53 protein-coding genes, 1 tRNA gene and 1 other RNA gene (1 of these 55 only partly in view) are annotated in these 55,353 nt (G+C 66.8%); 37 read left to right on the forward strand and 18 right to left on the reverse strand.

The annotated features are described in order from the left end of the window. Together E5198_RS06160 and ahpC are read right to left on the reverse strand one after the other, a co-directional pair. On the reverse strand, window positions 1-620 hold a 620-nt coding region (locus E5198_RS06160), incomplete at its 3' end, for a thioredoxin family protein (RefSeq protein ID WP_178084047.1). 122 nt (window positions 621-742) lie between these two features. Further along, a complete protein-coding gene (gene ahpC, locus E5198_RS06165) occupies window positions 743-1,306 on the reverse strand; it encodes an alkyl hydroperoxide reductase subunit C (RefSeq protein ID WP_092432055.1) in 564 nt (187 codons plus the stop codon). A gap of 228 nt (window positions 1,307-1,534) precedes the next feature. Between ahpC and ssrA the strand changes: the two genes are divergently transcribed. Then, window positions 1,535-1,892, forward strand: a transfer-messenger RNA (tmRNA) gene (gene ssrA / locus E5198_RS06170). 220 nt (window positions 1,893-2,112) lie between these two features. On the opposite strand, the gene E5198_RS06175 is transcribed toward ssrA, so the two are convergent. Together E5198_RS06175 and E5198_RS06180 are read right to left on the reverse strand one after the other, a co-directional pair. Further along, a complete protein-coding gene (locus E5198_RS06175; protein ID WP_136489126.1) occupies window positions 2,113-3,117 on the reverse strand; it encodes an ArsJ-associated glyceraldehyde-3-phosphate dehydrogenase in 1,005 nt (334 codons plus the stop codon). A gap of 315 nt (window positions 3,118-3,432) precedes the next feature. Next, window positions 3,433-3,882, reverse strand: a complete 450-nt coding sequence (locus E5198_RS06180) for a bacteriohemerythrin (RefSeq protein ID WP_136489127.1) — start codon at window positions 3,880-3,882, stop codon at window positions 3,433-3,435. A gap of 288 nt (window positions 3,883-4,170) precedes the next feature. On the opposite strand from E5198_RS06180, the gene E5198_RS06185 reads away from it, so the two are divergent. Continuing rightward, entirely contained in the window at window positions 4,171-4,650 is a 480-nt protein-coding gene (locus E5198_RS06185; RefSeq protein WP_178084048.1) for an LEA type 2 family protein, read from the forward strand. 4 nt (window positions 4,651-4,654) lie between these two features. Here E5198_RS06185 and E5198_RS06190 read toward each other — a convergent pair whose 3' ends face one another. Beyond that, window positions 4,655-4,846, reverse strand: coding sequence for a hypothetical protein (locus tag E5198_RS06190; RefSeq protein ID WP_136489129.1), 192 nt, complete (start codon window positions 4,844-4,846; stop codon window positions 4,655-4,657). 176 nt (window positions 4,847-5,022) lie between these two features. Between E5198_RS06190 and E5198_RS06195 the strand changes: the two genes are divergently transcribed. Then, entirely contained in the window at window positions 5,023-6,225 is a 1,203-nt protein-coding gene (locus tag E5198_RS06195) for a multidrug effflux MFS transporter (protein ID WP_136489130.1), read from the forward strand. Window positions 6,226-6,316: 91 nt separating this feature from the next. On the opposite strand, the gene rpsT is transcribed toward E5198_RS06195, so the two are convergent. Further along, complete coding sequence (rpsT, locus tag E5198_RS06200) at window positions 6,317-6,586, reverse strand: 30S ribosomal protein S20 (protein WP_090211787.1); 270 nt, start codon at window positions 6,584-6,586, stop codon at window positions 6,317-6,319. A 161-nt stretch (window positions 6,587-6,747) separates the two neighbouring features. Here rpsT and murJ point away from each other — a divergent pair, with 161 nt between their 5' ends. From murJ to ispH, 6 genes are all read left to right on the forward strand, one after another. Continuing rightward, window positions 6,748-8,295, forward strand: coding sequence for a murein biosynthesis integral membrane protein MurJ (gene murJ, locus E5198_RS06205; RefSeq protein WP_136489131.1), 1,548 nt, complete (start codon window positions 6,748-6,750; stop codon window positions 8,293-8,295). A gap of 75 nt (window positions 8,296-8,370) precedes the next feature. Continuing rightward, complete coding sequence (ribF, locus tag E5198_RS06210) at window positions 8,371-9,318, forward strand: bifunctional riboflavin kinase/FAD synthetase (RefSeq protein ID WP_136489132.1); 948 nt, start codon at window positions 8,371-8,373, stop codon at window positions 9,316-9,318. Continuing rightward, window positions 9,315-12,146 carry an isoleucine--tRNA ligase gene (gene ileS / locus E5198_RS06215; RefSeq protein ID WP_136489133.1) on the forward strand — a complete coding sequence of 944 codons (2,832 nt, stop codon included), beginning with the start codon at window positions 9,315-9,317 and terminating at the stop codon, window positions 12,144-12,146. The genes ribF and ileS overlap by 4 nt, the downstream gene beginning before the upstream one ends. Then, window positions 12,139-12,651, forward strand: a complete 513-nt coding sequence (lspA, locus tag E5198_RS06220; RefSeq protein WP_136489134.1) for a signal peptidase II — start codon at window positions 12,139-12,141, stop codon at window positions 12,649-12,651. Before ileS ends, lspA begins: the two co-directional genes overlap by 8 nt. Then, a complete protein-coding gene (gene fkpB, locus E5198_RS06225) occupies window positions 12,644-13,081 on the forward strand; it encodes an FKBP-type peptidyl-prolyl cis-trans isomerase (RefSeq protein ID WP_136489135.1) in 438 nt (145 codons plus the stop codon). Before lspA ends, fkpB begins: the two co-directional genes overlap by 8 nt. A gap of 151 nt (window positions 13,082-13,232) precedes the next feature. Next, the gene (gene ispH, locus E5198_RS06230; protein WP_136489136.1) at window positions 13,233-14,177 is read left to right on the forward strand and encodes a 4-hydroxy-3-methylbut-2-enyl diphosphate reductase; all 945 of its coding nucleotides are present in this window, start codon (window positions 13,233-13,235) and stop codon (window positions 14,175-14,177) included. 47 nt (window positions 14,178-14,224) lie between these two features. On the opposite strand, the gene E5198_RS06235 is transcribed toward ispH, so the two are convergent. The 7 genes from E5198_RS06235 to E5198_RS06265 form a co-directional block, all read right to left on the reverse strand. After that, a complete protein-coding gene (locus E5198_RS06235) occupies window positions 14,225-14,647 on the reverse strand; it encodes a type IV pilin protein (RefSeq protein WP_136489137.1) in 423 nt (140 codons plus the stop codon). 50 nt (window positions 14,648-14,697) lie between these two features. After that, window positions 14,698-19,386, reverse strand: a complete 4,689-nt coding sequence (locus tag E5198_RS06240) for a PilC/PilY family type IV pilus protein (RefSeq protein WP_168772489.1) — start codon at window positions 19,384-19,386, stop codon at window positions 14,698-14,700. 20 nt (window positions 19,387-19,406) lie between these two features. Continuing rightward, window positions 19,407-19,886, reverse strand: coding sequence for a PilX N-terminal domain-containing pilus assembly protein (locus E5198_RS06245; RefSeq protein WP_136489139.1), 480 nt, complete (start codon window positions 19,884-19,886; stop codon window positions 19,407-19,409). After that, window positions 19,886-20,539 carry a PilW family protein gene (locus E5198_RS06250; RefSeq protein ID WP_136489140.1) on the reverse strand — a complete coding sequence of 218 codons (654 nt, stop codon included), beginning with the start codon at window positions 20,537-20,539 and terminating at the stop codon, window positions 19,886-19,888. The genes E5198_RS06245 and E5198_RS06250 overlap by 1 nt, the downstream gene beginning before the upstream one ends. After that, window positions 20,536-21,027, reverse strand: a complete 492-nt coding sequence (gene pilV / locus E5198_RS06255) for a type IV pilus modification protein PilV (protein ID WP_136489141.1) — start codon at window positions 21,025-21,027, stop codon at window positions 20,536-20,538. The genes E5198_RS06250 and pilV overlap by 4 nt, the downstream gene beginning before the upstream one ends. Further along, window positions 21,024-21,500, reverse strand: coding sequence for a GspH/FimT family pseudopilin (locus E5198_RS21760; RefSeq protein ID WP_136489142.1), 477 nt, complete (start codon window positions 21,498-21,500; stop codon window positions 21,024-21,026). Before E5198_RS21760 ends, pilV begins: the two co-directional genes overlap by 4 nt. 120 nt (window positions 21,501-21,620) lie before the next feature. After that, window positions 21,621-22,136, reverse strand: coding sequence for a GspH/FimT family pseudopilin (locus tag E5198_RS06265; RefSeq protein WP_136489143.1), 516 nt, complete (start codon window positions 22,134-22,136; stop codon window positions 21,621-21,623). Between the two features lie 230 nt (window positions 22,137-22,366). Here E5198_RS06265 and thiO point away from each other — a divergent pair, with 230 nt between their 5' ends. From thiO to E5198_RS06355, 18 genes are all read left to right on the forward strand, one after another. Beyond that, complete coding sequence (thiO, locus tag E5198_RS06270) at window positions 22,367-23,470, forward strand: glycine oxidase ThiO (protein WP_136489144.1); 1,104 nt, start codon at window positions 22,367-22,369, stop codon at window positions 23,468-23,470. 22 nt (window positions 23,471-23,492) lie between these two features. Beyond that, window positions 23,493-23,568, forward strand: a tRNA-Thr gene (locus E5198_RS06275). 171 nt (window positions 23,569-23,739) lie between these two features. Beyond that, window positions 23,740-25,053, forward strand: a complete 1,314-nt coding sequence (locus tag E5198_RS06280; RefSeq protein ID WP_136489145.1) for an integrase arm-type DNA-binding domain-containing protein — start codon at window positions 23,740-23,742, stop codon at window positions 25,051-25,053. 204 nt (window positions 25,054-25,257) lie between these two features. Further along, on the forward strand, window positions 25,258-26,238 hold the full coding sequence (locus E5198_RS06285) for a hypothetical protein (RefSeq protein WP_136489146.1): 981 nt from the start codon (window positions 25,258-25,260) through the stop codon (window positions 26,236-26,238). A gap of 157 nt (window positions 26,239-26,395) precedes the next feature. Next, the gene (locus E5198_RS06290; protein WP_136489147.1) at window positions 26,396-26,650 is read left to right on the forward strand and encodes a transcriptional regulator; all 255 of its coding nucleotides are present in this window, start codon (window positions 26,396-26,398) and stop codon (window positions 26,648-26,650) included. Continuing rightward, the gene (locus tag E5198_RS06295) at window positions 26,647-26,976 is read left to right on the forward strand and encodes a hypothetical protein (protein ID WP_136489148.1); all 330 of its coding nucleotides are present in this window, start codon (window positions 26,647-26,649) and stop codon (window positions 26,974-26,976) included. Before E5198_RS06290 ends, E5198_RS06295 begins: the two co-directional genes overlap by 4 nt. After that, window positions 26,973-27,629: a Rha family transcriptional regulator gene (locus tag E5198_RS06300; RefSeq protein WP_136489149.1), complete on the forward strand. Its 657-nt coding sequence runs from the start codon at window positions 26,973-26,975 to the stop codon at window positions 27,627-27,629. The genes E5198_RS06295 and E5198_RS06300 overlap by 4 nt, the downstream gene beginning before the upstream one ends. Window positions 27,630-27,949: 320 nt before the next feature. Next, window positions 27,950-28,267: a hypothetical protein gene (locus tag E5198_RS06305; protein ID WP_136489150.1), complete on the forward strand. Its 318-nt coding sequence runs from the start codon at window positions 27,950-27,952 to the stop codon at window positions 28,265-28,267. Continuing rightward, window positions 28,264-28,485, forward strand: a complete 222-nt coding sequence (locus E5198_RS06310) for a hypothetical protein (RefSeq protein WP_136489151.1) — start codon at window positions 28,264-28,266, stop codon at window positions 28,483-28,485. Before E5198_RS06305 ends, E5198_RS06310 begins: the two co-directional genes overlap by 4 nt. Continuing rightward, on the forward strand, window positions 28,482-28,835 hold the full coding sequence (locus tag E5198_RS06315; protein WP_136489152.1) for a hypothetical protein: 354 nt from the start codon (window positions 28,482-28,484) through the stop codon (window positions 28,833-28,835). Before E5198_RS06310 ends, E5198_RS06315 begins: the two co-directional genes overlap by 4 nt. Before the next feature lie 3 nt (window positions 28,836-28,838). After that, window positions 28,839-29,084, forward strand: a complete 246-nt coding sequence (locus E5198_RS06320) for a hypothetical protein (protein ID WP_136489153.1) — start codon at window positions 28,839-28,841, stop codon at window positions 29,082-29,084. After that, window positions 29,077-29,382: a hypothetical protein gene (locus E5198_RS06325; RefSeq protein ID WP_136489154.1), complete on the forward strand. Its 306-nt coding sequence runs from the start codon at window positions 29,077-29,079 to the stop codon at window positions 29,380-29,382. The genes E5198_RS06320 and E5198_RS06325 overlap by 8 nt, the downstream gene beginning before the upstream one ends. Further along, complete coding sequence (locus E5198_RS06330; RefSeq protein ID WP_136489155.1) at window positions 29,375-31,615, forward strand: DUF927 domain-containing protein; 2,241 nt, start codon at window positions 29,375-29,377, stop codon at window positions 31,613-31,615. Before E5198_RS06325 ends, E5198_RS06330 begins: the two co-directional genes overlap by 8 nt. A 305-nt stretch (window positions 31,616-31,920) precedes the next feature. Further along, window positions 31,921-32,337: a hypothetical protein gene (locus E5198_RS06335; RefSeq protein ID WP_136489156.1), complete on the forward strand. Its 417-nt coding sequence runs from the start codon at window positions 31,921-31,923 to the stop codon at window positions 32,335-32,337. Next, window positions 32,334-33,020: a hypothetical protein gene (locus tag E5198_RS06340; RefSeq protein WP_136489157.1), complete on the forward strand. Its 687-nt coding sequence runs from the start codon at window positions 32,334-32,336 to the stop codon at window positions 33,018-33,020. Before E5198_RS06335 ends, E5198_RS06340 begins: the two co-directional genes overlap by 4 nt. A gap of 145 nt (window positions 33,021-33,165) precedes the next feature. Continuing rightward, on the forward strand, window positions 33,166-33,963 hold the full coding sequence (locus tag E5198_RS06345) for a hypothetical protein (RefSeq protein WP_256659000.1): 798 nt from the start codon (window positions 33,166-33,168) through the stop codon (window positions 33,961-33,963). Next, the gene (locus E5198_RS06350; RefSeq protein WP_168772490.1) at window positions 33,956-34,663 is read left to right on the forward strand and encodes a competence protein CoiA; all 708 of its coding nucleotides are present in this window, start codon (window positions 33,956-33,958) and stop codon (window positions 34,661-34,663) included. The genes E5198_RS06345 and E5198_RS06350 overlap by 8 nt, the downstream gene beginning before the upstream one ends. A gap of 394 nt (window positions 34,664-35,057) precedes the next feature. After that, window positions 35,058-35,255 carry a hypothetical protein gene (locus tag E5198_RS06355; protein WP_136489159.1) on the forward strand — a complete coding sequence of 66 codons (198 nt, stop codon included), beginning with the start codon at window positions 35,058-35,060 and terminating at the stop codon, window positions 35,253-35,255. Window positions 35,256-35,879: 624 nt separating this feature from the next. On the opposite strand, the gene nadC is transcribed toward E5198_RS06355, so the two are convergent. Further along, window positions 35,880-36,728, reverse strand: a complete 849-nt coding sequence (gene nadC, locus E5198_RS06360; RefSeq protein ID WP_136489160.1) for a carboxylating nicotinate-nucleotide diphosphorylase — start codon at window positions 36,726-36,728, stop codon at window positions 35,880-35,882. Between the two features lie 319 nt (window positions 36,729-37,047). Here nadC and E5198_RS06365 point away from each other — a divergent pair, with 319 nt between their 5' ends. The 3 genes from E5198_RS06365 (at window position 37,048) to ampE (ending at window position 40,940) form a co-directional block, all read left to right on the forward strand. Beyond that, on the forward strand, window positions 37,048-39,492 hold the full coding sequence (locus tag E5198_RS06365; RefSeq protein WP_168772491.1) for a DUF1631 family protein: 2,445 nt from the start codon (window positions 37,048-37,050) through the stop codon (window positions 39,490-39,492). A 63-nt stretch (window positions 39,493-39,555) separates the two neighbouring features. Further along, a complete protein-coding gene (gene ampD, locus E5198_RS06370; protein ID WP_136489162.1) occupies window positions 39,556-40,116 on the forward strand; it encodes a 1,6-anhydro-N-acetylmuramyl-L-alanine amidase AmpD in 561 nt (186 codons plus the stop codon). Continuing rightward, a complete protein-coding gene (gene ampE, locus E5198_RS06375; protein WP_136489163.1) occupies window positions 40,113-40,940 on the forward strand; it encodes a regulatory signaling modulator protein AmpE in 828 nt (275 codons plus the stop codon). Before ampD ends, ampE begins: the two co-directional genes overlap by 4 nt. A gap of 4 nt (window positions 40,941-40,944) precedes the next feature. On the opposite strand, the gene E5198_RS06380 is transcribed toward ampE, so the two are convergent. Together E5198_RS06380 and E5198_RS06385 are read right to left on the reverse strand one after the other, a co-directional pair. Continuing rightward, a complete protein-coding gene (locus E5198_RS06380) occupies window positions 40,945-41,724 on the reverse strand; it encodes a TatD family hydrolase (protein ID WP_136489164.1) in 780 nt (259 codons plus the stop codon). 59 nt (window positions 41,725-41,783) lie between these two features. Then, window positions 41,784-43,367 carry a peptide chain release factor 3 gene (locus tag E5198_RS06385; protein WP_136489165.1) on the reverse strand — a complete coding sequence of 528 codons (1,584 nt, stop codon included), beginning with the start codon at window positions 43,365-43,367 and terminating at the stop codon, window positions 41,784-41,786. A 378-nt stretch (window positions 43,368-43,745) separates the two neighbouring features. Between E5198_RS06385 and E5198_RS06390 the strand changes: the two genes are divergently transcribed. The 5 genes from E5198_RS06390 (at window position 43,746) to E5198_RS06410 (ending at window position 51,884) form a co-directional block, all read left to right on the forward strand. Then, window positions 43,746-44,912: a type III PLP-dependent enzyme gene (locus tag E5198_RS06390; RefSeq protein ID WP_136489166.1), complete on the forward strand. Its 1,167-nt coding sequence runs from the start codon at window positions 43,746-43,748 to the stop codon at window positions 44,910-44,912. Between the two features lie 217 nt (window positions 44,913-45,129). Further along, window positions 45,130-46,242, forward strand: coding sequence for an alpha-hydroxy acid oxidase (locus tag E5198_RS06395; RefSeq protein ID WP_136489167.1), 1,113 nt, complete (start codon window positions 45,130-45,132; stop codon window positions 46,240-46,242). 146 nt (window positions 46,243-46,388) lie between these two features. Further along, window positions 46,389-48,593 (forward strand): TonB-dependent siderophore receptor, encoded by a 2,205-nt coding sequence (locus E5198_RS06400; protein WP_136489168.1) that lies wholly within the window; start codon window positions 46,389-46,391, stop codon window positions 48,591-48,593. 60 nt (window positions 48,594-48,653) lie between these two features. Beyond that, complete coding sequence (locus tag E5198_RS06405; protein WP_136489169.1) at window positions 48,654-49,334, forward strand: Fe2+-dependent dioxygenase; 681 nt, start codon at window positions 48,654-48,656, stop codon at window positions 49,332-49,334. 168 nt (window positions 49,335-49,502) lie between these two features. Beyond that, complete coding sequence (locus E5198_RS06410) at window positions 49,503-51,884, forward strand: sulfite reductase flavoprotein subunit alpha (RefSeq protein ID WP_136489170.1); 2,382 nt, start codon at window positions 49,503-49,505, stop codon at window positions 51,882-51,884. Window positions 51,885-51,977: 93 nt separating this feature from the next. Here the strand turns inward: E5198_RS06410 and xseA are convergent, their stop codons facing one another. Next, window positions 51,978-53,357 (reverse strand): exodeoxyribonuclease VII large subunit, encoded by a 1,380-nt coding sequence (xseA, locus tag E5198_RS06415; protein WP_136489171.1) that lies wholly within the window; start codon window positions 53,355-53,357, stop codon window positions 51,978-51,980. Window positions 53,358-53,400: 43 nt separating this feature from the next. Next, on the reverse strand, window positions 53,401-54,315 hold the full coding sequence (locus tag E5198_RS06420) for a LysR family transcriptional regulator (protein WP_136489172.1): 915 nt from the start codon (window positions 54,313-54,315) through the stop codon (window positions 53,401-53,403). 88 nt (window positions 54,316-54,403) lie between these two features. Here E5198_RS06420 and E5198_RS06425 point away from each other — a divergent pair, with 88 nt between their 5' ends. Both E5198_RS06425 and E5198_RS06430 read left to right on the forward strand, forming a co-directional pair. Then, window positions 54,404-54,871 (forward strand): multidrug/biocide efflux PACE transporter, encoded by a 468-nt coding sequence (locus E5198_RS06425; RefSeq protein WP_136489173.1) that lies wholly within the window; start codon window positions 54,404-54,406, stop codon window positions 54,869-54,871. A 54-nt stretch (window positions 54,872-54,925) separates the two neighbouring features. Then, a protein-coding gene (locus E5198_RS06430; protein ID WP_136489174.1) for a sugar ABC transporter ATPase crosses the window boundary here: on the forward strand, window positions 54,926-55,353 show its 5' portion. Its footprint extends 121 nt past the window's final position; the window shows 428 of its 549 coding nt (coding positions 1-428); it begins with the start codon at window positions 54,926-54,928; its stop codon lies beyond the right edge, outside the window.

The following is a 55,353-nucleotide window of genomic DNA, read 5'->3' on the forward strand; positions in this document are numbered from 1 at the left end:
TTGAGCTTGTCGGCCTCGCGGGCGCCGCTGTTGGTATCCAGCTTGGCGAGGATCTCCTCGACGCCCATGCGGCCGTTACCGAACGGCTCGCCGTTGAGGTAGATGCTCGGCACCGCCATGATCTGGCGCCGCTCGACCTCGTCCTGGAACAGCGCGCCGTCGATGGCCACGTGCTTGATGTTGGGGTTGAGCACCGCCATCAGGTTGAGCGCCTGCACCACGTCCGGGCAGTTGTGGCAGGACAGCGAGAAGTAGGTCTCGAAGCGGAACTCGCCCTCGATGCCCTTGATCTGCGCGATCACCTCGTCGGAGACCTTCGGCGGGTAACCGCCCACCTGCAGCAGGGCCAGCACCAGCGAGGTGAACTCGTGGCCCATGGGCAGGCCGGCGAAGCGCGGGCCGATCTCCACGCCGTCGCGGCGGAAGCCGAACGAGGGCTTGCGGGCGTCCTGGCCTGCGGTATCCAGGGCGATCTTGTCGCTCAGGGCGTCGATGTCCTCGAGCAGGGCGAGCATTTCCCGGGATTTTTCGCCGTCGTCCAGGGACGCGACTATCTCGTACGGTTCGGTGACCCTCTCGAGGTAGGCCTGCAACTGGGTTTTCAGATTGGCATCCAACATGGCGACGGTATCCCTTTTGCGAAATTCGGATATGAAAATGCCCGGGCGGAACCCACCCGGGCATTCGGGAGTCGCGGGAGCCGGGTGACAGCTCCCGCGAGGCGACGACCTGGAAAGGCTGCTTAGATCTTGCCGACCAGGTCCAGCGACGGGGTCAGGGTCTCGGCGCCTTCCTTCCACTTGGCCGGGCAGACCTGGCCCGGGTGGGCGGCGGTGTACTGGGCGGCCTTCAGCTTGCGCAGGGTCTCGCTGACGTCACGGGCGATCTCGTTGGAGTGGATCTCCAGGGTCTTGATCACGCCTTCCGGGTTGATGATGAAGGTGCCGCGCAGGGCCAGGCCTTCTTCCGGAATGTGCACGCCGAAGGCGTTGGTCAGCACGTGGGTCGGGTCGCCGATCAGCGGGAACTTGGCCTTGCCGACGGCCGGGGAAGTTTCGTGCCAGACCTTGTGGGAGAAGTGGGTGTCGGTGGTGACGATGTACACCTCGGCGCCGGCCTTCTGGAATTCGGCGTAGTTTTCGGCGGCGTCTTCGATCTCGGTCGGGCAGTTGAAGGTGAAGGCTGCCGGCATGAAGATCAGCACCGACCACTTGCCTTTCAGGTCGGCTTCGGTGACCTCGATGAACTTGCCGTTGTGGAAAGCGTTGACCTTGAACGGCTGGACCTGGGTGTTGATGAGGGACATTCGCTGAACTCCTTCAGGGTTGAAAACTGGTTGACGGGGAGTATCCTACCCCGGGCGGGGGCTTAGGCGTAATTGATTGAGGGAATCGCCCCAATCGCTTCGCTCTATGGCTCCCCGGGGCCGTCCGTCCGGCTGGCCGGACGCTGGCCAGCGGCTACTCTACATCAGACTTGGCCGCAGGGAAGCTTTGCCGTACACTTCATACGACCTTGCAAGCAGAAGTACCCAGGGGCCGATCAGGATTCGACGCCGGTAACAAAACTTGAGGGGCATGCCGAGCTGGTAACAGAACTCGTAAATTCGCTGTTACAAACTCATAGTTGCCAACGACGACAACTACGCTCTAGCCGCCTAAGGGCCGCTAGCTGACCCTAGGGGATGCCTGTAAACCCGAAGATTTGGTCAGTCATATAGAACAGGATCGCCGCCAAGTTCGCTGCAGGCGTAACGGCTAAAACTCATGCAGCTCGCTCCAAGCACCCTGCCACTCGGGTCGCGAGGAGTTAACTCAGTAGAGATGGCTAAGCATGTAGAACCAATAGCGGAGAGCTGGCGGACGGGGGTTCAAATCCCCCCGGCTCCACCAACACAAGCGCAGAGCCCCGGATTCCGGGGCTTTGTGCTTTCTGGGCCTGCCGTTTCCAAGGCGGGCTAAGGGGCGCGCCGCGGTTCGTGGCCATGGGGTGCCGTTGATGCGCGCTTCAGGCGGATCGCCCGGCCGCCGCCCTCGGGCTGCCGCTATCCAGCGGAGCCATCGGCCCGCTTGGGCAAGCCTGTCTCCGGGACCAAGCCAGGCCATGCCGGGTCTAGCGGGCCTCGCCCACCAGCCGCGCCAGCTCCACGGTGCGGTTGGCATAGCCCCACTCGTTGTCGTACCAGGCGTACAGCTTCACCTGGGTGCCGTTGACCACCAGGGTCGACAGCGCATCGACGATCGACGAGCGCGGGTCGCTGCGGTAGTCGATGGACACCAGCGGGCGTTCCTCGTAGCCGAGGATGCCCCTGAGCTCGCCTTCGGCGGCAGCCTTGAGCAACTGGTTCACTTCCTCTGCCGTGGTGGCGCGCTCGACCTCGAACACGCAGTCGGTCAGCGAGGCGTTGGCCAGCGGCACGCGCACCGCGTGGCCGTTCAGCTTGCCGCGCAGCTCGGGGAAGATCTCGGCGATGGCGGTGGCCGAGCCGGTGGTGGTCGGGATCATGCTCATGCCGCAGGCGCGGGCGCGGCGCAGGTCCTTGTGCGGCTGGTCGATGACGACCTGATCGTTGGTCAGCGCATGGATGGTGGTGATCGAGCCATGGCGGATGCCGAGCGCCTCGTGGATCACCTTGACCAGCGGCGCCAGGCAGTTGGTGGTGCAGGAGGCGGCGGTGACGATGCGATGCCGCTGCGGGTCGAAGCGCTGGTGGTTGACCCCCAGCACCACGTTGAGCACCTCCGGCTCCTTGACCGGCGCACTGACCACCACGCGCCTGACGCCCTGGTCGAGGTAGGCCTGCAGCAGGGCCGCCCTGGTCATCTTGCCGCTGGCCTCGATCACCAGGTCGCAGCCCGACCAGTCGGTATCGGCGATGGTCTTGTTGTGGGTGACCCGGATGCGCCAGTCTCCGATGACGAGGCTGTCGCCGTCGCTGCCTGCGTCGAACCGCCAGCGGCCGTGCACCGAGTCGAAGTTGAGCAGATGGGCGTGGGTGGCCGCGTCGGCGGCCGGGTCGTTGATCTGCACGAATTCCAGCTCTGGCCAGCCCCAGGCGGCGCGCAGGGCCAGACGTCCGATACGGCCGAAGCCGTTGATGCCTACCTTGATGGTCATGGTCTTGTTCTCTTTATTATTGTCGTGGTGGGCGTTCGGCGGCGAGCGGCGAACGTGCCTGACGCCCGCCCAGCGCCGCCGGGCACGGGTGACCTGACCCGGCCGGAGGCATTGGCGTCGCGCCTCATCTTGAGCATATCGCGCGCCGGCGCGGATGGGAGCAGGAGGCGGGCATATTCGCGGCCCTCGGTGCTGGGGCCGGGGCGGTGCCGGAAGGGCGCTCGGAGCCTGCGCGGCGAGCGGTCGGTGCGGCTCCGGGGAATGGTCGGCAGTCGTGGGGCGGGCGGCGCGCAGTGGCCGCCCGGCAGGCGGGGCTCAGCCGAAGATCTTGTTGAGCATGCGGCCGACGAAGCTGCCCTCGAGATCACGCTTGACGTAGTTGACGTAGTGCTTGTCGTCGCGCTTGATGTGGTTGGTCAGCCACAGGCCGATGTCGCTGCGCACCTCGCGGGCCAGGCGGATCGGGTCCTCGCCGTTGCCGAAGCGGTCGCGGTAGGAGTGGGCGCGCTCCTTGAACCGCTCGTGCACCTCATGGTGGGCCTCGAGCATCGGATAGCCGGCCTTCTCCATCAGGGTTTCCTCGAAGGTGTTGTGCGAGATCGCGTAGTCGATCAGCGACTTGATGACGTGCTCGATCTGCTCGACGGACTTGCTGGAGATGGCCTCGTCGATTTCCTTCAGGTATTCGAAGATGCGCTTGTGCTGCTCGTCGATGATGTCGATGCCGGTTTCGAACTCGGCAGTCCAGTTGATCGCAATGGCCATGGCTCTTCCTCGTTGAGTGCTTGCTGGGGCTTGGGGAGGGTCCCGTCTTCCACGTAGCAAGTCTAATGCCACACTGTTTCCGTGGTTTTACCGCGCCGTGACGGCCGTGATCGTGTTGAGGGCGGCTTGCTGGTGTGCGCGGGCCGGTGCGTGAATGCGCACTGTTGGTGCGCTGTTGGTGCGCGCGCGGTAGGGCAGGATCGGCCGGCTGGGTGAATACTTGCCTTGCCGGCTTCCTTCTCGCCCTCTCCTTTCCGGAGGCATGCCATGTCCGCTCCCGCCTTTCCGCTGTTCGCCCGCGCGGTGCGCCTGCTGCTGGTGCTGCTGTTGATGCCGGGGCTGCTGTCCTGCGCCACGTTCGGCGGTCGCGACCCGCTGAGCTTCCAGGTGGTCGGCATCGAGCCGCTGCGCGGGGAGGGGCTGGAGGTGCGCCTGGCGGTGAAGCTGCGGGTGCAGAACCCGAATGCCGGGGGGATCGACTACAGCGGTGTTGCTCTGGAGCTGAAGGTCAACGGCAGGCTGCTGGCGCGCGGGGTGAGCGCTCAGCACGGCCGCTTGCCGGGGTTCGGCGAGAGCGTGATCGAGGTGCCGGTGAGTATCTCGGCCTTTGCTGCCCTGCGTCAGGCGCTGGGGATGGTCGACAGTGCCCGGCTGGACAATGTGCCCTATGTGCTGCGTGGCAAGCTCGGCGGCGGCTGGTTCGGCAGCCGGCGCTTCAGCGATGCGGGAGTGGTCGACCTGTCCAGGCTGGCCTCCGGGCGTGAGTGAGAGGTCAGCCGGCCAGGTCCCACAGCTTGTCGTCCTGCAGGACGCGGGTCGGCACGTAGCGCGGCCGGCCGCCGACCTCCTCCAGCTCGGTGAGGCCGGCCAGCTGGTTGACGATGCGATAGCGCTTGCCGGCGGTCTTGTCCCGGAGTGGATACAGCTCGGCAATCTGTTTGGCCAGTTCGGTGAGGGTGGACATAGCTCTGCTCCGTGAATCCATGGCAGCTATTTACCGGGTGCGGGTTACAGTTGTGCGAAGGCGGGAGCAAGAAGCATGCCGCGCCCCGACGGTTTGCAAACATTCTTGAACGTATGTAAAACGGACGGTCTTGCAGCTGCCCTCCGCCGGCACGCCGCGTCCTGTCCGGAGTTCCGATGTCCCTGCGTATCCTGCTGATTCTCGGCGCGCTGACGGCCTTCGCGCCGCTGGCGATCGACTTCTACCTGCCCGCTTTCCCGGCCCTGGCCGACAGCTTCGCCACCGACGTCGAGCACGTGCAGTACAGCCTGGCGGCGTATTTCGTCGGCCTGGCCATCGGCCAGCTGCTCTACGGGCCGCTGGCCGACCGCTTCGGGCGCCGCGTGCCGCTGCTGTTCGGCGTCGCGCTGTTCGGCGTGGCGACCTTTGCCTGCATGCTGGCGCCGAGCCTCGAGTGGCTGGTCGCCGCGCGCTTCATCCAGGCGTTGGGCGGCTGCGCCGGGATGGTGGTGTCGCGTGCGGTGGTGCGCGACCTGTGCGATCCGGTCGCCTCGGCGCGGGTGTTCTCGCGGCTGATGCTGGTGATGGGGCTGGCGCCGATCCTCGCGCCGGCCGCCGGCGGGCTGCTGCTGGAGCTGGCCGGCTGGCGGGCGATCTTCGCCGCCCTTGGCCTGTTCGCCGCGCTGTGCCTGCTGCTGGTGCTGCGCTGGCTGCCGGAGACGCGCTCGCCGGAGCTGCCGCCGGCGCCGCTGGGCGGGGCGCTGCGCCAGTACCGGCTGCTGCTGGCCGATCGGGCCTTCCTGGGGCATGCGCTGACCGGCGGTCTGGCCATCGCGGCGATGTTCGCCTATATCGCCGGCTCGCCCTTCGTGTTCATCGAGCTCTATCAGGTGCCGACCCAGCAGTACGGCTGGCTGTTCGGCAGCAACGCCGCCGGCTTCATCCTGCTCGCCCAGTTCAACACGCGGCTGCTGGCCCGGCGCGGTCCGGCGTTCTGGGTGCCGCGCGGGGTGGCCTTCTATCTGGGCTGTGCGCTGGCGCTGCTGGGCGTGGCCTGGCTGCAGCCGGCCACCCTGTGGCCGCTGCTGGTGCCGCTGTTCGGTTGCATCGCGACCCTGGGGGTGGTGATGCCCAATACTTCGGCCTGCGCCATGGCTGGGCAGGGCGCCCATGCCGGCAGCGCCTCGGCGCTGCTCGGCAGCCTGCAGTTCTCCATCGCCGCGCTGGCGGCCTCGCTGGTCGGCGTGCTGCACGACGGCACGGCGCGGCCGATGGCGCTGGTGATGCTGTGCTGTGCCGGCGGGGCCATGCTGGTGGCCTGGCGCACCGCGCAGCACCGGCCGGATCGGTGCGCGGCTATCGCGGCGGAGAAGCTGTAGCGGGCCGGGCGTTCGCCTCGCGCGAGCGCCCGTCACCTTTCTGCGGGCAACAAAAAACCGGCCGAAGCCGGTTTCTTGTCGGAACAGAAGCTTACGCCTGGGCGAGGGCCTTGATATGGCCGTTCAGGCGGCTCTTGTGACGAGCAGCTTTGTTCTTGTGGATGATGCCCTTGTCGGCCATACGGTCGATCACCGGCACAGCCAGGGTGTAGGCGGTCTGAGCCTTGGCCAGGTCTTTGGCGTCGATAGCCTTGACTACGTTCTTGATGTAGGTACGCACCATCGAGCGCAGGCTGGCGTTGTGGCTGCGGCGCTTCTCAGCCTGTTTGGCACGTTTTTTGGCGGAGGGGGAGTTGGCCACCGTCGAGCTCCTCGAAAACTGGGGATACCAAGTAAATAAGGCCGCGAATCATGCCGGCGCCGAAAGGCGTTGTCAAGGGGCAATGGCGGCTGTCGGGTGCTGGTCGGGCGGGCGGGCGCTGGCTTACACTCGCCGACCTTTGCAGGGGCGGGGATTAAAGCATGTCCGGCGAGTCGGCCAAAAGCAGTTTGTTGCGATCCAGTGCGGTGGTCAGCGTGATGACCCTGCTGTCGAGGGTGCTGGGCATGGTGCGCGACATGGTGGTGGCGGCCTACTTCGGCTCCAGTCCGGCGGCGGATGCCTTCTTCATCGCCTTCAAGATTCCCAACTTCATGCGCCGGCTGTTCGCCGAGGGCGCCTTCGCCCAGGCCTTCGTCCCGGTGCTCTCCGAGTACCGCGCGCAGCGCAGCCTGGCCGAGGTCAAGCAACTGGTCGACCGGGTCGCCGGCACCCTCGGTCTGACGCTCACCGCGCTCACCGCCCTCGGCGTGGTCGCCTCGCCCTACCTGATCATGCTGTTCGCCCCGGGCTTTCGCGGCGAGCCGGAAAAGCTGGCGCTGGCCGGCGACCTGCTGCGCATCACCTTTCCCTACCTGCTGCTGATCTCGCTGACCGCCTTCTGCGGCGGCATCCTCAACAGCTACGGGCGTTTCGCCGTGCCGGCCTTCACCCCCGTGCTGCTCAACATCTGCATGATCGGCGCGACCCTGTTCTTCACTCCCTACTTCGACCAGCCGGTGATGGCGCTGGCCTGGGGCGTGTTCGTCGCGGGCCTGGCCCAGCTGCTGTTCCAGCTGCCGTTCCTCGCGCGCATCCGGCTGCTGCCGATCCCGCGGCCTGATCGCAAGGACGAGGGCGTCAAGCGGATCATGACGCTGATGGTGCCGGCGCTGTTCGGCGTGTCGGTCAGCCAGATCAACCTGCTGCTGGACACCGTGCTGGCGTCCTTCCTGCAGACCGGCAGCGTGTCCTGGCTGTACTACGCCGACCGCCTGTCGGAGCTGCCGCTGGGCGCCTTCGGCATCGCCATCGGCACGGTGATCCTGCCCAGCCTGTCGCGCCAGCATGCCGGCGGCGACCCCAAGGCCTTCTCGGCGACCATCGACTGGGCGCTGCGCATGGTGCTGCTGGTCGGCGTGCCGGCGGCGCTGGCCCTGGCGATCCTCTCCGAACCGCTGATCGCCAGCCTGTTCCACTACGGCAAGATGACCGAGCGCGACGTGGTGCAGGCGGCCAACGCCCTGGAGGCCTATTCGCTGGGCGTGCTCACCTTCATGCTGATCAAGGTGCTGGCGCCGGGCTTCTTCGCCCGCCAGGACCTGAGGACCCCGGTGCGCATCGCCGTGCAGTGCATGGTGGCGAACATGGCGTTCAACCTGGTGCTGATCTGGCCGCTGCAGCACGTCGGCCTGGCGCTGTCCACCTCGCTGTCGTCGATGCTCAATACCGGCCTGCTGCTCTGGGGGCTGCGCAAGGCCGGCGTCTACCAGCCGGCGCCGGGCTGGGGGCTGTTCGCCCTGCGCCTGCTGGCCGGCTGCGCCGCCATGGTGGCGCTGGTCTGGTGGCTGAACGCGCCCTCCGCGGCATGGTTCGCCTGGGGCTGGCAGCGCCGAGCGCTGGAGCTGAGCCTGCTGGTCGGCGGCGGCATCGTCGTCTACGTCGCCGCGATGGTCCTGCTCGGCCTGCGCCTGCGCCATCTGCGCCATTGAGCAGGTGGTCACGGGGCCTACGCCTGATGCCCGATGCATGGGTATAATCGGCCAATTTGCACACAAGACGCGTCTATGCAACTGGTCCGAGGTCTCCATAATCTGCGCTCCTGCCAGCGGGGCTGCGTTGCCACCATCGGCAACTTCGACGGCGTGCATCGCGGCCACCAGGGCGTGCTGGCGCGTCTGCGCGAGCGCGCGGCGCAGGCCGGCCTGCCCAGCTGCGTGGTGATCTTCGAGCCGCAGCCGCGCGAATTCTTCGCTCCGGACAAGGCCCCGCCGCGCATCAGCAGCCTGCGCGAGAAGCTCGAGCTGCTGCGCGCCTGCGGGGTCGACCGGGTGCTGTGCCTGACCTTCAACCGCCGCCTGCGCGAGCTGTCCGCCAACGCCTTCGTCCACCAGATCCTGGTCGAGGGCCTGGGGGTCAGGCACCTCGAGGTCGGCGACGACTTCCGCTTCGGCTGCGACCGCGCCGGCGACTTCGCCCTGTTGCAGGAGGCCGGGGCGCGCGAGGGCTTCACCGTCGAGTCGGCGGACACCATCGAGCTGGACGGCGAGCGCATCAGCAGCACGCGGGTGCGCGAGGAACTGGCCGCCGGCGACTTCGCCGAGGTCGAGCGCCTGCTCGGGCGTCCCTACGCCATCAGCGGCCGAGTGCTGCACGGCCAGAAGCTCGGCCGCCAGCTGGGCACGCCGACCGCCAACCTGCAGCTCAATCGGCTGCGCCCGGCGCTGAGCGGCGTCTATCTGGTGAGCGTCGCGCTGGACGGCCGGCGCTGGCCGGGAGTGGCCAACATCGGTACCCGGCCCAGCGTCGCCGGCGACGGCCGTGCCCATCTGGAAGTTCATCTGCTGGATTTCAGCGGCGATCTCTATGGCCGCCGCCTGGTGGTGCAGTTCCACCGCAAGCTGCGCGACGAACAGCGTTTCGCCTCCCTGGAGGCACTGAAGTCGGCGATCGACGCGGACATCGCCGCCGCCCGTGCCCACTGGCAGGGTCAACCGTTAGAGAACCTGAAATGACCGACTACAAAGCGACCCTGAACCTGCCGGAAACGGCATTCCCGATGAAGGCCGGGCTGCCGCAGCGCGAGCCGGAAACCCTCAAGTACTGGGACGAGATCGACCTGTACGGCAAGCTGCGCGCGCTCGGCGCCAGCCGACCGAAGTTCGTCCTGCACGACGGCCCGCCCTACGCCAACGGCAACATCCACATCGGCCACGCGGTCAACAAGGTTCTCAAGGACATCATCGTCCGCTCCAAGACCCTCGCCGGCTTCGACGCCCCCTACGTGCCGGGCTGGGACTGCCACGGCCTGCCGATCGAGCACAAGGTCGAGGTGACCCACGGCAAGAACCTGCCGGCGGACAAGACCCGCGAACTGTGCCGCAGCTACGCCAGCGAGCAGATCGACGGCCAGAAGGCCGACTTCGTCCGCCTCGGCGTACTCGGCGACTTCGCCAACCCGTACAAGACCATGAACTTCGCCAACGAGGCCGGCGAGATCCGCGCCCTGGCCGAGATGGTCAAGGGCGGCTTCGTGTTCAAGGGCCTCAAGCCGGTCAACTGGTGCTTCGACTGCGGCTCGGCGCTGGCCGAGGCCGAGGTCGAGTACCAGGACAAGAAGTCCGACGCCATCGACGTGGCCTTCGCCGTCGAGGACGCCGCCCAGCTGGCCGCGGCCTTCGGTCTGCCCGCCCTGGAGAAGACCGCCTGCGCGGTGATCTGGACCACCACGCCGTGGACCATCCCGGCCAACCAGGCGCTCAACCTGCACCCCGAGTTCGAGTATGCGCTGGTCGACGTCGGCGACCGGCTGCTGCTGCTGGCCGCCGAACTGGTCGAGTCCTGCCTCAAGCGCTACGGCCTGGAGGGCGAGGCGATCGCCAGCGCCCCGGGCGCGGCGCTGGAGAACATCCGCTTCCGCCATCCGTTCTACGAGCGCTTCTCGCCGGTGTATCTCGCCGAGTACGTCGAGCTGGGCGCCGGTACCGGCATCGTCCACTCGGCGCCGGCCTACGGCGAGGACGACTTCCGCACCTGCAAGCACTACGGGATGAGCAACGACGACATCCTCAACCCGGTGCAGAGCAACGGCGTGTATGTCGCCGACCTGCCGTTCTTCGGCGGCCAGTTCATCTGGAAGGCCAACCCGCAGATCGTCGCCAAGCTCGAGGAAGTCGGCGCGCTGCTCAAGCACGAGAGCATCAGCCACAGCTACATGCACTGCTGGCGCCACAAGACCCCGCTGATCTACCGCGCCACCGCGCAGTGGTTCGTCGGCATGGATCGCGAGCCGGCGCAGGGCGCCACCCTGCGCGAGCGCGCGCTCAACGCCATCGAGCAGACCGAGTTCTACCCGGGCTGGGGCAAGCCGCGCCTGCACGCGATGATCGCCAACCGCCCCGACTGGTGCATCTCGCGCCAGCGCAACTGGGGCGTGCCGATCCCGTTCTTCCTGCACAAGGCGACCGGCGAGCTGCACCCGCGTACCGTCGAGCTGATGGAGCAGGTCGCCCTGCGCGTCGAGCAGGAAGGCATCGAGGCCTGGTTCAAGCTGGACGCCGCCGAGCTGCTCGGCAGCGAGGCCGCCGACTACGACAAGATCAGCGACACCCTCGACGTCTGGTTCGACTCCGGCACCACCCACTGGCACGTGATGCGCGGCTCGCACCCGATGGGCCACGACCAGGGCCCGCGCGCCGACCTCTACCTGGAAGGCTCCGACCAGCACCGCGGCTGGTTCCACAGCTCGCTGCTGACCGGCGCCGCCATCGACGGCCACGCGCCGTACCGCGGCCTGCTGACCCACGGCTTCGTGGTCGACGAGAACGGCCGCAAGATGTCCAAGTCGCTGGGCAACGTCATCGCCCCGCAGGAAGTCACCGACAGCATGGGCGCCGACATCCTGCGCCTGTGGGTCTCGGCCACCGACTACTCCGGCGAGATGGCGGTATCCAAGCAGATCCTGCAGCGCAGCGCCGACGCCTACCGGCGCATCCGCAACACCATGCGCTTCCTGCTCTCCAACCTCAGCGGCTTCGATCCGGCCACCGACCTGCTGGAGCCTTCGCAGATGCTGGCCCTCGACCGCTGGGCGGTGGACGCCGCCGCGCGCCTGCAGGCCGAGCTGGCCGAGGCCTACGAGCAGTACCGCTTCTGGAACGTCTACCAGAAGGTGCACAACTTCTGCGTGCAGGAGCTGGGCGGCTTCTACCTCGACATCATCAAGGACCGCCAGTACACCACCGCGGCCGACAGCCAGGCGCGGCGTTCCTGCCAGACCGCGCTGTTCCACATCGCCGAGGCGCTGGTGCGCTGGATCGCGCCGATCCTTGCCTTCACCGCCGAGGAGATCTGGCAGTACCTGCCGGGCCAGCGCAATGAGTCGGTGTTCCTCAACACCTGGTACGACGGCCTGTTCGAGCTGGACGCCGACGCCGCGCTGGGGCGCGAGTTCTGGACCGAGGTGATGGCGGTCAAGGCCGCGGTGAACAAGGAGCTGGAGAACCAGCGCAACGCCAAGACCATCGGCGGCAACCTGCAGGCCGAGGTCACCCTGTACGCCGAGGAGGCGCTGGCCGCCAAGCTGGCCAAGCTGGGCGACGAGCTGCGCTTCGTGCTGATCACCTCGTACGCCAGCCTGGCGCCGCTGGCCGAGGCTCCGGCCGAGGCGGTCGACAGCGAGGTCGCCGGTCTGAAGCTGCAGGTGCTCAAGTCGGGGCATGCCAAGTGCTCCCGCTGCTGGCACTTCCGCGCGGATGTCGGCCAGCATGCCGAGCATCCGGAGCTGTGCGGCCGCTGCGTGGACAACGTCAGCGGCAGCGGCGAGGTGCGCCTGCATGCCTGAGACCGCCGGGCGCTTCGGCGCCCTGCCGTGGCTGTGGCTGAGCGCGATCGTCTTCGTGCTCGACCAGGTCACCAAGCTGTACTTCGAGGGCAGCCTGCAGATGTACCAGCAGATCGTGGTCATTCCCGACTACTTCAGCTGGACCCTGGCCTACAACACCGGCGCCGCCTTCAGCTTCCTCGCCGACCACGGCGGCTGGCAGCGCTGGCTGTTCGCCGTCATCGCCATCGGCGTCAGCGCCGTGCTGGTGGTCTGGCTCAGGCGCCTGCCGCGCCGCGGCCAGGGCTGGCTGGCGCTGGGCCTGGCGCTGGTACTGGGCGGTGCGCTGGGCAACCTGTTCGATCGCGTGGCCTACGGCCACGTGATCGACTTCATCCTGGTCCACTGGCAGAACCGCTGGTATTTCCCGGCCTTCAACATCGCCGACTGCGCCATCAGCGTCGGCGCCGTGCTGCTGGCCCTGGACATGTTCAAATCCGAGAAAAGCGGAGACCGCAATGACTGAACAGCGTATCGGCCCCGAGCGCCAGGTAACCCTGCACTTCGCCATCAAGCTCGAGTCGGGCGACGTGGTCGACAGCACCTTCGACAAGAGCCCGGCCGTGTTCAAGGTCGGCGACGGCAACCTGCTGCCCGGCTTCGAGCAGGCCCTCTACGGCCTCAAGGCCGGCGACAAGCGTTCGATCGCCATCGAGCCGGAGCACGGCTTCGGTCAGCCCAACCCGCAGAACGTGCAGGTCATGCCGCGCGGCAACTTCGAGGGCATGGAGCTGTCCGAAGGGCTGCTGATCATCTTCAACGATGCCGCCAACGCCGAGCTGCCGGGCGTGGTCAGGCAGTTCGACGATGCCCAGGTGACCATCGACTTCAACCACCCGCTGGCCGGCAAGCGCCTGACCTTCGACGTGGAAATCGTCGACGTGCAGCCGCTCTGACTCCTGTAGGGGCGAATTCATTCGCCCAACCGAGCGCCGCAGGCCAAGTGTTTTGGCGATAGGCGGCCCGGCGTTCGCGATGGTGGGTTGTGCTGCTGCGCCGCCAGCCCACCCTGCGACTCCCCTGAATCCCCGCGTGCCGAGAACTGCCATGCAAATCACCCTCGCCAACCCCCGCGGCTTCTGCGCCGGTGTCGACCGCGCCATCGAGATCGTCAACCGCGCCCTCGACGTGTTCGGTCCGCCGATCTACGTGCGCCACGAAGTGGTGCACAACAAGTTCGTCGTCGAGGGCCTGCGCGCGCGCGGCGCCGTCTTCGTCGAGGAGCTCGACCAGGTGCCCGACGATGTCATCGTCATCTTCAGTGCCCACGGCGTGTCCCAGGCGGTGCGCGACGAGGCGGCCCGCCGCGGCCTGCGCGTGTTCGACGCCACCTGCCCGCTGGTCACCAAGGTGCACCTGGAAGTCGCCCGCTACAGCCGCGACGGCCAGGAGTGCATCCTCATCGGCCACGCCGGCCACCCCGAGGTAGAGGGCACCATGGGCCAGTACGACAACCGCAACGGCGGCGCCATCTACCTGGTCGAGGACGAGGACGACGTCGCCCGTCTCGAGGTGCGCAACCCCGCGGCGCTGGCCTACGTCACCCAGACCACCCTGTCGATGGACGACACCTCGAAGGTCATCGACGCCCTGCGCGAGCGCTTCCCGGCCATCCAGGGGCCGCGCAAGAGTGACATCTGCTACGCCACCCAGAACCGCCAGGATGCGGTCAAGCAGCTCGCCGAGGACTGCGACCTGCTGCTGGTGGTCGGCAGCCCCAACAGCTCCAACTCCAACCGCCTGCGCGAACTGGCCGAACGCATGGGCACCCCGGCCTACCTGATCGACGGCGCCAACGACCTCCGGCGCGACTGGTTCGACGGCAAGCAGAAGATCGGCATCACCGCCGGCGCCTCGGCGCCGGAGGTGCTGGTCCAGGGCGTCATCGCCCGCCTGCGCGAATGGGGCGCCGACGAGGTGTGCGAGCTGGACGGCGAGCCGGAGAACGTGACCTTCGCCATGCCGAAGGAGTTGCGGGTGCACGAGCTGTAGGGGATCAGCTCAATGCAGAACGGGGCGCCATGCGCCCCGTTTTTCTTTCAGATGCCGTTGCAGCTCTTCCAGGAACCGTCGGCGTTGACCAGGTCTCCGGTACCGCCACGTAACCCTGTCGAGGCCAAGGTCAGTGTGCCTTTGCCTGCTAGGCGTCCACCGGCTATTGGAGTTGCGGTCAAGGTGAATGAGGTTGCGGTCGATGCGCTGATCGCAATGTTGGTTTGTTTGCTGCTTCCATCCACAGGGCTGGCGGAATAGACGCCCAGGACTGCACCGGTATAGCTGTTTTGTCTTGCACGGTGCTGCTCCATCACATTCGCTGCACCCACCAGGGTCGCCTTGGCATCCTCGCATGCTGTGCGCTGCAGATAGCTTTGATAGTTGGGAATGGCGATGGTGGCGAGAATGCCGAGAATGGCCACGACAATCATCAACTCGATCAGGGTAAAGCCTTGCTGTTTCTTCATATGGTGTCTCGATGGCGGTGCGGGCCACCGCAGGTGGCCCGGATCGATGATCAGTCGGTAGTCTCGTCTATCCAGTAGGTCTTGCCGAGTGGTGGCGTCCTTACCTGAGTCGGCGCGACGGAGGGGTCGGGAAGAACGTAGCAGTCGTTACCCTGGCAGAACAACTGGGGATCGCTGGAAATACCGCCGCTGTTGCTCTCCTGGTAGCGATCCTCGTAGGTTCCTGCCGCATCCGTCGCTAACCTGGCCGGCGTGGCATTGAGCAGGCGTACCGCATAAGAGCGGTTCTGGCCGACCGAGGCACTGCAAGCGGCCTTGCTACTGCTGGGCTCGTAGGTGTTGAAGTAGATGGCGTCGCCGGCGGTCAGCGCGCGAGACAGTACCTTTTCGCCGGCGCCCTTGAGGGTGATATACCAGCCACCACGGCGTTTCCCGAAAGCCGTTTTGGCGGCAGTCTTATCAGCAGTGCTACCGCTCTGGATCAGGTTATTGGTCGCATCGTACATGTCGTCTTCGCCCAGCGTGCCTTCGTCGTCGCTCCTGAACAGGGTGTCGGTGCGGAAGGAGTAGAAGCGGTCTTCGATGGTCTTGTTGAGCGGATGGCCGCGGTAGCCGCTGCCGATATTGACTGTCAGGACCGGCTGATAGCCAACTTTCAGCAGCGACACGTCGGGCTCGTGGTAGAAGCGCCGCGCCGAGGCCGGGGTATTGCCCCCGACGCTGGCGAATATGCCATCGCCCTTGCTGCCTCCGGGAGTGACCAAGTCTTTGCCACTTTTGCCATGGTTGATGAAGAAGCGCCAGACCTGGCCGCCCATGTCGCCGACGAAAATCTGGTCGGCTGTCTTTTCCGTGTCGATAATCAGCGCGCCGCCGTCCTTGAGCTGGCCGGTACTTTTGTCCACCTGGACATCCGATTTGGCCTGGATGTCGATCACTCGCACCTTGCTGGGGATGCCGTACTTCATCTGGGGCAGCGTCAGGTCGTGCGTGTCGTCATTGCCAGCAGACCAGATCTTTGCTCCGGTCTTGGCGTCGACGATGTAGAGGGCATTGCCCACTCCGTCCGCGCTGCGGATGCTGTCCGCCTGGTTGAGAGTGTCCTGCTTGGTGTCATAGCCACCGCCGAAGATCAGCACATCCTTGATTTCGCTGCCCACCTTGATCCGGGTCTTGACCGGTGCGGACCAAGTCTGGCCCAGTTTCTCGAAGCCCGTGCTGCCGCCGAGGATTTGCCACAGCATCTTGGGGGTCTTGGGATCGCTGATGTCGAGGGCATAGATATTTCGTCCGCCGCGGCCCATGGTGGCGTAGGCGTAGACGAATTCGCCGCTGTTCTTGCCTGTAATCGGCTTGCCGTCCGGGTCCTTGCCGCCATAGATCACTCCATTGTTGTTGGCATCGTTGACCCAGAGCGTGACCGTGTTGTCCATCCCGTACAGGCGCGGTTTCTGCGAGGTGGACTTGGCGTTCGCCTGCAGTTGCTTGATGTTCGGCAGCAGCGCTTCGGGCATGAAGGCGGACTGCTCTACCCCGGTAGCGGCGTCGAACAGATGGAGGAAGCCCTCGTTGCTGCCGATGATGGCGCTCATGTCGGCTTTTGCGCAGGTACCGTCAGTGTTGTAGTCCTTGCAGGCATAGGTGATCAGGCGCGGAGAGGAATGGATGGGGTCGCCCAGCGCCTGTCGAGCCACGGAGTTGCCATCCTCGTCGATATCCAGTCCGCGGATGTAGTTGAGCAGGTTGGTTCGCTCGGTGCTCGACATACTGCTGTTGCCAAGCTTTGTGCCGGTGATGTTGGTATTGGTGGTGAGCAGCTTTTCAAGGTCGGTAGCTTTGCCGGCCGGCGAAGCGCCGAGGTAGGTGAACAGCTGGCGCGACGCTGGCGCAGGCAGCATGCTTGCCGCGCCGCCTCGGGCTATGTCGTCGCCATCCTGGGTGGCGCTCCAGAAACTGCGGGCACTGGTTTTGAAGAAGCCGCTGTTCAGGTCGATGGCTGGGGCATCATCGGCGTCGACGATGGTGGCTACGCCGTTGTCGATCTTCATGCGATAGCGCTTGAGGTTGCCGAGCCAGCGGTCGCTTTCCGAGGGACGGAACAGGGCAAAGTACAGCTCGTCCAGGTTGTCGGCACGGTTGAAGCTGCTCACCGGGGCGCTGGCGTTCACATAGGTGGTGTTGGTGGCCAGGGCAGCTTGGACAATTTCGTTGAAGGCATTGGCAAGTTCGCCGGCATTTTCTGCCTGGTAGGCCTTGCCACCTCCCAGCTGGGCCAGATCGTTGAGGAACTTGGTGGCCGTCGCGTCCGAGCTGGTATTGAAGCCGATGGTATGGGTGGTGACGGTGTTGAGTCCGTCGAAGGTGGCCTGGTCTTCTTGGGCAAGCCATTTCACGGCACTGCGTCCGCATTTTTCATCGTCATCGGTGGCGTCACCTGTGCAGGTGGTCCCCGTCAGGCTTGCGATGCCGGTTCGTGATGCAGTCGTGTATCCGTTCGCGGCACCGTCGGTCAGCAGAACCAGATAGCTGGCCTGGCAGGAGCTGGTTATCGGGCTGCGGTCGCTGCCGATATGTTTTCCTGGCTGCTGGGTCAGATAGCCCGCGGCTTCATAGAGTGTGGGGACGATGGGGGTCGATCCACTGGCATTGAGGCTTTGCACTATGCCATTGGTATATTCGCGAATGGTATAGCTGCTTTCGCCTAGTCCACCGGAAGCGATCTTGATGCGCAGCTTTATGGCGCTTTCGAAGCTGCTTTCATAGGTCCTCAGTTCGAGATCGCTGGAGCTGGGTTTCAGCATCAGGGTGAGCGAGTTGCCGTCGCTCCAGTCGCTGCGCGAAAAGATGCTCTGCAGTTCGTTCTTGATGCCGTTTTCCGGGCAGTTGAGTTTGACCGGCTCGCCGGCGGCGACCGGGGTAATGGTGCAGCTCGTACCGCTGGTGAGTGAGCGGTCGCTCAGGTTCTTGGCGTTTGTCGAAAGCTCGCTGGAGTTGCCGGTTTTTTCAAAGCTCAGGGTCGCCGTGCCGGTGTTGGTGTCGTCGGGGGTGACTATCACCTGGGCGTCAAGAACGGTGGCGCCCTGCTTGATGGGGAGCTTTCTGTACCGACTGGCAATGTGCGTGGCCGAGAGTGGGGCTGTGCTCGAGGTCAGATCGACCGGGTAGGTCGTTTTGCCTTTCTTGTCGGTGCCGGTTGTCTGGTACCCGTCGTCTTTCGAGGTGACCACGGAGATGTCCAGGACCGGATTGAGGCATCCGTCTTCTCCGCCGGTATAGGTGACGTTCAGCACCGGCTGCAGGCTCTTGGCAGCATCGAGGCTGAACGCCGTCCGGCTGCCGCTGCCCGAGGTGGGCGACAGGAAGAAGGCCATGGAGTTGTTGCCGCACCAGTCGCTGTTGTTATCGATGACGCTTTGCACCAAGGAGGTAACTGTGGGGCCTTCCACGTAGACCTGTGGGCTTGCCGTGCGCCACTCTTCCGGGGTCCAGGTCACGCTGCTGGCGGTCTTGATCCGTCCGGTGAAGTTGCTGGCGCTGGCCGTGAAGGCCGGCGCATCGGCAATGTTCTGCGCCGTGACGGCAAAGGTCACCGGGCGATCATCGGATGCGGCAGGGACGAAGTCGATTCGGGCGGAAGTGACCTTGGCGCCTTTGGGGATGGCGACGTTCTGGAAGCGCAGGCCGGTGGTGCGGGTGCGGTTTTCGCTCCCCGTCCAGGTGATCTCCAGGCGTGGGGAGTTCTCCGCCCCATCGCCCAGATACCAGGAGTAGGAATTGTCAGTGGTACCCCGCAGGCGCAGGGCGACATCGGCAATCGGGTTGGTCGCCGGACTCAGGTCTTGCAGCTTCGCGAACTTGGGCGTGAGATCGAAGACGATTTCCTTGCTGTCCGCACTGCGCACGGGCGTGGCCGAGGTATTGAGATCGCTATTGCCGAAACTGCGTCCGGCGTCGATGGTGCTGTCGTTGTTGAAGGCCTCTGCGGTCTTGGTGCTCTCAATCTTGATGCTGAAGTTGCGAAGCGTGGCCGTGGTGCTGGTGGGGGTCAGTATCAGTTTGGCGCTCTGGATGCTCACGCCGGCGGGTATGTTGAGGTTGCGGAACAGGAGGATGCCGTCGTTGCCGCTGCTTCCCGAGCGGGTGTTGATCGAGAGCTTCCCCCCCGCCGGGCACGCATATCCGGCATCGGCGATTTTTGCCGAGCAGGCATAGTCTTTGCTGTCTTTCCGAACCACATAATACGAGGCGTAGTCCGCCGAGTAGCTGGAGCTGCTGCCGAGCGAGCGGGTAACGCTGTTTGCGCTGTTTGCGGTATAGCCCATTACCAGCGTCGGATCGCTGATGTTGGTGGTTCCGTTGTCAATGTAGGTGGCGTCATCACCGCCTTCCATGATCGCCGGAGTGGCGAGCTTGGCGTTGACGGTTTCGTTGATGTTCTTGACTGGCGACAGCAGCCGGGATCCGCCATTTTTGGTGTTGAGCGCCATGATCCCGACATTGATATTGCCGGCATTGTTGATGATGGTGCTGAAGGCACTCTTGAGCTGCGTCATTCGAGTTCCGCTCATCGAGCCGGAGTCGTCGAGGATGAACAGCACGTTGGGGCGAATCCCTTGGTCGATGGTCGGGCCGCCGAAGAAGATTTCCGTGTCGTCGGCATGGCTGATGCCGGCCTGCAGGACCAGGCTGGAAAGCAGGGTGGAGGCCAGGAACGGTTTGAAGGTGTGGTGGGGTTTCATGACATTCATTCCTTGTCCTGTCAGTAGCGGACCAGATGGCCCTGCAGATGCAGGGCCTGTGCCGGGTGATCGTCGGTGCAGGCAGTCTTGCCATCGCCATCTGCGCAAGCTGGATCGGCAAAGGATTCGCCGGTGCTCTGGATGTTGAAACAGGCGTATTGGAAGCTGGTGTTGTCGTCGGAGGCATCCAGCGAGTAGGCGGGGATCACGTCCCAGCAGGGCCCCGGGGCCCCAGCCGTGGCGGTGTACTGCACGGTTTCGGAGAGTGTTCCCTCCGCTGTCATGGCCGCGATCCTGAACTCCTTCTCGAATTCATCCAGCCACTGGCGGATGCCACTTTCGGCAGCCTGGAAGGCTACATTCTGCTGCTGGCTGTTGGCGGCCATGCGCATTTGCAGGGAGGAGGTGCTGGCAGCGGTGATGGCGATGGTAGTGAGCACCAGCAGCAGTACCAGGCTGACCAGCAGGGCAATTCCGCCTTGTCGGTTCTTGGCTTTCATCAGATACGGTTCCTGAGTTCGTAGGTGCCGCTGAATGTGCGGGTCACGTCGCTGCGCGGATCACTGATGGTGAGCTGGATGCGCATGGCTAGGGCGCTGTCCCGCTCGCTCTCGCTGAGCGCCGCGCTTTCGACCCATCGGGTAGTGCCGCCGCCGGGAATGGCGAAGAAGATGCTGTCGATTACGGCGTTGTCGAGGATAGGGTCGGCACTGCCGCCGTTCAGGGTCATGCAGAGGGATGTGCCGTTGTTGCACTGTGCATAGGTGACGGTTCGCAGGTACAGCTCGGTGCCGTCGCAGGCCCTGCTGGCGCTGAACACGGGCTCGGGCGTGTTTCCAGTTTTTTCGGTGCTCGCATAACGGAAGGTCACGCTGTTGGCGGCTACAGCCAAAGCATCCTCGGGAAAGGTGTAGCTGCCCACCGTCGTTTCGTTGGCAATCGAACTGCATCCCTGGTAACCGGTACGACGAGCATCGGTCCCGATGATTTCCAAGGCTACCCTGCCGCCCTCTTGGACGCGTGCCAAGGCGTTTGCCGTGCGATCGGATTCGCTGGTGTTGTTGAACAACTGGAGGATGCCGAGCAATAGCAGTGAGCTGATCAGGAGGGCAACCATCAGCTCGACAAGCGAAAATCCGCGCTGCTGCTTCATAGATTCACCCTCAGTACGAAGGTAGACATGGCTGGGGAGTTGGGCGTTGCGGGGTCGTCGTCGCTGTCCTCGGTGGCGTTGCCTTCCCACGTGATGGTTATGGTGTATTGGTTCGGATCGTTGCGGGCGATGCTGGCGATGGCGCCGGGAATACCTGCTTCGAGGGCTGCGCGCCAGTCATGCAGGTCCAGCTGGGCCTGCTCGATGGGCGAGCAGCCAGCAGCGCTGCAGTTTGGTTTCGTGGTGGCGGGGGCGCTCGTCGTCAACTCGTAGTTGTCGCTGGTGATCGCTTGAGCGCGATTGGTGCGCATGCGTTCGACCAGATCCTGAGCCAGCACGCTGACCTGACTGCGCAGGTAGGCATTCTGACTCGACTGCAGGCTGGTCATCATCAGGGTCGCCATGCCCAGCAGGCCGATGGCTAACACGAGAAGGGCAACCAGTACTTCCACCAAGGTGAAGCCCTTGTGCGATGCGCGTACTCTCATGGGCAGGCACTCCCGCTGCAGGCTTGACCGATGGCGTTTACCCTTACCTGGTGGCTCTTGCTGCGCTCGGCCTCAGTCAGGGTCAGGGTTAGCGGGGTTGGTGTGATGGTGCCATTCGGGCGGAATAGCACGGAGCTCTGCGTGCTTTGAATGGTCAGTCCTGTCGCAGCGGGGATGACGCGTATGACCTCGCTGTCGCTTTCGCGCACCAGCAGGGTGCCGTTCGTCCAGTCGGTTTGGGTTGCGCAGGTTTTATTGTCTGCGTTGGCCGCGCAGACCCTGATGCTGGTGCGCTGGGTGATTGCCTCGCTGCGAGCAAGCAGCAATGCCCCCAGAAACTGGTTGGCGGTACTGTTCAGGCGGCTATCCAGAGTGATGCTGCGAAAGCTGGGAATGCCGATGCCGGCGATGATCGCGATGATGGCGATGACCACCATCAGTTCGATCAGAGAAAAGCCGTTGCGTGACTGCATGCTGTGCGCTCTCGTGTATTTCCTGAAAGTGGCTTTTGCAGTTGAAGCATCCTGATTGGGCTGGCTGGAGGCCAGTCGCTCGGGACAGGCGCATCGAATGGGCGACGAGCGGTCGATGGCCTATTCGCAAGTGGTGATTTCGCCGATGCGCTGGCTGCGTATGCGGCCGGAAAGGCTGATGACCAGTTGGTGTTGGGGTTGGTTGTTCATGCACAGTGTCAGAGTCCCATTGGCTGCACGAGTGGTTCCATTGGCCTCGAAGTGCAGGTGCGCCTGTTGCCCGAAGCGGGACCAGCGCCATGTGACATCGTCGGGTAGCCTGATCTGGCGGATCAGGCGTTCGCCTGTCTCGAATCGGCCATTCCGGTTGCTGTCCTCGAACACCAGCAGGTTGCGGCCCCAGGTTCGGGAGCCATCGCAAGCGGAGCTGCCGGAGCAGATGCCGATGGTCGTTCGTTCCAGAACGGCTGAGGCGCGGGCATGGTTTAGCTCTCCCAAGAGCTGGTTGACGGCTTGGGTCTGGCGGTTTTTGCGCAGCATCTCGCTAAAGGAGGGAGCTGCAATGCCCAGCAGGATGCCTGCGATGAGCAGGCATGCCATGAGTTCGAGCAATGTTTGTCCACGCATCGCTTTCATGGATTCGACGTCCGTGTCGGAACCTGGATGAGGCTGCAACGGATTCTAGGGGGATTCCGCGCGGCAGATTGTGATCGCCAGCCGGTTGTGAAGCCTGTACCGGTGGTGGATCGGATTTTTGCTGGCATGGCTGTGCCCGGCTGCGAAGCGTAGACTCTGCAAGCAGATCGGTAGCGTGCTGGACCAGCCTTTTCCCGAGTACCCTCACAATCTGTCTGCCTGGAATCTTCATGCATAACATCCTCATCATCGGCGCCGGGGCTATCGGCCTGCAGTCGGCGCGTCTGCTGGCCCAAGCCGGCTGTTCCGTCACCCTGCTCGATCAGTCCGCCGTGGGCGGCGAGGCTTCCTGGGCCGGTGGCGGCATCGTCTCGCCGCTCTATCCGTGGCGTTACAGCCCGGCGGTGACGGCGCTGGCGCACTGGTCGCAGGACTTCTATCCGCGCCTGGCCGACAGGCTGATCGAGGAGGGCGGGGTCGATCCCGAGGTGCACGTCACCGGGCTGTACTGGCTGGATCTGGAGGACGAGGCCGAGGCGCTGGCCTGGGCCGCGCGCGAGGGGCGGCCGCTGCGCTCGGTGCCGATGGCCGAGGTCGAGGCGGCGGTGCCGGTGCTGCGCCACGGCTACCGGCACGCGATCCACATGGCCGGGGTGGCCAACGTGCGCAATCCGCGCCTGCTCAGGTCGCTGCGTGCGGCGCTGGCGCAGCTGCCCAACGTCGAGATCCGCGAGCACTGTGCCGTCGAGGGCTTCCTGCGCGAGGATGGTCGGGTGGTCGGTGTGCAGACCAGGCAGGGCGAGCTGCTTGCCGATGCCGTGGTGGTCGCCGCTGGCGCCTGGAGCGGCGAGCTGCTCAAGAGTCTCGGCCTCGCGCTGCCGGTGGAGCCGGTCAAGGGGCAGATGATCCTGTTCAAGTGCGCGGCGGATTTCCTGCCGAGCATGGTGATGGCCAATGGGCGCTACGCGATCCCGCGCCGCGACGGCCATATCCTGGTCGGCAGTACCCTGGAGTACGAGGGCTTCGACAAGACGCCGACCGCCGAGGCGCTGGGCAGCCTGCGCGCCTCGGCCATCGAGCTGCTGCCGGCGCTGGCCGACGCCGAGGTGGTCAGGCACTGGGCTGGCCTGCGTCCGGGCTCGCCGGACGGTATCCCGTTCATCGGTCCGGTGCCGGAGCACGACGGGCTGTGGCTGAACTGCGGGCACTTCCGCAACGGTCTGGTGCTGGCGCCGGCCTCCTGTCAGCTGCTGAGCAACCTGCTGCTGGGCCAGGCGCCGATTGTCGACCCGGCGCCCTACGCGCCCGCCTTGCGCCTGCGCCGGGCTCAGTGATAGCCTTCGCGCCACGTTTTTCGCCGGTGTAGCTCAGTCGGTAGAGCGGCTCATTCGTAATGAGAAGGTCGAGGGTTCGATTCCTTTCACCGGCACCAACAACATACTTCCGCCTTCCCCCGGATTCACCCGGATAAGACGGGAGCCCAGAGAAACCGGCCCTTGCGCCGGTTTTTCTTTGCCCGGAGTTCGCCCGGTTTCATCTGGATAGCCCCGCCGTTTAGGGGTATGTTTAGGGGTATTCTTGGTTCGATATTGAGCGTACCCCTATGGCGCGCACCGTCACCCCCCTTACCGATCCCAAGTGCGAGGCTGCCAAGCCCCGTGCCAAGGACTACAAGCTCTTCGACGGGCAGGGGCTTTTCCTGCTGGTGAAGGCGTCCGGAGTGAAGACCTGGCGCTTCAAGTTCACCCGTCCCGATGGCCGGGAAGGGCTGGCCACCTTCGGTAACTACCCGGCCCTTGGCCTGAAGGCCGCCCGCGAACGCCGCGCCGAAGCCCTGGAGCTGCTGGCGCAGGGTATTGACCCCATCGAGCACGCCCGGCAGGCGAAGGCCAGCGCCGTGGCCGCCGCCGCGCACACCTTCGAGGCCGTGGCCCGCGAATGGCACGCCGCCTGCGCGCTCAAGTGGAAGCCGCACCACGCCGCCACGGTGCTGCGCCGGATGGAATCCCACCTGTTCCCCGCCCTGGGCGCCCGGCCTGTGGCTGATCTGAAGGTGCGCGACCTGCTGGCGCCGCTCAAGGCTGCCGAGCGCCGCGACACCCTGGAGACCGCCAGCCGCCTGCGCCAGTACATCGCCGGCATCCTGCGCATGGCGGTACAGCACGGGATCATCGAGACCAACCCGGCCAGCGACCTGCAAGGCGCCACGGCCACCCGCAAGACCGCGCACCGGCCCGCCCTGCCACTGGAGCGCCTGCCCGAGCTGCTGGCGAGAGTGGATGCCTACAGCGGGCGCCAGCTCACTCGCATGGCCGTACAGTTCACCCTGCTGGTGTTCATCCGCTCCAGTGAACTGCGCTTCGCCCGCTGGGAGGAAATCGACTTCGACCGGGCACTGTGGACGATCCCCGCCGAGCGCCCGCCCATCGAGGGCGTGAAGCACTCCACCCGTGGCGCGAAGATGGGCACGCCGCATCTGGTGCCGTTGAGCCGGCAGGCCTTGGTGCTGCTGGAGCAGGTGCGCCAGCTGACGGGGCGCTTCGATCTGATCTTTCCCAACGATCACGCCCACTGGAAGCCGATGAGCGAGAACACGGTAAACGCCGCCCTGCGCCGCATGGGCTACGACACCAAGGCCGACGTGTGCGGCCACGGCTTCCGGGCGATGGCCTGTTCCGCCCTGGTGGAGTCGGGGCTGTGGAGCCGCGACGCGGTCGAGCGGCAGATGAGCCACCAGGAGCGCAACGGGGTGCGCGCGGCCTACATCCACAAGGCCGAGCACATCGAGGAGCGCCGGCTTATGTGCCAGTGGTGGGCCGACTACCTGGACGCCTGCCGGGAGCAGTTCACTTCACCGTTCGACTTCTCCAACCGCGGCGAGGAGGCCGGCAACGTGGCGCGGATCAAGCGCGCCTGACCTGCCTACTTCTGCACAGATTCCATATCCGTCAGCACTCGGCGCACCATTTTTCCCGCCTTGCAGTACAATCCCGACAACTGCTGTTGATTCATACAGCTATCTAAACCAGCCACCCAAGCAGCCGGCCGCGCAGCAGAGCGTGCCGCGGGGGTGGCCGATCGATGCCATGGACAGGCCACACAATGCCGGAGGGGGCAACGCATGTCGGCAAGGTTCGGGCGTATTCCGCTGGATAGGATCATTACCGAATGGGAAGACGGGCACCCGATCAATCCGCGTTTGCTGGCCGGTGAGGTGGCCGCCCTGCTGCGCACAGCGGCGCCAGCTGACCACCCGATTCACGAAGCCTTCGCATCGGCCATCCTGAGCGCAATGCCTGGTGGCTGTGCTGTCACGCATGGAGCCCTTGTCGATTACTTCGAAGGCGCCGGCTCGGGCAGGCCACCTGCGATGATCACCACCACTACCGGCTCCGTTCCTGCCTCGGCTGTACTGGTCTGGCGCCAGTGGATCAACCGACTTGCCGATGAAGCAACCAGCCGCGCGCTGTATGTCGCAGGGCGCGCGATTCCAGCCGGCGACAGCTCCAACATCGCCATGGCCGCCAATGCTTCCCCAACTGCCAGCCAGACTGAGCAGCCGCCGTTACCATCTGGCAGCGAGCCTGGCTATGTGGCAATGCGACAGCGCGAGCAGCGCCGGGAGGGAGAGCGCCGCGCCGCCGAGCAGTTAGAGGCGAAAGATATCGCCCTGCAACATGCCTTGAGCAGGGAGGCAGCGAAGGACGCCATCATTGCCACCATGAAAGCACAGCTTCAGCTATCGAGGGAGGAGGCGGAGGACGAACGCCGTAGGCGGATCGAAAGCGACCGAGCGCGCGCGGAGTTGGCCGAGCAGCTGCGCGAGCACGCCGGCATCATCGAGTTCGTGAACCCGGAGAATGCGTTATCGCCGGTAGAAGGCCGGCGCTTGGTGGCCATCTGGTGCGAGCTGACAGAAAACGGAACGGTAGACGCTGCTACTGATTCGGGTATCGGTGTGGGGACGCTGGCGCGAGACTGGTGGAGGAAACATGTTGGCGAGCCATCCGATACCGAGGTCAAGCGTTTGCGATGGGCGCTGACCTGGCCTGCCCGGAAGGGTGGCGGGGTTGTTGCGAGGCGCCCGCGCAACAAGGGGTAACCCCTTTCAGGCCCGCGTCATGCTTGGTTGGCGCAGGCTTATCCACACCGCGTTAGCCGAAACAGGTCACCCCTTAATTGAAAGCGGTCACCTGTTTTGCCCATCACTCGCCCCCCTACCGTGTGCCCCGTCGATTCCGAAATCCGAGGCACCCGGCATGAACCAGTCCAACCAAGTAGCAACTCCCTACAACACCCAAACGCCGACCCTACCCGAGCTGATGACGATGGCCGAGGTGGCCGCCCGCTTGCGCCGCACCCGGTCGGGGGTGGACAAGCTGCGCGCTCGCGACCCGCAGTTCCCGAAAGCGCTGAAGGATGGCGAAAAGCGCAGCTGCCGCATCTTCTTCGTCCGGCAGGAAATCGAGGCGTACATTGCGGCCCGCCTGGCAGCGCGCGAGGTGGCCGCATGAGCACCACCACCAGCGACGCCGAGCTGCTGGTGCAGGCGCCGAGCAAGATCGCCAGGGTGCTGGCCTACCAGCTGCCGGCCTGCAACTCGCTGAACCGCTTCGAGGCCGAGGCCCTGGGCGACCACTGCCTGAACTCGACCATTGCGAAGCTGACCCACGACTACGGCCTGGCCTTCCAACGCCAGCCGGAGAAGGTACCGAACCATTGGGGCACGCCCTGCGACGTGGTGCGCTACCGCTTGCCGGCGAGCCAGCAGAAGCGTGCCCGTGCGGTGCTGGCGCTGCTGTTCAAGCCGGCGAAGGATCGCAAGGAGGTGGCGGCATGAACATCACCTTGACCACCTACAAGGGCGAGCCGCGCGTGGATAGCCGGCTGATCGCCGAGCAGTTGGGCAACCAGCACGAGAACACCTATGACCTGGTCAAACGGTACGCGGAGGACTTCCGGCAGTTCGGAATACTCCGGTTTGAAACCGGAGAAATCACCGGGCGCGGTCAGCCGGAGCAGTACGCCCTGCTCAACGAGGACCAGTGCTATCTGCTGCTGACCTACAGCCGCAACACCCCGAGGGCGCGGGCGCTCAAGATCAACCTGGTGAAAGCCTTCCGCGAGGCCCGCGACCGCGCCAGCGTCTCCGATGCCCAGTACCTGCCGTTGTACCACTCCATGCACGCCGAGGTGGCCGCCCTGGCCCAGCGCGCGAAGGAGTGCGGCAGCAGCACCCCCGAACACCTGTTCCACATCAACGCGAACAAGGCACTGAACAAGGCGATGGGGATCGCCAGTGGCGAGCGCGGCACGCTGACCATCGAGCAACGCTTGATCCTGACCACGTTGCAGGCGGTGTATCGGCGCCACCTGCATGACAGCCTGGAGCGCGGCGACGATCACCGCGAGGCCGGGCGCAAGGCGAAGGGCGCGGTGCTGGCGTACATGGCCACCGCTGGCGGCCTGCTGCTGGGGGAGGTGGAGGCATGAGCCGTCCCGATCTGCGCACCCCTGTTCGCCCGAGTGTTGCCAAGCCCACCCGCTGGCGCTATCTTTCGCCCGTCGCGGTCAATCCCGCGGCCGACCTTGGCCGGTCGAGTAAACGCAGGCGCACAAGCGCCCCCAAGAGCATTGCAGGCGCTTTTTTTGTGCCCGCAGTGACGCTCTATGGCGGCTGTGCGCGGGACATCCGTCCTCGTGGCGGGTGTGCCGGGTCCCTGTGTTCCCGGTCGGCCAACCCGCGTACAGCCGTCTCCAATCCTCGCTTGGCCGCGAGCGGTGACGGCTCCCCAAACACAGGAGCTGTACCCATGAAGCACGACCCCGCCCGCAATCCGTCCGCACTCCGCGAACGCGCCAGCGCCCACCGCGCCATGGCCATCGCCTCCCTGCACGCCGACTCCTCCCTGTCCGTCCGCCTCAAGCGCTACAACCACCACATGGCCATCTGCCGCGACCTGGAGGCCACCGCCGCCGAGCAGCAGACCACCAGCACCCGCGACCCGCGCACCGCCCTGGCCTGGCTCAAGGCCGGCAAGTCCGTTCGGATCGACTCGCTCAACCTGCGCGACCACCTGCGCCACGTCCGCGCCCTGGCTGCCCTGGAAGCCCGTGGGGGTGCGAAATGAATCGCCCGGCCCTGAACCTCATCGAGGCCGCCCGCAATCGTCTGGCGAAGGCCACCAGCGCCGAGGGCATCCGCTTCGAGGAGCACACCGCAATCGGCATGCTCGACACTCTGGAAAGCCTGCGCCTGATCGACATGGACACCTGGCGCACTCTGCGCGCCGAGTTCGACAGCCTGGCCGACAGCCGCCGCGCGCTGCTGCAAGGGGGTGCGAAGTGAGCAACGTCGCAGCCATCACCACCAGCAAGGCCGAGGCGCTGGCCGGCGAGCTGCTGGGCGCCCACGACTTCCCCGAGCTGGGCAGTCTGCTGGCGGCAGAGCGCAAGCACTCCACCCGCCTGTGGACGGTGCTGAACGAGCTGCGCCTGCATGGCGAGCTGCCGGCCTGGGCGCGCGAGCTGGACGCCGGCACCGGCCGCCAGTGGGAAGCCATGATGCAAGCCCGCGCCGACCTGGACAGGGCCCTGGCCGAAGTCCTCGGTGACCCGCAGGGCGACCAGCAGCCTGCCGCCGAGCACGCCGTCCACCAGTTCTTCGCCGCTCGCTACCGCAACACCACCGAGGGCTGACCCATGACCGATTTTCAACGCTGCCAGCAGGCGGCGACGGCCCCGGCTTGCCCGGAGAAAGCTGTCCTGTCGCTGATCCCGTACCACCTGGAGCTGATCCGCGCCGCCAGCGAAGCGCATCGCCGCGTGCTGAACACCCGCGCCACCGACCCGGAGTGGCCGGAAGCACACCGCGCCTGGCTCAACGCCGCCGAGTCGCTGGCGGTCGCCATCATCCACCAAGCCGAGCGGGAGGCCCGCCATGGCTGACCAGCGCAACCCGTATGACGGAGAAATGGCGTTCCGGCTCGCCGACATGATCGACAGGGCCGACCAGCGCCGGGCGGATCGGCTCAGGAAGCAGGCCGAGCGCGACGCCCTGTGGCGCAAGCGCATGCGTTCCGCGACCACCACCATCATGGCCATCGGCGCCATGGGCGACCACATAGCGCAGCGCCTGCCGGAGAACGACAAGCTGCGCTTCGCCGCGACCTGGATCGTTGAGTCTGCGGATCAGCTGGAGGCGATGTTTCTGGCCATGGCCACCGAGGAGGCCGAGGATGAATGATCCCGTGATTCCCCTGCGCCGCGCTGCTGGCGATCCGCTCGACCTGCTGTTGTCGCGCCTGGAGGGTGTGAAGAAGACCGGCGCACGCTACGTCGCTCGCTGCCCGGCGCACGACGACAAGTCGCCCTCCCTGAGCCTGTCACGCGGCGATGATGGTCGCGCCCTGGTCCACTGCTACGCCGGCTGCGAGGCCCGCGACGTGCTGGCCGCGGTTGGCCTGGAACTGCGCGACCTGTTCCCCGACAACCTGAGTGGCGAGCAGCGCCAGCAGTACCGCCGCGAGAAGCTGACCAAGGAACGGAACTTCGAGCGCCTGGTGATCGAGGCCGCCAAGGGCAGCGCCGCAGCACTGAACGACGAAGACCTGGCCCGGCTGGCGCTGGCGCAGGAACGCATCGACCAGCTTGAACGGGAGCTGGGCGAGCTGGATACGCTGCCCGAGGTGGCGCCGGATCGCCCGGGCTGGGCGGTGTACGAGTCGTGGGTACGCAACGAGAAGGGCGCGCGGCTCAAGCCGGGCGTCTACTGGCACGGCTACCGGCGCACCAAGGAGGACGAGGAAGGCGTCTCGAGCGAGGACAGCGAGCGCCCCCTGCGGGACGAGTGGATCGCGTCCCCGGTGTTCGTCGAGGCCCGCACCCTCAACAGCGACGACGGCACCGAGGGCCGGCTGCTGCGCCTGGTGACGCATGGCGGCAGCAAGGAGTGGACCATGCCCATGGAGATGCTGGGCGGCAGTGGCGAGGAGATCCGTCGCGCGCTGTTCGCCATGGGTGCGGTGATCGCGCCGCGGCAGCGAGGCCGCTTTCTGGAGTACCTGCTGGAGCAGCAGCCGCGGCAGACCATCGCCACCACCAGCCGGCCGGGCTGGCATGAGTCGGGGGTATTCGTGCTGCCCAATCGCACCATCGGCGGCGAGGGGGTGCGCTTCCAGTCGTCAGGCCGCGCGCCGGACCTGTTCCGGGTGCGTGGCGAGCTGGCGCAGTGGCAGGCGCAGGTGGGCGCCCGCTGTGCGGGCAACCCTGTGCTGACCTTGGCGGTGGGCTGTGCGCTGGCCGGCCCGCTGCTGAATCTGGTGAAGGTGAACGGCGGGGGCGTCCATCTGGTCGGCGACAGTTCGAAGGGGAAGTCGCTGGCGCAACTGGTCGGCGCGTCGGTCTGGGGCGATCCGGGGCCGGCAGGCTTCGGCGCTTCCTGGTGCATGACCAAGAACGGCTTGGAGATCGAGGCCGCTTCCCGCAACGACACCATGCTATCGCTGGACGAGATCAAGCGCGCCAACCCGAAGGACATTCAGGAGATGGCCTACTCGCTGGCCAACGGGCAGGGCAAGGGCACCATGACCCGCGAGCGGGAGGGCCGCCAGAAGCTCGCCTGGCGCCTGCTGACCATCTCCAGCGGTGAGCGGTCGCTGTCCGAGCATGCGGCCCTGTCCGGCGATCCGGCGCACGCTGGCGCCGAGCTGCGCATGGTGGACGTGAACGCCGGCACCCGGGCGCATGGCGCCTTCGACGACTGCCATGGCCTGGACGGGGCAGGCTTCCACAGGGCCATGACCGGCGCCGTCGGCGAGCACTACGGGCACCTGGGCCCGGCCTTCGTCGAGAAGCTGACCGCCGGCAACGACCGCGCCGGGCTGCTGGAGGACTTCGCCAAGGTGCGCGCCGAGTTCCAAGCGGACAGCGCGCAGGCCGGCCGGGTGGCGGATCGCTTTGCGGTGATCGCCCTGGCCGGTGAGATGGCCATCGCCTACGGGCTGTTGCCCTGGCCGGTGGGCACCAGCCTGGCGGATAGCCTGCTGCTGTACCGGGAGTGGCTGGAGCGGGTGGGCAGCGGCAGTGCCGAGGACCGGCAGATCCTGGCCAGCCTCGCCCGCTTCATCGAGCGCCACGGCGATAGCCGTTTCTCCGATGTGCACGCCCCCGAGACGGACAGCCGCATCCGTGACCGTGCCGGGTACTGGGAGGACGAGCCGAATCGCCGGCTGTTCCTGTTCAACACGTCCGGCCTGCAAGAGGCCGCCCACGGCTTCGGGCTGGCGCGCATCGTCACGGCGCTGGATACGGCCGGCGCCATCGCCAAGCGGGACATCGAGAAGGGCCAGAAGCGCAACACCAAGAAGTACACGCTCCCTGGCGGCAATGGCAAAGGGCGGCGCCCTGGCCTGTATGTGATCGACCCCGACCGGCTGGAGATGGCCGGTACCAACGACAACACACACGCAGGAACCTAGAAACCAAGGGACAGCAGGGACAAAGGGACAGAGCCAGTATCGACGCGGCTTCCAGCCATTTTCTGGCCTGTCCCTTGAAGAGAGAGAGGAGGGACAAAGGGACACACACCACCTTGTGAATACAGGTGGCCTTGCTCCTGCTCCCCTGGCTGGCCAGTCCCTGAGAACTGGCGAGGGACCGCCGTTCCTAGTGCACAGGGACGGCTGAAAGCCGCATGGCACTAGGGCTGTATCCGTTTTGTCCCTTCGTCCCTCGGTTTTTCGATTTCTAGAGAAACATGTGATGAGTAACGCGAGAGAGGCCCATGGCTCTGCTGGCGAAGCTGTTCGAGCAACTGGAAAACGAGCCTGAAAAGTCAGGTATCTGTAGCGAAAAGGCGGGCGCCCCAGTCGAGTCGGTAAGCATGGCGAAGGTTGCCGCACTGGCGCCGGCCATCAACGACCACCGAGCCGCCCCGGTACCACCGCCAGCGCCAGCAGCGCTGGCACCCACCCCAACCCCTGCGCCAGCAGCAGAGCGCACTGCAGAGGCGGCCAGCGAGCCGCAGCGCATCGTCCGCACCGCCGCCACGGCTGCGCCGGCCTGGCTGGCCGCGCGTGATGCCTACCTGAGCCACGCCATGACCTGCCGCGCCTGCCATGCCCCGACCGGCCGCTACTGCCCGGCCGGCGCCGAGCTGCGCGTCACCTACGACACGACCCCCATGGAGCCGACCCGATGACCGCCACGACCATCGCCACGCTGGAGGCCGCCTTGCACCTGTTGCGGCTCGCCATGAAGCCGGGCGCCAGCCTGCGCGACCGCCTGACCATCACCCGCCTGGTGCTGCGCCGCGTCTGCGCCTGCCGCTCGGCGATCCACGACCAGCGTCATGCCCTGCGCCGGCAGGCCCGGCTGATGCGCGAGCGCGGCCCGTTCGCCCAGCGGCGCGCCAAGGAGCTGGAGCAGCAGGCCGACAGCCACGGCGCCGAGGATCTGGAGCTGTCCCGCCCGGTGCTGCTGGCCTTCGGGGAGGCTCTGTTGAGCGACTGCAACGGCTACATGACCGCTCTGGGCTTCGATGCCGTGTGCGACCTGCTGAACGTCAACCGCATCGAGCGCGAGCAGGCCCGCGCCGAAGGGGTGGCCGATCTGGCCGGGCTGGTGTTCGTTCACAACCTGGAGGACAGCGCCAGCCACCGCGGCGAGGACTGGAAGCGCGGCCCGCTGTTCGATGCCTGCCTGGCTGCCATGGCCGAGTTCATGAGGCGCACGCCGCGCCACCTGCGCCCCGATCCGTTCGCGCCTGGTGGTCCGCTGTACGGGGTGCCGGTGATGGAGCTCCACCCGGACGGCAGCATGACCACCAAGCGCCCGGCGCTGGTTGTTCACGACCGCAACGGCTCCCGCATGGTGGAGCGATAGGCCCGCCCGCCCGGCTGCTGGGGTTCGCCCTGGAGGCCGGGCGGTTGAGTGCGCCACCACAGGCGGCTACCCTCGGCGCAACTGATCGGCGTCTGGCCGTTCTATGCCTGTATCAATGGGCAGCTATGGATGATTACTTGCAGGTATGCTGCTGGAAGTTCAGGGAGGACGCTGCATGTGGGTTTGGCGGGATAAGCGGGAAAAGTGGTTGCTTGCTGGTGCGATATCGGCATTTGTGCTGGTGTGCTTGGTTAATGCCAAGTTGCCTCTATGGCCAGTCCTTGAAGGTACTACCACTGCTGCCTTTCTGCGCGCAGATGCGACTGCCAGTGTAACTAGTGATCTGTTAATCGGTCTGATCTCTGCTTACATGTTTTACTTAGCAATAGATCTGCTTCCGAGGCATCGTAAGGAGCAGCGAACCCTTCGGGTACTCAATCTGCTGGTGGCTTCCGTGGCAGACGCGTTCCATCAAGCGCGAATTTTTGGACACGAGACGCCAATTTCCTCTATCGATGTCAAAGTTATAGACCCTGTCCTGTTGGATGGGATGGCTAGTGAAGCGAAAAAGCCTGATCCAGAAGTTTTACGTCTGAAATGTGCAACGGAAACTGCGCACTCCAGATACCCTGATTTTCAGCACTCGCTGATTCTAGCCTCTGCCATTTCTGCTGATCATGCTCTGGAGTGGTTGGTACTCACAGACAAGATTCGCCTGCTGGCCGAGGTTTACGGCACGATGCCCGATAATCCATTTTCCTACATGATGGATGGCCGCCCCTCCAAAGAGCAGATGGATGATTTGCTGGTGGTGCACAGCTACAGCCAATTCCTCGAAAAGAGAAAATCATACGAATCCACGATGCAGTTTCGGGTCATGGAAGCAATGGAAGCTGCGGCCCAGTGGTCGCGTTTCGCTAATGGAGTTTCGCAGCATGGCTAATGCACGTCTCCTCGATGGCTCCTTGATTGATGCTGCCGACTTCACTCCAGAGGCTTGGGAAGGCATGAAATCTGCCAGTGCAACGGACCCTCTGCTTTTCACAATGGATTGTTGTGGTGCGCGAGCTGTTTTGAAAACAAGCATCTATGGCGTCCAGTTCTTTGCACACTACTCGGATGAGTGTGCCACCGCCCCGGAAACGCAGTGGCATGTCGCAGGGAAAGACATGGTCATGGGAGAGTTGCAAGACCTAGGTATCCAAGGGGTGCTGGAAAAGTCTGGGGGAGCTGGCAAGCGCAAGTGGCGGGCTGACATTTACTTCGAGCTGCCTGGTCGGCGTGTGGCTATCGAGATCCAACACTCCTATCTGAATTACCGGGACTTTCTGAGGCGCCAAGAGCGATATAGGCATGATGGCGTGGAGTGCTACTGGCTGGTGCGGCATGAGAACGTTTATCCAGCGCTCTGTAAAACAGTTGTCAGGAACAGACTCAAAACCGAGCATGGGAATAAGTGGCCTGCGCCACCTGCTCAAGTTTATCCGGCGATTCCGGATATGTTCTTCGCCATTCTGCTTCCTGAACGTGACCCTCAAGTAGTTGTACCGGGCTTGGCTGTGCAGACTAAAACTCTGCTGCAGGCAATCGTGGCCGGGAACCTCCGCTATAACGGCGACTACTGGTCGATTTCAGAGGCGTAGATTTCTCCCTGCCCTTGATCAGATACTGGCAGACGTGTTTTCAACTCATCTGGTCAGGCCCCCACCGGGCTGGTACGAAGCCAGTACGAGCCACCACGCGCAACAGCGCAACGCAACGTGCAACACCGTCACGCGGGAGCTGTTCGCGCCGAGGTTAGCACCCTGGGCGACCGCTCCAGAGCGACGACAGTGCCCGAGCTGTGTCGGCAGTGCTGTCTCACCATTCCACGCGGTATCCAGCGAGGTATCCACGGGTTTCCACGTTTGGTTACCACCCGCGGTTACCACGGAAACCCGCGTCGGCCTGGCATTCCGCGCCAGTCACATAGCGTGACCCGCCACCAGGACATGGTGCGAGGTGGCGGCAATGCGGGACATGACTTGTGCAGCGGAAATGCTGGTGACGATCGAGGGGCAGACCAAGCCGGCGATCCAGTGGGCGGCAGAGCGCGGCTTGAAGTGGCAGACGGTGAAGATGCGGCGCTTCCGCGGCTGGACCTGGGCCGAGGCGTTGCACCCTGAGCTGCGCAGCCGGGGCCGGTGGATGAAGTGCTGGGGCTGCGGCGCCCAGCTGCAGGCGGTGGCCTGCTGATCGCTGCCGGCCTGGCAGTGCTGGCCACAGTTGCCACCGAGTTAACACCCCCACGCGGGAAGGAAACAGCGTTTCCACCGATGGAAACACCCCAGTGCGCGAGGGGCGGAGAATTTTCCGAGCCCCCTGAAGGGCTGGCCGGCGCCGGCTGCCGCCATGGTTTCGCGAGCAGTACGCGCGTGCGCGCGAGGGGCGCCCGAATTTCTTCAGCCCCTAAAGGGCCGCCGGGTTTTCGGAGTCCACCACGCGAGGAGCTTGCGCAGGCCGGCCCAGTGCGCAGGCCCGGTGCGCAGCCGCGTACCAGCTGCCGAGCGCGCCACCCCGCATCACCAGCCCTACGCACCTGGCGGGCAGCTACGCACTCTGCGCACCGCCGGCTGCCGAGCACCTGGAGGAGTCGCCGAGGCCGATCACCACCAGTGCCAGCCCCTTGGATAGGGGTACTTTCGGATTTAGGGGTACGTTTAGGGGTATGGGTCGAGGCTGTGCCCCGTTGATTCCGCTATCTGTGAGGCCTGTGGGTGCGGTGTTCGACTCCTTTCACCGCACCACTGCTTCAGACCAGACAGCCCGTTGCGCTTCGATGCGCAACGGGCTGTTTTGCTTTGCGCGGTCGCAAAGCGCTTACAGGCTCAGACGCATCGACAGGTCGATGGCCTTGACGTCCTTGGTCAGGGTGCCGATGGAGATGTAGTCGACGCCGGTTTCCGCGTAGCTGCGCAGGTTGTCGCGATTGATGCCGCCGGAAGCCTCCAGCTTGGCGCGGCCGGCGGTGAGGGCGACGGCGGTGCGCATGTCGTCGTGGTCGAGTTCGTCGAGCATGATGATGTCGGCACCGGCTTCCAGGGCCTCGCGCAGTTCGTCGAGGTTCTCCACCTCCACCTCCACCGGGCGGCCCGGGGCGATCCGATGGGCGGCGGCGACGGCCTGGGCGATGCCGCCGCAGGCGGCGATGTGGTTCTCCTTGATCAGGAAGGCGTCGTACAGGCCGATGCGGTGGTTGTGGCAGCCGCCGCAGGTGACCGCGTACTTCTGTGCCAGGCGCAGGCCGGGCAGGGTCTTGCGGGTGTCGAGCAGCTTGACCGCGGTGCCTTCGACCAGGTCGGCGTACTCGCGGCAGCGCGAGGCCACGCCGGAGAGCAGCTGCAGGAAGTTCAGTGCGCTGCGCTCGCCGCTGAGCAGGGCGCGCGCCGGGCCTTCGAGGGTGAACAGGGTCTGGTCCTGCATGGCCCGCTCGCCGTCGGCGATGTTCCACTGCACCTGCACCCGCGGGTCGAGCTGGCGGAACACCTCGTCGACCCAGGCGGTGCCGCAGATGGTGGCCGCCTCGCGGGTGATGATGCGCGCCCGCGCCTGGCGTTCGGCGGGGATCAGCTGGGCGGTGATGTCGCCGCTGCCGACGTCCTCGGCAAGCGCGGCGCGCACGTTGGCGGTGATTTCGGCGCCGAGATCGGCAAGGCGAAGGTTGGGCATGACGGGCTCCCTGTGCATTTTCGGCGGATTATAGGCTTTTCGCCGCAGGCCGGCTTTTTCGCGAAAGGCAAAGACGGTCATGGTGCTTGTGTGATCTGCCGCAGGATCCTGCAATCGGCCTGCTCTGCTGGCACCTTGCCCTCCCTATAATCGGGCCATCGCCTGTCGCAACGCGGGACGTTGTGCAGGCCCAAGCTACGAATAGTCGCGTCGGCCCTGCCCGGGTCGCCGGCCCGAGGGAAGTACCATGTCCATTGGAGCGAAAGTCGTCCCGCTGCAAGTCGGGGCCGCCATGCGCTCGCCGACAGCGGAGCGTTCTATGCCTGCCGGTCTACAGCCGCTGCGCGAGCAGGCGCGGCAGTTTCTCAAGCAGGGCTTGCAGCGCGTACTCGATGCGGCGGACGACAGCCTGTTCGAGATGTGCGGGCGGGTCGCCAGCAACGCCGATCAGCAGGAGCTGTTCGATGCCATGCGCACGCTGCGCCTCAAGCGCGAAAGCATGGAAAAGTCCGTGCTGGACGGGCTGGACAAGGCGTTTCGCGAGGTCGGCGCCCAGCACCACCAGGCCGTCATGGACGTCCTGCCGGCCGGCCTGCTGTCGCTGGTGAGTCATGACGAACTCGAGGAGTCGGTCGCCATCAAGACGATGGTGATGCGCTCGCTGAGCGAGCATGGTGCCGAGTTCAATCCGTTGCAGCAGCGCCTGCAGGCCCTGGTCGGCGTACCGGTCACCGAGGACAACAATCCGCTGTCGGCCCGCACCCTGTGCACCCTGATGCTCGACGCCCTGCGCCCGCTGGAACTGAAGATCCAGGTGCGCCTGCTGTTGCTCAAGCTGTTCGAGAAGCACCTGCTCAAGTCCGTCGGCGAGCTGTATGCCGCCGTCAACGATCAGATGATCGCCGCCGGAGTCCTGCCCGACCTGCAGCTGCACACCCCGCGTCCGTCGCGTGCAGCCGCTGGCGAGCGGGCGGCGGTGGCCGAGGGCCGGGAGGCCGGGGCGCAGGTGGCGCTCGGCGAGCTGCGCGAGCTGCTGGGCCAGGTGCGGGGCGCGGTGTCGACCGCGCCGGCCGATGCGGTGCCGATCACCCAAGGCGATCTGACCCGCCTGCTGTCGGTCCTCCAGCGCCAGCCGTCGGGGGGCGCGGCGAACCTGCGCCAGCAACTGGATGGCCTGCTCGCGCGCGCCAGTGCCAACAGCCCGCGTCCGCGGGTGATCGGCAAGCTGGACGAGGACGTGATCACCCTGGTCTCCATGCTGTTCGAGCAGGTGCTCGGCGATGCGGAGTTGCCCGAGCCGCTGCGTGGCCCCATCGGCGACATGCAGGTTCCGCTGCTCAAGGCGGCGATCCTCGACCAGGGCGTGTTTGCCGAGCAGAGCCATCCGGCGCGCCAGCTGCTCAACGAGGTGACCGTCGCCGCGCGCGACAGCGAGGATCTGGCCGATATCCACCGCGACCGCCTGCGCAGCAAGATCGAGCAGGTGTCGCAACGGCTGCGCGAGGACTTCACCGATGATCCGGGGGTATTCGCCAGGCTGCTCGAGGATTTCAGCCGCTTCAGCGCCAGCGAGCGCAAGCGTGCGGTCCTGCTCGAACAGCGCCTGCTGGAGGCGGAGGAAGCGCGGGCGCTGCGGGAAAATGCCCGTCAGCAGGTCGACCGGCTGCTCAGCGAGCGTCTGCACGGGCTGACCCTGCCGGCCGCCATCGTCCAGGGGCTGGAACGTGGCTGGGGCGGCTTGCTGCAGCTGATCCTGCTGCGCGAGGGCGATGCTTCTGCAGAGTGGTGCGGGGCGCTGGCCACGCTCGACGAGCTGCTGGCCCGGGTGGCGCCGCTGCGCAGCCGCGAGGATGCCCGCCTGCTGCAGGAGCCGCGGCGCAGCGAGTTGCTCGCCGAGCTGAGGCGCGGTCTGGAGCGGGTGGCCTACGAGCCCTTCGAGCAGCAGCGCTTCTTCCAGGAGCTGACCCAGTGGCAGCGCAAGCTGCTCGCCGATTTCCGCGATGGCCTGGTCGAGCCCGTGGCGCCGCCGGCAGTGCTGGATTCGCCCGAGCCGCTGCGGGAGCCTTCGGTCGAGTCGGTCGAGTCGGTCGAGTCGGTCGAGTCGGTCGAGTCGGCTGCCGAACTTGTGCCGGGCGGCGAGCCGCTCGTGCCGGGCGTGGCGGTCGAACTCGCGGCCGAGGAGCCGGTTGCGTCGGCGACCATGCCCGAGATTCCGCTGCTGGACGCCGGCGAGGCGCTGCGGGAAACGGTTGTGGTTGCCCTGCGTCAGGGCGCGCACGACGACGCGCAGTTCGACTGCTGGGAGCGTGCGGTAGCCGAGGTGGTCGAGAGGCTGCCGGAGCCTGTCCGCGAGGAAGCGGTTGCCGCGGTCGCGGAGCTTCCGGGCCAGGCGCTCGACGTGGTCGAAGTCGATCCGCCCGCTCAGGCAGAGGCGTCGGCGCAGGCGGAAGCTCCGGCGGCGGTCGAGGCCGTGGTGATAGACGAGGCGCACTGGGCGCTGGTCGATGGCCTGGGAGCCGGCAGCTGGGTCGAGTTCTGCGCCGACGATGGCAGCCGGCAGCGCTGCAAGCTGGCGGCCTTCATCCGCGTCAGCGGGGAGTACATCTTCGTCAATCGCGGCGGCGCCAAGGTCGCCACCTACGATCGTGCCGGCCTGGCCCGGGTCTTCGCCTGCGGCGCGGCGCGGCTGATGGACAACGCCCAGCCCTTCGATCGCGCGCTGCAGGCGATCATCGGCAACCTGCGCGAGATGCGCGAAGCCTGACGGCGCGCCGGCTTGGCGGGGGCGGCGGGCTGCTCTAGAGTGGCGGCAACCAAGGAGCCGCCCATGCAGATCGACCCCCGGACCGGCTGGTGCGCCAGCGCCCAGCACTGTCCATCGCCCAACTTCAACATGCGACCGAGCGGCGAGGTGTCGCTGCTGGTCATCCACAACATCAGCCTGCCGCCGGGGCAGTTCGGCACCGGCCAGGTGCATGCGCTGTTCCGCAACGAGCTGGATCCGCAGGCCCATCCCTATTTCGCCGGCATCGCTCACCTGCAGGTGTCGGCGCACTTCCTCATCGAGCGCGACGGCAGCCTGATCCAGTTCGTCTCCTGCAACGAGCGCGCCTGGCATGCCGGGGTGTCCTGCTTCGCCGGCCGCGAGCAGTGCAACGACTTCTCCCTCGGCATCGAGCTGGAGGGCACCGACGAACTGCCCTACAGCGACGCCCAGTACGCCACCCTGCGTGACTTGACCCGCGCGCTGATGCGCGTCTATCCGGACATCACCCGCGAGCGCATCTGCGGCCACAGCGACATCGCGCCGGGACGCAAGAGCGACCCCGGCCCGGCCTTCGACTGGCCGCGCTACCTGGATTCCCTGGCCACGGAGCGGCAGGCATGAGCTTTCTGGTGTTGCTGCTGGTCGTGCTGCTGGAGCGGATCGGCCACTGGCGCGAGCGGGTGCAGCAGGATGGGCCGTTGCGCGCCGCCCTGGCGCGCGTCGAGGCCGAGCCCCGGCTGGCCGGGCGTCCGCTGCGCCAGCTGGCGCTGCTGTTCGGCATGCCGTTGCTGCTGCTCGGCCTGCTGCTGTGGATGCTGGCGCCGCTGGCCTACGGCATCCTGCTGCTGCCGGTGCATGTGCTGGTGCTGTTGTGGAGTCTCGGTCGTGGCGATCCGCAGCTCAGCCTGGCACCGTTTCGCGACAGCTGGCAGCGCGGCGATGTCGAGGCGGCCTATCTGGATGCCCGTCGCGACCTCGGCGTGCAGGCCGAGGATGCGTCGAAGCTGCTGGCCGAGGCGCAGGGTTTCCTGCTCTGGCAGGCGTATCAGGGGTTCTTCGCGGTGGTGTTCTGGTATGCCGTGCTCGGTCCGCTGGCGGCGCTGGCCTATCGCCTGCTGGCGCTGCTGGTCGAGCATGCCGGCGACGCGGGGCTGCGCCGCTGGGCGGCGCGCCTGCGCCATGGCCTGGACTGGCTGCCGGCTCGCCTGCTGGTGCTGAGTCTGGCACTGGCCGGCAACTTCGTCGCGGCCAACCGGGTGTTCTGGGCGTACCTGTTCGACCTGCGCGCGAGCGCCACGCAGCTGGTGGCCGAGGCCGGACGGGCCGCGGCCGATGCCCTGCCGGGGCGGGGCGGCGTGGAAACCCTCGACGAGCTGTGGCAGCTGCTGCGCCGAACCGGCCTGCTCTGGTACAGCGCCCTGGCGCTGGCAATCCTGCTGCCCTGAGGGCTCAGCACCAGCCGAACAGCTCGCGCGCGTTGCGGCTGCTGGCGGCGGCCAGTTCCTCCGCGGCGATGCCGCGCAGCCCGGCCAGCGCGGCGCAGATCTCGGGCAGATGTTCCGGGCTGTTGCGTCGACCGGCGTGCATGCTCGGCGCCATGTCCGGTGCGTCGGTCTCCAGCACTATGGCCTCCAGTGGCAGCTGCGCCACCACCTTGCGCAGGCGGTTGGCCTGCGGCCAGGTGGCGGCGCCGCCGAGGCCCAGCCGGAAGCCGAGCTTCAGGTACTCCCTGGCTTCCTCGGCGCTGCCGGCGAAGGCGTGCACGATGCCGCCGCGTGGGAGACGGTAGCGTTTGAGGGTGGCGATGGTGGCGGCGTGGGCGCGGCGCACGTGCAGCAGCGCCGGCAGCGCGAACTCCGCCGCCAGCGCGAGCTGGGCCTCGAACAGCGCCTGCTGGCGCTCGCGGTCCAGCCCTTCGACGAACCAGTCGAGGCCGAACTCGCCGAGTGCGCACAGCTTGGGGTGGCCGGCCAGGCGTTCCAGCCAGCCGCGCAGCTCGGTCAGATGCTCCGGGCGGTGCTGCTGCAGATAGATCGGATGCAGGCCGAAGGCGGCATGCAGGCCGTCCTCTTTCTGTACCAGATCCCACAGGCGCTGCCAGTTGGCTTGGTAGACGCCGAGCACCACCAGCTTCTCCACGCCCAGCGCGCGGCAGCGCTCCAGCACGGCGTCGCGGTCGGCGTCGAAGTCGGGGAAGTCGAGGTGGGTGTGGGTGTCGATCAGCTGCATGGGGACCTCCAGGCATCTGTCGCAAGTGTAGCGGGCGCCGTGAGGGCGCCCGCCCGGGCTCAGTGATGCTCGCGGGTGGCGCGGAACTTGACGTCTGGCCAGCGTTCTTCCATCAGGCTGAGGTTGACGCGGGTCGGCGCCAGGTAGGTGAGGTGGCCGCCGCCGTCGACGGCGAGGTTCTCGTAGGCCTTGTCCTTGAACTCCTTGAGCTTCTTCTCGTCGGCGCACTCGATCCAGCGCGCCGACCAGACGTTGATCGCCTCGTAGGCGCACTCGACCTTGTATTCCTCCTTGAGGCGGCTGGCCACCACGTCGAACTGCAGCACGCCGACCGCGCCGAGGATGATGTCGTTGTTGCGCTCGGGGAAGAACACCTGGGTGGCGCCTTCCTCGGCCAGCTCCTGCAGGCCCTGGCGCAGCTGCTTGGACTTCAGCGGATCCTTGAGGCGCACGCGGCGGAACAGCTCCGGGGCGAAGTGCGGAATGCCGGTGAAGCCGAGCACCTCGCCTTCGCTGAAGGTGTCGCCGATCTGGATGGTGCCGTGGTTGTGCAGGCCGATGATGTCGCCGGCATAGGCTTCCTCGAGCATCTCGCGCTCGCTGGAGAAGAAGGTCAGCGCGTCGGCGATCTTCAGGTCCTTCTTGATCCGCACGTGGCGCATCTTCATGCCCTTCTCGTACTTGCCCGAGCAGATGCGCATGAAGGCGATGCGGTCGCGGTGCTTGGGATCCATGTTCGCCTGGATCTTGAACACGAAGCCGGAGAACTTCTCCTCGGTCGGCTCCACCACGCGCTCGTGGGCGGCGCGCGACAGCGGCTGCGGCGCCCAGTCGACCACCGCGTCGAGCACCTGGTCGACGCCGAAGTTGCCCAGCGCGGTGCCGAAGAACACCGGGGTCATCTGGCCGCGCAGGAAGGCGTCCTGGTCGAACTCGTGGCAGGCGCCCTGCACCAGCTCCAGCTGCTCGACGAAGTCGTCGTACTGGTCGCCCAGATGCGCGCGCGCTTCGGCCGAGTCGAGGCCGTCGATGACGATCTGCTCGATGCGCTCGTGGCCGTGGCCCGGCTGGTAGACGATGACCTTGTCTGCGCTGAGGTGGTAGACGCCCTTGAAGTCCTTGTAGCAGCCGATCGGCCAGGTGATCGGCGCCGCCTTGATCTTCAGCACCGCCTCGATCTCGTCGAGCAGCTCGATCGGGTCGCGGATGTCGCGGTCGAGCTTGTTGATGAAGCTGACGATCGGCGTGTCGCGCAGCCGGCAGACTTCCATAAGCGCGATGGTGCGCGGCTCGACGCCCTTGCCGCCGTCGAGGACCATCAGCGCGCTGTCCACAGCGGTCAGGGTGCGGTAGGTGTCTTCCGAGAAGTCCTCGTGGCCGGGGGTGTCGAGCAGGTTGATCATGTGCTCGCGGTAGGGGAACTGCATCACCGAGGTGGTGATCGAGATGCCGCGCTGCTTCTCCATCTCCATCCAGTCGGAGGTGGCGTGGCGGTCGGACTTGCGCGATTTCACCGTGCCGGCGACGGCGATCGCCTTGCCCATCAGCAGCAGCTTCTCGGTGATGGTGGTCTTGCCCGCATCGGGGTGGGAAATGATGGCGAAGGTGCGGCGCTTCGCGACTTCGGCGGCCTGAGTGGTCATCGGAAAGGGAACCCGTCGACGGATAGTCGGTCTGTCAGAAAAGGCGGCGATTATAGCGGATGAGCCCCCCCGCTGACCGGTGAGTGATGAATGGGGGCGGTTTGGGGAAATTTCTGGTTGATCTTGACCCCCCATGGTCCTAAAGTTCGCGCCCGAACGTCCATGCTGGAAACGATCCATCCGGCTCAAGTACTGACGACGAGACAGCAAGGTCAACCCGCCATCGAGCACGACGCGCGGTTGACCTTTTTGCTTTCGGCGACATGCCTTGGGAAGTAGGCGAACCAAAGTGGGGAAACTGATCAGGCGTTCGCGGCCCTAGCTGGGCCACTCCACCACATTCATTTGTCGTTTGTTTTGCCATTTTGGAGCCCATGCATGTCCATCAAGGTTGAAGACTATTTCGATCGCGACACCTTCAAGAAGATGAAGGCACTCGCTGACCAGAAGGAAACTCCCTTCGTGGTGATCGATCTGCCCACCATCTCCCGTGCCTACGACCAGTTGGGCAGCTGCTTCCCGTTCGCCAAGACCTACTACGCGGTCAAGGCCAACCCGGCGGTGGAGATCATCGACCTGCTGAAGGAAAAGGGCTCCAACTTCGACATCGCCTCGATCTACGAGCTGGACAAGGTCCTGGCCCAGGGCGTCGGCCCGGAGCGCATCAGCTACGGCAACACCATCAAGAAGGCGCGCGACGTGCGCTACTTCTACGAGAAGGGCGTGCGCCTGTTCGCCACCGACTCGGAAGCCGACCTGCGCAACATCGCCAAGGCCGCGCCGGGCGCCAAGGTCTACGTGCGCATCCTCACCGAAGGCTCCACCACCGCCGACTGGCCGCTGTCGCGCAAGTTCGGCTGCCAGAGCGACATGGCCATGGACCTGCTGATCCTCGCCCGTGACCTCGGCCTGGTGCCCTACGGCGTGTCCTTCCACGTCGGCAGCCAGCAGCGCGACATCTCCGTGTGGGACGCCGCCATCGCCAAGGTCAAGGTGATTTTCGAGCGCCTCAAGGAAGAGGACGGCATCGAGCTGAAGATGATCAACATGGGCGGCGGCTTCCCGGCCAACTACATCGCCAAGACCAACAGCCTGGAAACCTACGCGGAAGAGATCATCCGCTTCCTCAAGGAAGACTTCGGCGACGACCTGCCGGAAATCATCCTCGAGCCGGGCCGCTCGCTGATCGCCAACGCCGGCATCCTGGTCAGCGAAGTGGTGCTGGTGGCGCGCAAGTCGCGCACCGCCGTGGAGCGCTGGGTGTTCACCGACGTGGGCAAGTTCTCCGGCCTGATCGAAACCATGGACGAGTCCATCAAGTTCCCGATCTGGACCGAGAAGAAGGGCGAGATGGAAGAGGTGGTGATCGCCGGCCCGACCTGCGACAGCGCCGACATCATGTACGAGCACTACAAGTACGGCCTGCCGCTGAACCTGGCCAGCGGTGACCGCCTGTACTGGCTGTCCACCGGTGCCTACACCACCAGCTACAGCGCGGTGGAGTTCAACGGCTTCCCGCCGCTGAAGGCCTTCTACCTGGCGTGAGCCGGGTGCTGTAGCCCGCATGGAAACGCCGCGACCTGTCGCGGCGTTTTCGTTTGTGGCGCACCTGCCGACCTCCGGCATTGCCATGGCTTGTGCTGGATCAAGGAAGCGGCCGATGGGCCTGTCGCGGAGGCTGGCGCCAACTTAGAATCATTCTCGAATGCGCGGGTGCAGCTTCGTTGTCCCGCGTCCCGCCCTGCGTTCGAGGAACCCGCCGATGCACCAGCCCCTGCCCAAGTTGCCGCAGATTCCTGCCGAGATCGCCGCGCTGGCCGACTACGAGCCCTTCGCCCGCGCCCGCATGAGCGAGCAGGCCTGGGCCTACATGGCCGGCGGCGCGGCGGACGAACTCACCCTGCGCGACAACCGCGCGGCTTTCCAGCGCCTGCGCCTGCGCAACCGGGTGCTGGCCGATCTGCGCGGCGGCGACACCCGGGTCACGCTGTTCGGCCAGACCTTCGATCACCCGATCTTCCTCGCGCCGGTCGCCTACCACAGGCTCGCCCATCCCGAGGGCGAGTTGGCCACCGTGCTGGGGGCCTCGGCGCTGCGTGCCGGCATGGTGGTCAGTACCCAGGCCAGCGTCGCGCTGGAGGAAATAGCCCGCCAGGCGCAGACGCCGCTGTGGTTCCAGCTGTACATCCAGCCCGACCGCGGCTTCACCCGCGAACTGGCACAGCGCGCCGAGGCGGCCGGCTACCAGGCACTGGTGCTCACCGTGGACGCCCCGGTCGGCGGCATGCGCAACCGCGAGCAGCGCGCCGGCTTCGTGCTGCCGCCGGGTGTCGAGGCGGTCAACCTGCGCGGCATGCGCCCGCTGCAGGCCAGCGCCGATCCCGCCGCCGGCAGCCTGCTGCTCGGCAGTCCGCTGCTGGCGGCGGCGCCGACCTGGGCGGACCTGGACTGGCTGCGCGGCCTGACCCGCCTGCCGATCCTGCTCAAGGGAGTGATGAGCGGCGCGGACGCCGGCCGGGCGCTGGCCGCCGGCGTCGACGGGCTGATCGTCTCCAACCATGGCGGGCGCACCCTGGATGGCCTGCCGGCGACCATCGATGTGCTCGCCGAGGTGGCCGCCGCGGTAGAGGGGCGCCTGCCGCTGCTGCTCGATGGCGGTATCCGTCGTGGCAGCGACGTGCTCAAGGCGCTGGCGCTGGGCGCGCGGGCGGTGCTGATCGGCCGTCCCTACATCTTCGGCCTGGCCACTGCCGGTGCGGTCGGCGTGGCCCATGTGCTGCAGCTGCTGCGCGCCGAACTGGAGGTCGCCATGGCGCTGACCGGCTGCAGCGACCTGGCCGGCATCGGTCCCGAGGTGCTGTGGTACTCGCGTTGACGGTGGCGAGACGGCCTGGGATTGAGGCGGCGGGCAGGGGAGTTCCGCTGTTTTTGTAAAGTTAATGTAAAGATGACGCTGGCGGTCTTTACTGATAATTCTTCTCAAATAGAATCGCATCCCATTAAATCCAGGGAGTGATTCTCATGCGTGCCTTCGTCAAAGCCTCATCCCGTCAACCCCAGCGCCTGCTGGCCTCGGCCGTCGGCCTGGCCGTGGCCTCCCTGGCCGTTCCGGCCCTGGCTGCGGAGCAGGGCGCCCTGCAGCTCGACAACGTCACCGTGCAGGGTGAGCAGGAGGCCAGCAGCTCCAAGACCGAGTCGGTCTCCTCGCCGAAATATACCGCGCCGCTGCTGGACACTCCGCAGACCATCAGCGTGGTGCCGCAGAAGGTGATCGAGGAGCAGCAGGCGCTGAGCCTGCGCCAGGTGCTGGCCAACGTCTCCGGCATCACCTTCAGCGCCGGCGAAGGCGGCGGCGGTTCCGGCGACAGCATCAACATCCGTGGCTTCGGCGCCAACGCCAACATGCAGATCGACGGCCTGCGCGACAGCGCGCAGACCAACCGCACCGACACCTTCAACATCGAGGCGGTTGAGGTCATCAAGGGCCCCAACTCGGTGTTCGGCGGCAGCGGCACCACCGGCGGCAGCATCAACCAGGTCACCAAGCAGCCGGTCGGCCGCGACTTCACCCGCCTCGGCGGCAGCCTGGGCACCGACAACTACCACCGCCTGACCCTGGACACCAACCAGACCCTCGACGGGGTCGGCACCGACAGCGCCTTCCGTCTCAACCTGATGGCCCACGAGAACGACGTGCCGGGCCGCGACGAGATCGACCGCGAGCGCTGGGGCATCGCCCCGTCCCTGGCCCTGGGCCTGAGCGAGGACACCCGCCTGACCCTGAGCTACTTCCACCAGACCGACGACATCCTGCCCGACTACGGCGTGCCGGCCCTCGACGGCAAGAAGCTCGCCGGCGTCGACCGCGAGGCCTACTTCGGCTTCAGCAACATCGACAAGGACGAGATCGAGACCGACTCCTTCACCGTCAAGCTGGAGCATGCCTTCAACGACAGCCTCAGCCTGCAGAACCTGACCCGCTACAGCCGCATCGACCGCGACGTGGTGATTTCCGCCTCCCACGTCAACACCACCGGCGTGCCGGCGGGCAGCTACGTGCCGGCCGGTCCGCAGGGCTACGGCCGCGACGTCAGCAGCGACCTGTGGATCAACCAGACCAACCTGCGCGCCGACTTCGACACCTTCGGCCTCGTTCACAGCCTGGCGACCGGCGTCGAGGTGTCCCGCGAGACCTACGATCGCACCACCTACAGCTATGGGCTGGATTTCACCGGTCGCAGCTTCGACCTGGCCAACCCGCCGGGCCACTACACCGGCCCGATCAACAAGGCGGACTCGGCGGATACCTCGACCGAGCTGACCAATCAGGCGGTCTACGTCTTCGACACCATCGCCCTCGCCCCCCAGTGGGATCTGAACCTGGGCCTGCGCTACGACTGGGTCGACGGCGAGTACAAGAACGTCGCGCTGCCGGCCGGCACCCTCACCAAGCTGGACACCAGCGACGAGATGCTCAGCGGCCGTGCCGGCCTGGTCTACAAGCCGGCCGACAACGGGCGCATCTACGTCGCCTATGGCACCTCGTTCAACCCCTCGGCAGAGTTCCTCGCCTCCAGCGGCACTGGCGTGAGCGCTGCGACCACCGACCTCGAGCCGGAGGAGAACGAGACCTGGGAGCTGGGCACCAAGTGGGAGCTGTTCGACCGTCGCCTGGAGCTGGACGCCGCGGTGTTCCGCGTCGAGAAGACCAATGCCCGCGAAACCATGGCTGACGGCAGCACCCAGCTGGCCGGCGAGCAGCGCGTGCAGGGTGTCGAGCTGGGCGTGACCGGCCACATCACCGAGCAGTGGGACGTCTTCGCCAACTACACCTTCCTCGACAGCGAGACCCTCAAGGCGGCCGACACCGCCGCCGGTCGCGCCCGGGAAGGCCAGGCGCTGGCCAACACCCCGCCGCGCTCGTTCAACCTGTGGACCTCCTACGAGCTGCCGGCCGGCTGGACCCTGGGCTACGGCGCCCGCTACGTCAGCGAGCGCAATGTCGCTACCAGCGGCACCGCCAAGCTGGACGACTACTGGCTGCACAACGCCATGGTCGGCTACCAGGTCAACAGGAGCCTCGACCTGCAGCTGAACCTCAACAACCTGTTCGACGAGGACTACGTGGCCCAGGTGCGCCAGACCCCGGGTACCGCTGCCCGATCGGCTGCCATCGAGTACGGCGACGGCCGCTCGGCGATCCTCTCGGCCAACTATTCCTTCTGACCGTAACCGTCCAGGCAAGCCCCGCTCTGCGGGGTTTCGCCGCATCAGGAGAGCGACGCCATGATGCTGCACATTCCCGGGGTGCTCAGCCCCGAACAGGTTCTCGACTGCCGGCGCCTGCTGCAGCAGGCGCCGTGGGTGGATGGCAAGACCACCGCCGGATTCCAGTCGGCGATGGCCAAGAACAACCTGCAGCTGCCGGAGGACTGCGCCGAAGCGCGGCAGATCGGCGCGCTGATCCTGCAGGCGCTGGAGTGCAACCCGCTGTTCATCGCTGCGGCGTTGCCGGACAAGGTGTATCCGCCGCTGTTCAACTGCTACCAGGGCGGTCAGGACTTCGGCCTGCATGTTGACAACGCGGTGCGCCTGGACCGCTCGACTGGCGGGCGGGTGCGCACCGACCTGTCGGCCACCCTGTTCTTCACCGGCCCCGACGAGTACGACGGCGGCGAGCTGGTGGTGGAGGACACCTACGGCGCGCACAGCGTCAGGCTGCCGGCCGGCGATCTGATCCTCTATCCCTCCACCAGCCTGCACCGGGTCACCCCGGTCACCCGCGGCGCGCGGGTCTGCTCGTTCTTCTGGATCCAGAGCATGGTGCGCGACGACGGCCAGCGCAGCCTGCTGTTCGACCTGGACACCGGCATCCAGCGCATCAACCAGGAGCTGGGGGCCGATCACGCGGCCAGCGTGCAGCTCACCGGCGTGTACCACAACCTGCTGCGCCGCTGGGCGCTGTGACGGCCGGTGCCGCGGGCGGGTAAAGGTTGGGTAAAGCCGATTTGTTGCAAATTATTCTCGAATAAAATCGTTTCGCACCGCTGCATCCGCCGGCGGTGCGCTGCGGCTTCCTGCCGCCTCCGAGTTCAACTTCGCCGCAGCCGCGGCATAGCGATCAGGTGATCCCAGGTGGTCAAGAAAATCCTCTTCCAGCTGCACTGGCTGCTGGGCATCAGCGCTGGCCTGGTGCTGGCGCTGATGGGCGTGACCGGCGCCAGCCTGTCCTACCAGGACGAGCTGCTGCGCCTCCTCAACCCCGGCGTGATGAGCGTCGAGCCGGCCGTCGGCGCACGGCCGCTGAGCCCGGACGAGCTGGTGGTCCGCGTCGGCGAGCAACTGCCCGGGCGCGCGGTGCTCGGCCTGACCTTCTCCGCCGACGCCCTGGACGCGGCCAAGGTCAACGTCAGCGGCGGCGGGCCGCGCGGCGAGACGCTGTACGCCGATCCCTACAGTGGCGAGGTGTTCGGCGCGGCGCGCGGCGCCGGTTTCTTCCAGTTCATGATGCAGCTGCACCGCTGGCTGGCCATGGGCGACGCCGGCAAGCCGGTCACCGGCGCGGCCACCCTGGCGCTGGTGTTCCTCTGCCTGTCCGGCCTGTACCTGCGCTGGCCGCGCCGGCCCGGCAGTTGGCGCGCCTGGCTGACCCTCGACTGGCGGCGCACGGGGCGCGGCTTCCTCTGGGACCTGCACGCGGTGGCCGGCACCTGGGTGCTGCTGGCCTACCTGCTGGCCTCGCTGACCGGCCTGTACTGGTCCTACGAGTGGTACCGCAACGGCGTGCACGCGCTGGCCGGTGAGCCGGCGCCGCAGCACGGCGGGCCGGGCAAGCGTCGCGGTCCGCCGCAGGGCCAGGCGCAGGCCGAGGCGCCGCGTGCGCCGGTGAGCATCGACGCCCAGTGGGATGTCTTCCGCCACACAGTGCAGGACGACTACCGCCTGGCCAACCTGCGCCTGCCCGAGCGCGCCGGCCAGCCGCTGCAGGTGATGTACCTGCCGGAGGCCGCCGGGCACAACCGCGCCTTCAACCGTATCAGCCTCGATGCCGGCGGCAAGGTGCTGCAGCACGAGCGCTACACCGACAAGAGCGGCGTGCAGCAGCTACTGGCCAGCGTCTATCCGCTGCACACCGGCGACTACTTCGGCCAGCCCGGGCGCATCCTCATGCTGCTGGCCAGCCTGGCCATGCCGCTGTTCTTCGTCACCGGCTGGCAGCTCTACCTCGGCCGTCGTCGTCAGCGTCACGCCGCCCGCGCCGGGCGCCAGGCGCTGGAGGCCGCGCGTGGCGATGGCCAGCCCTGGCTGATCGGTTTCGCCAGCCAGAACGGCTTCGCCGAACAGCTGGCCTGGCAGACCGCCGGCCAGCTGCAGGCGGCCGGCGCTACCGTCCAGGTGCGCCCGCTGGCCCAGCTCGACGCGCAGGCCCTGCGCGGCGCCGGGCGGGCGCTGTTCGTGGTCAGCACCTTCGGCGACGGCGAGGCGCCGGACAGTGCCCGCGGCTTCGTGCGCCGGGTGCTGGGCGGCGAGTTCGACCTCGGCCACCTCGAATACGCCCTGCTCGGTCTCGGCGACCGCCAGTACCAGCGCTTCTGCGGCTTCGCCCGCCAGCTGCACGACTGGCTGCAGGGCCAGGGCGCACGCAGCCTGTTCGCCCCGGTGGAAGTGGACAACGGCGACCACTCGGCGCTGCAGCGCTGGCGCGCCCTGCTCGGCGAGCTGACCGGCAGTGCGCCGCCGAGCGAGGCCGAGCCGGCCGCCCGTGACGGCTTCGCCGAATGGACGCTGCGCGAGAAGCAGTGGCTCAACCCCGGCAGCAGTGCCGCGCCGGTCTGGCGCCTGGCGTTCGAGGTGCCGGCCGGACAGCGCTGGCAGGCCGGCGACCTGGTGGAGATCCTGCCGCCGCAGGCCGGCGCGCGGCCGCGCAGCTATTCGATCGCCTCGCTGGCCGACGACGGGTCGCTGGAGCTGATCGTCCGCCTGCACCTGCACGCCGATGGTACGCCGGGGCTGTGCTCCGGCTGGCTGTGCGTGCAGCTGGTAGAGGGCGCCACGGCGCCGCTGCGGCTGCGCCGCAACACCGGCTTCCATCTGCCCGAGGACGACCGTCCGCTGCTGCTGATCGGCAACGGCACCGGCCTGGCCAGCCTGCGCGCCTTGCTGCGCGAGCGCGCCTGGCGCGGGCAGCCGCGCAACTGGCTGCTGTTCGGCGAGCGTACGGCGGCGCACGACTTCCTGTGCCGCGACGAGCTGCTGGCCTGGCAGGCCGAGGGCCATCTGCAGCGCCTCGACCTGGCGTTCTCCCGCGACCAGGCGGACAAGGTCTACGTGCAGGACCGCCTGCGCGCGGCGGCCGCCGAGCTGCGCGCCTGGCTGGCCGACGGCGCGGCCATCTATGTCTGCGGCAGCCTCGAGGGCATGGGCGAGGGGGTCGATGCGGTGCTGCGCGAGCTGCTCGGCGCGGCGGCGCTGGCCGAGCTGCAGGAGAGCGGGCGCTACCGGCGCGACCTGTACTGAGGTGATGAATGGCGGGGCTGCCCCGGGCCTGGCGGCTGAGTGACGTAGGGTGCGCCGTGCGCACCATGCGGTTTGTGGGGCGCGCAGCGCACCCTACAACGGCAGTTCCAGCGTGCCAGACATCGCCGGGCTGTCCTCGACGCGCAGCGCCAGCTCACCCTCGTGCAGCCGGGCGGTCAGGCGCTGGCCGGGAACGGTGTCGGCGGCGCGGCGCACGGCGCGGCCACGCTCGTCGAGGAGGATGCTGTAGCCGCGGCTGAGGGTGGCCAGCGGGCTGACCACCTGCAGGGTCTGGGCGATGCCCCCGAGCTTCTGGCGGCGCTCGCGCAGGCCGGCGTGCATGGCGCGCGGCAGGCGCTGGGCGAGGTGGTCGAGGCGCTGGCGCAGCAGTTCGAGCAGGCGCTCGGGATGCTGGGCGGCCAGGCGGGTGTCCAGGCGCGCCAGACGCTCATGGGCGGTGCGCAGGCGCTGGTCCAGCGCCCGGCGCAGGCGCAGCTCCAGGTCGTCGAGGCGCTGGGCCTGCTGGCGCAGCCGTTCGCCGGGATGGCGCAGGCGCCGGCGCAGGCCGTCGAGCTGCAGCTGGCGGGCGGCCAGCAGGTGCTGCATGCGCAGGGTCAGGCGGCGCTGCAGGCCGTCGAGGCGGCGCTGCAGGTCGCTGGAGTCGGGGGCGAGCAGTTCGGCGGCGGCCGAGGGCGTCGGTGCGCGCACGTCGGCGACGAAGTCGGCGATGGTCACGTCGGTCTCGTGGCCGACCGCGCTGACGATCGGTGTCGCACAGGCGGCGATGGCGCGCGCCACCGCTTCCTCGTTGAAGCACCACAGATCCTCCAGCGAGCCGCCACCGCGGGCCAGGATCAGCGCGTCGAAGCCCTGGTGGTCGGCCAGCGCCAGCGCGCGGACGATCTGCGCGCTGGCATCGACGCCCTGCACCGCGGTGGGCACCAGGGTCAGCTCCACCTGCGGCGCGCGGCGGCGGAACACGCTGATGATGTCGCGGATCACCGCCCCTGACGGCGAGCTGACGATGCCGACGCGCTGCGGATGGGCGGGCAGGGCGCGCTTGCCCGCGGCGGCGAACAGCCCCTCGGCGGCCAGCTTGTCCTTGAGCGCCTCGAAGGCCAGGCGCAGCGCGCCGTCGCCGGCCGGCTCCACCGCGTCGAGGATCATCTGGTAGTCGCCGCGGCCCTCGAACAGCGAGACCTTGCCGCGCACCTTCACCGCCAGGCCGTCGCGCAGCGCCTGGCGCACCCGCGCGGCGCTGGAGCGGAACAGCGCGCAGCGCACCTGGGCGCCGGCGTCCTTGAGGGTGAAGTAGACGTGCCCGGAGGAGGGCCGCGCCAGGTTGGAGATCTCGCCCTCGACCCACACCTGCGGGAACACGTCCTCGAGCAGGTGGCGGGCGCGCTGGTTGAGCTGGCTGACGGTCAGGACCTCGCGATCGAGGCCGAGCCGCTGGAAGGGATCGGTGAGCATGGCCGGCATGATAAGCCGAGCGTGCGGCGGGAGCGACAGGGATTCAGTCGTCGGCGAGCAGACGGTCGAGCAGCCAGGCGGCGACCGGGCCGAGTTCGCGCCGGCGCGACCACACCGCGTCCACCGCCACGCGCCTGGGCCAGCCGTCGAGCGCCAGCTCATGCAGGCGGCCTCTGCCGTAGTCGGCGACCAGCTGGCGCGGCAGCGCCGCCCAGCCGCAGCCGAGCCCGGCCATTTCCAGCAGCAGCAGGTAGTCCGGCGCCGACCAGCAGCGAGCGCCGCTACGCACGTCGCTGCGCACGCCGCTACGCACGTCGCTGCCCGGCAGGTCGTCGGCCGGCGTCTCGCTGGCGGTCACGCTGCTCAGGCGCAGCGCGCGCCACTGCGCCAGGTCCGCGGGACCGACCCGCGCCAGGGCGGCCAGCGGATGGTCGACGGCGACGAACAGGCCGAATTCGGCGCTGACCGCCACCCCGGCGTGGGCGATGTCCGGCGGGTAGGCGGGCTGCGCGGCGAGCAGGCCGAGCTGGGCGCGGCCCTGACCGATCAGGTCGAGCACGTCGGCGTGCTCGGCGATCAGGCACTCGAACTCCAGGTCGGGGAAGCGCCGGTCGAGCTCCAGCAGACGCGCCTCGTACTGGCGGGGCTGGTAGGCGTCGGACAGGACCAGGGTCAGGCGCGCTTCCTGGCCTTGCGCCAGGCGGGCGGCGTGCAGTGCCAGGCGGTCGCCGGCAGCCAGCACGGCTTCGGCGTGGGCAAGCAGGCTGGCGCCGGCTTCGGTCAGTTCGAGGCGGCGCGGACCGCGGCGGAACAGCTCGACGCCGAGGTCGAGCTCCAGGCGCGCCACCGCTTCGCTGACGGTCGACTGGCTCTTGCCCAGCCGCCGCGCGGCGGCGCTGAGCGAGCCGCAGGCGGCCGCCTGGGCGAAGGCCTGGAGTGATTCGGCAGACAGGTTCATATCGGTTTCACCGATGGCAGCTGGTTTGTTCGTGGCTAGATGACCGATGAGAATAGCGCCCGCTGCTTTCGATCGCGAGGTCCCTGCCATGAGCCTGAACGCCAATCCCCTGCAACGCTCGCTGGGCGAACGCATCGGCCATGCGCTGGCCTTCGAGCTGATCGCCCTGCTGATCTGCGCACCGGCGCTGGCCTGGCTGCTGGGCAAGCCGCTGCTGCAGCTGGGGCTGCTGACCCTGATGTTCTCGACCGTCGCCATGCTCTGGAACATGCTGTTCAACTGGCTGTTCGACCGCGCCCAGCAGCGCCTGGGCTTCCGCCGCGACCTGCGGGTGCGGCTGTGCCACGCGCTGCTGTTCGAGACGGGGCTGATCGTCGTGCTGGTGCCGCTGGCGGCCTGGTGGCTGTCGATCGGCCTGCTCGAGGCGCTGCTGCTCGACATCGGCCTGATCCTGTTCTTCCTGCCCTACACCGTGGCCTTCAACTGGGGCTGGGATGTGCTGCGCGAGCGCTGGCTGGCGCGCCGGGCTGCGGCGCCGGCCGTCCAGCGGACTTGATTTGTCCGCGCCAGAGCCTAAGCTGCGCGGCTTTCTTCTTGCCGGCCAGCCGCCATGACCGCACAGCTCATCCTCGTCCCGCAGATTTCCAGCGTCCCCGCCCACGAGGCCAAGGCGCGCCAGTTGCTCAACTGGCTGGTCAGGCGCGAGATAGTCGCGGCGCTGCCGACCACCTGCGGGCAGGGCGGCAACGGCATGGCCTACGCCATCGCCCCCGGCGCGCGGCGGGTGGCCCTGCATCCCGAGCGCTTGCCGTTCGGCCAGCCGCACAACGGCCTGGAGATCGTCACCCGGCGCTGCATCTATACGCCGACCCGCGATTTTCGCGAGGAAGCCGGCTGCCCGCAGTGCCGCCAGGAGATCGGCGAGCCGCTGTTCGACAGCCTGGAGGCCTGGTGGCCGGGGGAGACCGACAACTTCACCTGCCCGGAATGCGGCTTCGAGGACGACATCAACGGCTTCCTGTTCCTGCAGCCGTGCGG

Origin of the sequence: Pseudomonas sp. A-1 (assembly GCF_004801855.1) — a bacterium.
Taxonomy (GTDB): domain Bacteria; phylum Pseudomonadota; class Gammaproteobacteria; order Pseudomonadales; family Pseudomonadaceae; genus Geopseudomonas.

What these genes read in the sequence shown, in the direction of transcription:
- ahpC (WP_092432055.1), bottom strand. Translation starts at nt 1,306, where the DNA reads ATGTCCCTCATCAACACCCAGGTCCAGCCGTTCAAGGTCAACGCTTTC.
- E5198_RS06175 (WP_136489126.1), bottom strand. Translation starts at nt 3,117, where the DNA reads ATGACCATCAAGGTAGGCATCAACGGCTTCGGCCGTATCGGACGTCTG.
- E5198_RS06180 (WP_136489127.1), bottom strand. Translation starts at nt 3,882, where the DNA reads ATGGCCATTGCGATCAACTGGACTGCCGAGTTCGAAACCGGCATCGAC.
- E5198_RS06190 (WP_136489129.1), bottom strand. Translation starts at nt 4,846, where the DNA reads ATGTCCACCCTCACCGAACTGGCCAAACAGATTGCCGAGCTGTATCCA.
- E5198_RS06195 (WP_136489130.1), top strand. Translation starts at nt 5,023, where the DNA reads ATGTCCCTGCGTATCCTGCTGATTCTCGGCGCGCTGACGGCCTTCGCG.
- murJ (WP_136489131.1), top strand. Translation starts at nt 6,748, where the DNA reads ATGTCCGGCGAGTCGGCCAAAAGCAGTTTGTTGCGATCCAGTGCGGTG.
- ribF (WP_136489132.1), top strand. Translation starts at nt 8,371, where the DNA reads ATGCAACTGGTCCGAGGTCTCCATAATCTGCGCTCCTGCCAGCGGGGC.
- ileS (WP_136489133.1), top strand. Translation starts at nt 9,315, where the DNA reads ATGACCGACTACAAAGCGACCCTGAACCTGCCGGAAACGGCATTCCCG.
- lspA (WP_136489134.1), top strand. Translation starts at nt 12,139, where the DNA reads ATGCCTGAGACCGCCGGGCGCTTCGGCGCCCTGCCGTGGCTGTGGCTG.
- fkpB (WP_136489135.1), top strand. Translation starts at nt 12,644, where the DNA reads ATGACTGAACAGCGTATCGGCCCCGAGCGCCAGGTAACCCTGCACTTC.
- ispH (WP_136489136.1), top strand. Translation starts at nt 13,233, where the DNA reads ATGCAAATCACCCTCGCCAACCCCCGCGGCTTCTGCGCCGGTGTCGAC.
- E5198_RS06235 (WP_136489137.1), bottom strand. Translation starts at nt 14,647, where the DNA reads ATGAAGAAACAGCAAGGCTTTACCCTGATCGAGTTGATGATTGTCGTG.
- E5198_RS06240 (WP_168772489.1), bottom strand. Translation starts at nt 19,386, where the DNA reads ATGAAACCCCACCACACCTTCAAACCGTTCCTGGCCTCCACCCTGCTT.
- E5198_RS06245 (WP_136489139.1), bottom strand. Translation starts at nt 19,886, where the DNA reads ATGAAAGCCAAGAACCGACAAGGCGGAATTGCCCTGCTGGTCAGCCTG.
- E5198_RS06250 (WP_136489140.1), bottom strand. Translation starts at nt 20,539, where the DNA reads ATGAAGCAGCAGCGCGGATTTTCGCTTGTCGAGCTGATGGTTGCCCTC.
- pilV (WP_136489141.1), bottom strand. Translation starts at nt 21,027, where the DNA reads ATGAGAGTACGCGCATCGCACAAGGGCTTCACCTTGGTGGAAGTACTG.
- E5198_RS21760 (WP_136489142.1), bottom strand. Translation starts at nt 21,500, where the DNA reads ATGCAGTCACGCAACGGCTTTTCTCTGATCGAACTGATGGTGGTCATC.
- E5198_RS06265 (WP_136489143.1), bottom strand. Translation starts at nt 22,136, where the DNA reads ATGAAAGCGATGCGTGGACAAACATTGCTCGAACTCATGGCATGCCTG.
- thiO (WP_136489144.1), top strand. Translation starts at nt 22,367, where the DNA reads ATGCATAACATCCTCATCATCGGCGCCGGGGCTATCGGCCTGCAGTCG.
- E5198_RS06280 (WP_136489145.1), top strand. Translation starts at nt 23,740, where the DNA reads ATGGCGCGCACCGTCACCCCCCTTACCGATCCCAAGTGCGAGGCTGCC.
- E5198_RS06285 (WP_136489146.1), top strand. Translation starts at nt 25,258, where the DNA reads ATGTCGGCAAGGTTCGGGCGTATTCCGCTGGATAGGATCATTACCGAA.
- E5198_RS06290 (WP_136489147.1), top strand. Translation starts at nt 26,396, where the DNA reads ATGAACCAGTCCAACCAAGTAGCAACTCCCTACAACACCCAAACGCCG.
- E5198_RS06295 (WP_136489148.1), top strand. Translation starts at nt 26,647, where the DNA reads ATGAGCACCACCACCAGCGACGCCGAGCTGCTGGTGCAGGCGCCGAGC.
- E5198_RS06300 (WP_136489149.1), top strand. Translation starts at nt 26,973, where the DNA reads ATGAACATCACCTTGACCACCTACAAGGGCGAGCCGCGCGTGGATAGC.
- E5198_RS06305 (WP_136489150.1), top strand. Translation starts at nt 27,950, where the DNA reads ATGAAGCACGACCCCGCCCGCAATCCGTCCGCACTCCGCGAACGCGCC.
- E5198_RS06310 (WP_136489151.1), top strand. Translation starts at nt 28,264, where the DNA reads ATGAATCGCCCGGCCCTGAACCTCATCGAGGCCGCCCGCAATCGTCTG.
- E5198_RS06320 (WP_136489153.1), top strand. Translation starts at nt 28,839, where the DNA reads ATGACCGATTTTCAACGCTGCCAGCAGGCGGCGACGGCCCCGGCTTGC.
- E5198_RS06325 (WP_136489154.1), top strand. Translation starts at nt 29,077, where the DNA reads ATGGCTGACCAGCGCAACCCGTATGACGGAGAAATGGCGTTCCGGCTC.
- E5198_RS06330 (WP_136489155.1), top strand. Translation starts at nt 29,375, where the DNA reads ATGAATGATCCCGTGATTCCCCTGCGCCGCGCTGCTGGCGATCCGCTC.
- E5198_RS06335 (WP_136489156.1), top strand. Translation starts at nt 31,921, where the DNA reads ATGGCTCTGCTGGCGAAGCTGTTCGAGCAACTGGAAAACGAGCCTGAA.
- E5198_RS06340 (WP_136489157.1), top strand. Translation starts at nt 32,334, where the DNA reads ATGACCGCCACGACCATCGCCACGCTGGAGGCCGCCTTGCACCTGTTG.
- E5198_RS06345 (WP_256659000.1), top strand. Translation starts at nt 33,166, where the DNA reads ATGCTGCTGGAAGTTCAGGGAGGACGCTGCATGTGGGTTTGGCGGGAT.
- E5198_RS06350 (WP_168772490.1), top strand. Translation starts at nt 33,956, where the DNA reads ATGGCTAATGCACGTCTCCTCGATGGCTCCTTGATTGATGCTGCCGAC.
- E5198_RS06355 (WP_136489159.1), top strand. Translation starts at nt 35,058, where the DNA reads ATGCTGGTGACGATCGAGGGGCAGACCAAGCCGGCGATCCAGTGGGCG.
- nadC (WP_136489160.1), bottom strand. Translation starts at nt 36,728, where the DNA reads ATGCCCAACCTTCGCCTTGCCGATCTCGGCGCCGAAATCACCGCCAAC.
- E5198_RS06365 (WP_168772491.1), top strand. Translation starts at nt 37,048, where the DNA reads ATGCCTGCCGGTCTACAGCCGCTGCGCGAGCAGGCGCGGCAGTTTCTC.
- ampD (WP_136489162.1), top strand. Translation starts at nt 39,556, where the DNA reads ATGCAGATCGACCCCCGGACCGGCTGGTGCGCCAGCGCCCAGCACTGT.
- ampE (WP_136489163.1), top strand. Translation starts at nt 40,113, where the DNA reads ATGAGCTTTCTGGTGTTGCTGCTGGTCGTGCTGCTGGAGCGGATCGGC.
- E5198_RS06380 (WP_136489164.1), bottom strand. Translation starts at nt 41,724, where the DNA reads ATGCAGCTGATCGACACCCACACCCACCTCGACTTCCCCGACTTCGAC.
- E5198_RS06385 (WP_136489165.1), bottom strand. Translation starts at nt 43,367, where the DNA reads ATGACCACTCAGGCCGCCGAAGTCGCGAAGCGCCGCACCTTCGCCATC.
- E5198_RS06390 (WP_136489166.1), top strand. Translation starts at nt 43,746, where the DNA reads ATGTCCATCAAGGTTGAAGACTATTTCGATCGCGACACCTTCAAGAAG.
- E5198_RS06395 (WP_136489167.1), top strand. Translation starts at nt 45,130, where the DNA reads ATGCACCAGCCCCTGCCCAAGTTGCCGCAGATTCCTGCCGAGATCGCC.
- E5198_RS06400 (WP_136489168.1), top strand. Translation starts at nt 46,389, where the DNA reads ATGCGTGCCTTCGTCAAAGCCTCATCCCGTCAACCCCAGCGCCTGCTG.
- E5198_RS06405 (WP_136489169.1), top strand. Translation starts at nt 48,654, where the DNA reads ATGATGCTGCACATTCCCGGGGTGCTCAGCCCCGAACAGGTTCTCGAC.
- xseA (WP_136489171.1), bottom strand. Translation starts at nt 53,357, where the DNA reads ATGCTCACCGATCCCTTCCAGCGGCTCGGCCTCGATCGCGAGGTCCTG.
- E5198_RS06420 (WP_136489172.1), bottom strand. Translation starts at nt 54,315, where the DNA reads ATGAACCTGTCTGCCGAATCACTCCAGGCCTTCGCCCAGGCGGCCGCC.
- E5198_RS06425 (WP_136489173.1), top strand. Translation starts at nt 54,404, where the DNA reads ATGAGCCTGAACGCCAATCCCCTGCAACGCTCGCTGGGCGAACGCATC.